Here is a 50,242-nt window from a genome sequence, read left to right on the forward strand (position 1 = left end):
CGCTGCGGCGGGGGCCTACCGCGGCGGCTGCGGCTACGACACCTACGGCAACTGGGTTTGCCCGAACCGGCATTATCCATATTGAGTGGCGCGACGGCGTTGACCCTTTGGCCGCGGTGCTGAGCGCCGGTTCACTGGCATATTGCTTGACTCAACGCCGACGGCCATCGCAACCATAACCGCGGTCGCTATAGCCAAGGAACCGTCGCCCAATTCTACTTTGCCGCTGACATCAGCTTTGTCTGTCAGTCTAGTCAATGTTGCCGCGATCAGTTGTTCTTATCACCTTGAATTTTGGAGAAGAGACTATGTCTACAGCGTTCCAACGGGTTGGAGCAGCCATCATGTTGGGCTCAAGCGTTCCTTCGGCGGCCGAAGCGCCGGCGATTGAACTTACAGGCGCATGGGCGACGCATGCGGATCTATGCAGCCAAGTGTTCACAAAGCGGGATAATAGGGTAGTGTATGCCGAGTTTTCCGAGCTTTTCGGTTCGGGTTTCATCATCGAGGGTGACCGGATCAGAGGAAGAACTGGCACCTGTTCCATCAAGTCCAGGAAGCAGCAGGGTAACGGCCTCGAGCTCTCCGCAGCTTGCGCGTCGAGCATCATGACTCAGGACGTCCGATTCAGCCTGACAATCATCAACGACAACAACGTCTCCCGATCATTTCCTGAGATTGCGGGAATGAGCCTGACCTACACAAGATGCGAGCTTTAAACGAACGCCGGGTGCGCTCCTATTATCTGCGTTATAAGCGCTAGCACGGGGGTCGCGGCTATGGGGTCTATCCGGTTCACCACTGTCGCCGCTGGTGGCCTTCTCAAGAACCTCAGCTGCTCCCGGCGGCGGGACTCTGAAGACAATCCTCGCAATGCCGGAAAGTTGGCCTTTAAGTGGAGAGTATTCAACGCGGGAGATTGCGTTTGGCATCGTTAGTGGCGACAGTTAACAGATCCACCTTATCGTAAGTGACCAAGTCCGCCGGCCGCCCCGCGGGGGTTTGTCGAGCCCTCATTTGCTTCTCCCCTTAGACGTTTACGGGTTACAGCAGCTTGGGCCTCCAGATAGCAGGGGCGATACATCGTTGCGAGTTGCCTACCTCGCAGAAAGATCGTGCGCGGAGACAAGCCACCGCGACTGACGATCCAGCGTCGAACCTGCGATGGATACATTGAAAAAAGATCTTTCGTTGCTTCCGGGTTTGGAATAGCCCGTCCCCGAGACCCGAAATCCCAAGCTCCGTGGAAAGCGAGCTCGGCCTTCGGAGTTACACAGATTTTGTTGTAAGGGATCGTGCCGAGAACAATTGTACAGGCCGAGGCGCAGAGGCCATCGATGATGATCGCTTGTCCGGCGGCCCGCAATTTTTCATATCGATCTACATAGCGACCGATCTGCCCGCCTCGATCATTAGTAATCCGAACCACCGCATGGCTTGCGCCTGCATCCGCAAGCAGGAGCGTTGCCGCGAGCATCGCCGTTGGACGATTCATGCCTCTTCCAAGGAAAGCACGCATCCAGCAGACCGTTATAAGGAACCGCATATGCTCATCCTCCCGGTAGCAACGACTAGACAGCAATCCAATCCAACCGGAGGGATCAGCGATGTCGATTGACGCAGATCAAAAGGTCAGGTGCCTTCGAGGGACACTTTCGCGCTCGTTTTTCAGAACGCTACTTCGGAGGGACCAGCCAAAAAATGCACCCTCGGACTCGCGCGCTTCCCCATACCCGCCAGATGTCGAACCAATCCTTCCAGTAGCGCCTTTGGACGGGCTTGTCGAAATCCCCCGGTTCAATGCGTAGTACGTAGTTGGTCGCCGCCTCGATGCGGACCATTTCCTGACCGGCAGCAAGAGCATTGCGGCCGCTTCACACAGCGGCCTCCCGAACCGCAACGCCGCCCTGCTTGCTGATGCGGGCCTTCATAGTCGGTCGATGTTCCGGAATGGTGTCGCGTCGGCGTCAGGCCAAAATGAGATCCAACGTCCGACATGGGCACAAAGTGTTGGAGATCATCGACGCCGACTTTGAACGAAACAGCCGCAACGGAGCCGACGCCAGGCACAGACAGTTATCAAACGGCAGCAGACTGGATCATAATGAGCCGCTTGCAAGAGCAATCGATGCAATCGTTCGTAGCCTCTCGAAGAGGACCCACCCGCCTCGTCGGCGCCACCAGGCGCAAATAGCTGATCAGGTGCGGCATCCACGCTTTCCGACAGCCTTGTTCAGTTAAGCCAGATATTTGGTTTTGCTGTGCATAGCCGCCAGCATCACCGGCCCGGTTCGGTAGTCCGGATAGGAGCATCCGTTTCTTCATGGAGAACGCGTTCGGCAGCCCCGTCAAGATCGTCGTACTGCCCGGTCTTGAGCGACCACATGAACGCTGCGAGAGCCGTGAGGCCGAGACCTAATGCAATCGGTATCAGATAAAAGTAATCCTTCATTCGGCGGCCTCCAGAATGGCTGCCGCCGAAATGGTGTTCGGGGCAGCACTGGCTGGGCTCCCTTCCACGCCCTTCAAGCGAAGCGCGTTGGCAACCACCAGAATTGATGATCCCGACATCGCGATGGCGGCAATCAGAGGTGTCACCAGACCCATGATTGCGATAGGCACCGCCACGACGTTGTAGGCAACCGCGAGGGCCATGTTTTGCCGAATCAAACGTCTAGCCTCGCGCGCGACGGACACCGCGAGAGGTACTGCGAGCAAGCTTTGTCGCAGGAAGACAAAGTCCGCCGCGCAACGTCCGACGTCCGAAGCGGAGGCTGGGGCCATGGACGTATGGGCAGCGCCGAGCGCTGGCGCGTCGTTAAGTCCGTCTCCGACCATGAGAACCTTATGACCAGCCGCAGAGAGCGACTTGATGCGTGCAACCTTCTCGTTGGGCGTCACCCCGCTGCGATATGGAACGCCAAGCGCGGCGGCAACAAGTCCGACCGGTCCCTTGCGGTCGCCAGAAACGATCTCCACTCGAACGCCACTTTGCTGCAGCTTTGCGACGGTAACAGCCGCGTCCGTCCGCAGTTTGTCTTCAAAGCAGAACCCCGTCATCCACTGGCCATTCTGTGTCAGAGCAACCGACGCAGCTCCGACAATCGATTCCGGACTGGCGAGCGCCCACGACGGTTTCCCCAACCGATAGACTTTCGCGCCTGCTTTCGCCTGCAAGCCGAACCCCGCCTGTTCGGTAATATCGTCGAACACGACTGGCGACGGCGTAAGGCCAGCGGCAGCTTCGACGAGCGCCTGTGAATAGGGGTGCCGGGAATGCAAGGCAAGAGCGGCTGCGAGTTTCAAAGACGCGCTATCAATGTGTTCCGCCGAGACTAGGCGCGGCGCGGCCGACGTCAGCGTTCCCGTCTTGTCAAATATGACCGCGTCAATCTCTGCGAGGCGCTCAATCGAGGAACCGTCCTTGACCATGATGCCATTCTTGAACAGCCGTTGCGCGGCTATCACCTGCACGATCGGCACCGCAAGTCCGAGCGCGCAAGGGCACGTGATGATGAGAACAGCGATGGCGATGGTGATGGCGTTGTGCAGATCGCCGGTTGCGACCATCCAGCCGATGAACGTAAGAAACGCCGCGACGTGCACGACTGGCGCGTAGAGCGCGGCTGCGCGGTCAGCGATACGCCGATAGCCGGATCGACCTTGCTCGGCCGCTTCCATCATCCGGATCATTTCAGCGAGGAACGAACTGCTGGCCTTCGCCGTCGCGACAAGCGTTAGCGGGCCGGTGAGGTTCAGCGTTCCCGCGCGCACGGTCGCTCCCACCGTCGCACGCAGCGGCACGCTCTCACCGGAGACCAGCGAAACGTCGAGCTCGGAATCACCCTTGCTCACGGTCGCATCAACAGGCACCCGTTCACCGGCGCCAAGCGTAATGCTCATGCCGGGCACGATCTCCTCGACAGGAAGATAAACTTGGGTGCCATCCGCCTGCACCACGAAAGCACCTCGTGCCGCGAGCCGGACCAGGCTTCTGACGGCCTGCCGTGCCCGTTCCCGCATCATGTAATCAAGCGTGCGCCCGATCAGCAAAAAGAACAGCAGCGAGATCGCGGCGTCGAAATAGGCGTGCGGACCGTGTTGCACCGTCTCGTAGACGCTCATTCCGAAGGCGAGCAGCACACCTAGCGAGATCGGCACGTCCATGTTGGTCCGTCCGTGCCTGAGGGCTCGCCAACCCGACCGAAAAAATATCCGACCGGAATAAGCCAGCGCAGGCAGCGCAATTATCATGGACAACCAGTGGAAGAGGTCTCGGGTTTCGGCTTCAGCGCCTGACCAGATCGACACCGAAAGTAACATGACATTGCTTGAGGCAAAGCCCGCGACGGCAAGCGCCCGTATCAATTCGGACAGCGCGCCGTCGTCCTTGTCGGACTCAACGTCGAACAGATGAGCCTCGAAGCCCGCCCGCTTCAAAGTCTCGACAAACGGGGGCGGGCCGCCGTTTGATTGCCACCTGACCGTCACGCGTTTGGCCGACAGGTTGGCCCGCGCGCTTTCGACGCCCACAAGCCCGCCGAGCGCCTTCTCGATCGTCCGGACGCATGCGCCACAATGAATCGTCGGCACGGCGAGGTCGGTCTGGCGAATGCCATCAGCGACCACGCGGCTCGCGAGCAGGACCTCTTCGTTGCTTGCGCGCGCAGCTGGCAGCGTCGCCGTCAATCCCGCTCCCGAACCGCAACAACCCATCGGAGAGAACTCCAAATGCCTCGCGCTAGGTCTCAGGTCGCATCGTCCGGTATGCGTGCCAGCTTCCATGTCCCAGCACCGGGAAAATTACGATCATGCCCAGCAGTCCGGTCGCGATGCCGATAACAATCAGCACCAGCATGATTGCCGCCCAGGTCAACATGACCGGCATATTGTGCCAGACCAACGCCATGCTGGTGCCCATGGCGGTCAAAGCGTCCGTGCGCTCCGTTAGCAGCATCGGGATGGAGAAGGCGCTGATGGCAAACGCAAACGCCGCAAACACGCCCCCGACGGCGCTGCCGATCAGCAACAACGCCCAGCCGATCTCCGTCGTGAACAGCATGGGAATGATGCGGTCGGGGCCAGGAAAAGGCCGCAGGCCAAAAAACAGCGCATACAGGATGACAGCGGCGCGCATCCACAACAGCGTCAGCAGAAAGAGCAGCACGCCTGCGAATAGAACCTGGCCGCCAGACTCCGGCCTGACGTAGACCATCTGCCACAGGTTGACCGATCTGCCTTCTGCGATGCGCCGGCTCTTTTCGTACAGTCCGATTCCGATGATTGGACCAACGACCATGAAACCGGCAAACGCCGGGAGCAGGATGTAGTCCCAGCGAAGCGCGAATAGGCCGACGACGGTTACGACGGAGACCAGAAACACGAGAACCCCGTAACTGATGCTGGCTGCCGGATCGATTGTGAAGTCGCGCCAGCCGGCCGAGAGCCAGTCCAAAGCGGCTGCGGGAGCGACGTTTCGCTTCCAGGTCCGCGCGCGTGGCAGAGGTGGAACAACGGCCGGTATCGGCGTCATCATTGGTCTCCCTGCTGTCTCATCGCGGTGTGCACGACGATCGTGCAGCGCTGAACTTTCCATCCTTCGCGGAGCCCTCGCCCTGGCGCACATGCGCGACGCATTCCGGCTGCGACACGATGGCCACATAAACGAGGTGAGAATTGGCGATCAGTAGCAGCAACAGCCCGGCGCCGATCGCGACCCAAAGAACGGCCTTTGTTCGGATCTGCCTCGTTGTTGCTGCGCCAGTCGCACTCATGGCTCGCTCCGGCGAAGGTCGAACAGATAGAGCGCAAGAACTTTGCGGTCGAGCGGAGAGAGCCTTCTGTCCCAACTTGGCATGTGGCCTTGCCGGCCGCGCCACACAGTCTCGTAGATCGACTCGACGTCGCCACCGTAAATCCAGGATCGGTCCGTCAGGTCCGGTCCACCCAGATCAGTTTTGCCCTTGGCGTCGTCGCCATGGCAGGTGACGCAATTAGCGGCGAAAACGGCCTTGCCGGCCTCGATTTTCGCCGCGGACACATCTTTGGCGACAGTTGGGTCGGAAAGGCTGCGCACATAAGTCACGACGTCGTCGATCTCACCCTTCTTGAGTATCTGATCGCGCCCGAATGCCATCATTTGCGAGGTCCGGCTTTGCGGGTGGGCCGAATTGATGCCGACGCGGATCGTTTCGGCGATGCTTTCGGGATCGCCGCCCCAAAGCCATGACGCTGTCGTCAAGTTCGGGAAGCCCTTGCCGCCCTGTGCGTTCGATCCATGACATGGCGCACAGTTGTCACCGAACAGCGTCCGACCGGTTTGCCGAACGTTTTCCATCAAACGGGGGTCGGCCTGGATTTGCTTGAAGCTTTCAGCCTCAATGCGTTTGGACCAGGCGCCGCGTTCAAGCGCGGCCTGCGCCAGGCTTTCACTGACGGTGGTGCGCTGATCGATGCCGAGCAGGCCCTTCGTATAGGTCACCCCGAGCGGCCATGCTGGCATCAGCACCCAGTAAACGACGGAGAACAAGGCCGTTACAATCAGGAAGAAATAGACTGGCCGGGGTACCGGCGAATTCAATTCCTTGATGCCGTTCCATTCGTGACCGGTCGTCATGTAGCCGGTATGGGGATCGCGTTCGCCTACCGCCATGGCTCATCCTTGTGCGGCTTGTCCTCGTGCCCGAGAATCGATTGCGCCGCCTCGTCGAACTGCTTCTTGTTCGACGGCCAGTACGCGTAGGCGAGGATGATGATCGAAAGCCCGATCAGGTAGAACAGACCGAATGACTTCGAGAACCAGACCACAAAATCGTTGTCCATAATCAACCTCCCGCCGCGGCGACCGGCTTGTGCGCAGCGTCAGTCAGCCTGCCGAGAATTTGCAGGTACGCGACCAAGGCATCGAGTTCGGTCAGCACGCCCGGCTTGCCGTCGAAGGCACGCACATTGGTCGCCGCGCCGTAACGCTTGGTAACCCCTTCGGCGTAGGGCGTATCGGGCGTCGCCTGCCCGTAGGCATCGGACCTGGCGTTGGCAATCATGTCGTCGGTATAGGGCACGCCGACCTTGCGAAGCGCAGCCAGATGAACGCCGAGGTCGTCAATGCGCAGTTCAGTGCGACCGAGCCAGGAGTAATGCGGCATGATTGACTCCGGCACGACATCCCGGGGGTTGTTGAGATGCCGCACGTGCCATTCGTCCGAATATTTGTTGCCCATGCGCGCTAGGTCGGGCCCGGTCCGCTTCGATCCCCACAGCATGGGATGATCGTATTTGGATTCAACGGCGAGCGAATAAGGGCCGTAGCGTTCCACTTCGTCGCGCAACGTCCGGATCATCTACGAATGGCAGGCGTAGCAGCCTTCCCGGATGTAGATATTGCGGCCTGCGATCTCGAGCGGCGTGTAAACCCGCATGCCCGGGGCGTCCTCGACGGTCTGATGGATCGTGAACAACGGTATGATCTCGACCGCACCGCCAATGCTGGCAACGCCGATGATGGCGAGCAGAAAGCCGATGGTCTTGCGCTCAAGACGGTAATGCAGGTTGAACATGCCGGGTCACTCCGCCGGTTGAGGCGCGGAAAGGCCTGCGAGCGCGGGAACGGGATGATCGGCAACCCGTTCGTCGGCCGGCTGATCGGCCGTCCGTATCGTCATCCAGATGTTGTAGCATGCGACCAATGCGCCGATCAGGAACAGCAGGCCGCCGATAGCGCGCGCGACATAATAGGGATGCATCGCAACCAGGCTGTCGACAAAGGAATAAGCAAGCGTTCCGCTTTCATTGTAGGTCCGCCACATCAGCCCCTGGATGATGCCAGAATTCCACATCGCGAAAACGTAGACCACCGTTCCGGCAAGTGAGAGCCAGAAGTGCACTTCCACCAACCTGCCCGAATACATCCGCTCGCGCTTCCAAAGCCACGGCACCGATGCATAGATCGCGCCGAATGTAATCATTGCGACCCAGCCGAGCGCGCCAACGTGCACGTGGCCGACGGTCCAGTCGGTATAGTGCGACAGCGAGTTGACGGAACGAATGGCCATGAATGAGCCTTCGAACGTGACCAGGCCGTAAAACGCGGCCGCGGCCATCATGAAGCGCAGGGTCGCGTCGTCGCGCACCTTGTGCCAGGCACCATTCAGCGTCAGCAGCGCGTTGCCGGCCGATGCCCATGAAGGAACCAGCAGCATGACCGAAAACGTCATGCCGAGCGTCTGGACCCAATGCGGAAGCGCGGTGTAGTGCAGGTGATGCGAACCTGCCCACATGTACATGAAAGTGATGCCCCAGAAGCTGATGATCGACAGCCGATAGGAGAAAATCGGGCGGCCGGCACGCACCGGAAGGTAGTAGTACATCATGCCGAGGAAGCCGGCGGTCAGGAAGAACGCGACCGCGTTATGCCCGTACCACCACTGCGTCATCGCATCCTGGACACCGGAAAATGCCGAATAGCTCTTGGCCTGACCGATTGAAACCGGGACGGCGAGGTTGTTGACGATGTGGAGAATCGCCACGACCAGGATGAAGGCCATGTAGTACCAATTCGACACATAGATATGCGGCTCCTTCCGGCGAGCCAGTGTGCGCAGATAGATGATGAAATAGGTCACCCACACAATTACCAGCCAGATATCGGCATACCATTCCGGCTCGGCATACTCCTTCGACTGCGTGACGCCCATCAGGTAGCCGGTTGCCGCGATGACGCAGAACAGGTTGTAGCCAAGCAGAACGAACCACGGGCTCAACTGGTCCGGCAGGCGCGCACGCGAGGTTCGTTGCAGCACATAGAAGGACGTAGCGATCAACGCATTGCCGCCGAAGCCGAAGATCACGCCGGAGGTATGCACCGGACGGAGGCGGCCGAAGCTCGACCAGGCGGCGTCGAATGTCAGGTTCGGATTAACAAGCTGCCATGCAATCCAGTCACCGACAAAAAGGCCCGCGACGACCCACACCATCGCGAGGACTATCCCCATTCGGCTGGGATCGTCGAAATAGCGGTCGAGCCGGCTGTCGTCGGGCTCGGGTGCGTAGTAGCTGGAAATGACACCGAACGTGCCGGCGATGCCGGCGAGCAACACGATGGCGCCATGAACGCCTAGCGGGTCGCCGCCCCCGGCAACCGCCATCGCGAGTCCACACAAGGAAATCGCGAGTAGAATGATCAGCGCAAGCTGTCGTTCGTTTCTTGTGAGCTGGGCGACCATCCTGGAGCTCCAAACGAAAGGGGATGCCAGCAGTCTTCTTCAAAACCCCGAAGTGCCGCTTGACAGCCATTTCACAACTGTCAATTATCCCAACGCTACAATACAATCCAAAGGCAACATCCGGACGCGTCAGCGCATTCACACATGCGCTTTGGCGATGTCACCAGCAGGTCACCTCTGCCGCTTCCGCTCTTGATCTAAATCAAGTGTCAACGCACTTCGCTGCGGCGCACTCAGCACAGCGACGCCTCGACAAGCGACAGGCAATACCGGTCACTTCGGGCCGACGCTGAACGACGCCGAAATACTTATTCTTGTCTGAGTGACCATTGAGCCACAGATAGCCGCACCGATCGATCAGAGCGAATAGTCCGATCGCCCGAAATCTCTCAGGGCCGCTGGGGATCGGCGCGGAGCACTGTCTCAATTGTCGTTGTTCGATCAAGTCTGCCAACTTTGGATTCGACGCCGTCGGCTCGCAACAATTCGCGCACGGCCCCATGGGCCCCGATGATACGCAGGCCGATTTTGTGCCCGACAAGTTCACCATGGAGCCTGTGCAACATCTGTGCTCCCGCGAGGTCCATGTATGGCGAGGCGGAAAGATCACAGACAATCAGACGGAGCGCGTGCAGGTCGGCTTGCCAGAGACGGGTCAAGACCGTTTCCATAACTGCGTCGGCGTTGACGTAGATCAGCGAAGCTTCGGGACGAAAAACGATCACGCCGGGCAGCGGCTCATTCTCGGGGTGACGCGCCAGGTCGGAAAAGTTGTTGGTACCGGGAATACGGCCGAGAAAGGCGACGTGCGGACGCGACACCCGGGCGAGCAGCAATAGTATTGAAGCTAGTGCAGCAAGCAGGATGCCCTGGAGTATCCCAAGGAGCAGGACGGCTCCGAGCGCGATCGCCGCTGCGTAGAAGTCTAGCCGGCTCAAACGCCACATGCGGAGCAGTGCCGGGAAGTCCAGCAAGCCATACACCGCGGTCAACACCACGGCCGCCAGCACCGCCTTTGGAAGATTTTCCAACAAGCCAGTCAGAAAGAGCAGGCAAAGCGCTAGGGCGATCGAGGCAAAGACCAGCGCCAGCGGTGTGCGCGCACCCGCCTTATCGTTCACCGCCGACTGCGAAAGCCCGCCGGCCACGGGATAGCCATGCCCCATTGCGGCTGCGAGATTGGCTGCGCCGAGGCCGAGAAGCTCTTGCCTTGGATCGAGGGCGTAGCCGTGCTTCGCGGCGAAGGTGCGAGCAGCCGAAACGCTTTCGATGTAGGCCAGCAACAGGCAACCAGCGGCCAACGGAACAATTCCCTCGACATCGCGCAACCTCAAAGCTGGACCGCCCAGGGTCGGCAGACCGGCCGGGACTTCTCCCGTCGTCGGCACCCCGAGCGCGGGAAGTCCGAGTATCGTGGCAGCCACAATCGCCAGCGCGACGACCCCGAGCGCGACGGGCTTTCCCGGCGCCAAGCGCTCGCCGAGCACAATTAGTCCGACCGCTATAATACCAACCAAGAGAACAATGTATTGCACTTGGCCGATCTGCGCCGAGAATGCCCATGCCCTGTCAAAAAAGTTATGCCCCCCACCTGCAACGCCGAACAGACTTGGCAACTGGGTCATCGCGATGGTTAGGCCCGCGCCAGCCTTGAAGCCTACAAGGACACTGTCGCTGATCAACTTCACCAGCGTGCTCAACCGAAACAGCCAGGCGATCACGCAAAGGGCCGCGACCGTGAAGCCTGCGAGGCTGGCAATCTGGAAGTAGCGCTGCGCGTCGCCATCAGCCATTGCCCCCACCGTCCCGGCAATCATGAGTGAAATGGCGGAAGTCGGTCCGATCGCAAGCTGGCGCGAAGATCCGAGCAAGGCGTATCCCAGACCACCAAGCATATAACCGTAGACGCCAACCTGCGGGGGTAGACCCGCGAGTCCCGCGTAGGCCAGCGACACCGGAATTCCGTAGGCGGCCAGAGTTACTCCAGCGACGATGTCGCTGAGTAGCCAGGATGGCTGGTATTCAGCCAACCAACGGGACGGCGGGAATCGCCAAAGCCAAATTCCCGCTTTCGGACGTCTTGGCAGACCCATCATGCGGCACCCGGCCATGCGCTGGCTTACTGAAGCGAAATTCTGATGCCACTCCGATTAGCTGCAAATTCCAGGCCCGCCGTGAGCCCCTGCAGCGAGATCGTCACGCCCTTTGCATTCGTCATGTGAACCCCGCCGACGCCACCGACCAATGCGCCGCTGCCGCCCACGGCGTCATAGGTACCGGCAAAATCCTTCACTTCGCGTAGCCCGGAAACGTGCCCCGTGAGTCGCATCGCTGAGGCGCCGGCCGTAATGCCCAGACTTAAGCCCGAAACCCGGAAAGGATAGTCGCGACCACGGTATGTCAAAACTCCGCGTCCTCTACCCGCACCGACGATCAGGCCCGCCTTCGCGAACGCGACGCTAACTTGACCCATCGCTTGGGCTTGCGATGGTGTGGGCAATCCAGCGATCAACAGGACCAGCATCGCAAGCCCCGCTGCACATTTACCCATCGCACTCGCGCTCCCGAATTCGTCAGCGATCCGGTACGTCGACCTTTTTCCAGGTCTGGTCGGGATCGAACCACATCATGCGGCTGACAAGCCTCATTGTGTAGTCACCCAAATCTTTCTGGTAGACAGTGCCTGAATGATTCACGAGGAAGGTCATCACGCCTGAATTGCCGTACTCCGCAGGATAGGCGAGAAGCGCATATCCCCCGATCATCTTGCCCTTGACGACGTACTTCAGCGTGCCGCCGGGGGCATTCGGCCCTTGCTGCGTCAGGATCCGATAATAGTAGCCGTGATACGGCGTGCGCCCTTCCCCGGCCTTGTATCCTTCGGCCGAGGCCTGTGCGACGAATTCGCCTAGCGGACTTGCATCGCCATCAGATGCGGGCCAGTAAAGACCGTCTTTCTTGCCGGACGAGCTGACGATGCGCTGCGCATAAACGCCGGGACCGACCCCGGTGCGATCCTTTTCCGCATACTCGTTCTGCGCATCGACATAAGCGAGGCAGGTCTGAATCGCGTCCAGTTCGTTGCGTCCAATACGCCGGTACAGGATTTCAAGCCTGCCAGCAGCCGTATCGAATTTCCACCCGGCCTTCTGGCGGGTAAGCGGAATCGGGAACGGGAAGTCATCGGCTCCGATGACCAGAGAAGCCTTTTCGCCTTCGATGATCACATTGTGCTTGGCGTCGTAAGCCCCTACGAACCGTTCCCGCGCTTCGCGATCCGCCACTTCATCTCCGGAGAACATGATGTCCTCCGCATCCCGGCCGAGCACCTTGCGGATATCTCTCGTGGCTCCCGATTTGACGGCAGTGGCAAGGGCTGTCGCACCATCCTCCGGTGTCTTGAAGACTTGCTGAGCATTGGCGAACGACATCGCGAGCAGCAGAATGACGGCTGCCGTGACAACGGCGGCGTGCGTCCGACAGCCTAGTGTCAACCGAAGCCTGGTCATTGTTACATCCTCGCGCGTATGGGGATCTGCGCGCCGGCTGCGAACCAATCCTTGTAGGTGAGGAACTTGATTCCGAGCCTGTCGTAGTGAACCTGGAGATAACCGTCGTCGCCGCGCGTCACCGCGCCAGGCATGACCGCTTGCACTTCCTGCGCCATGACCCCGACATAGGCCTTTTCGTTGCCGAGATAGCTGAAGCGGTAATAGCCGAGGCCGTTGTCCAGATGCCCGAGCAGCACGACGTCGTGTTTCAGCGCGATATCGGAGCGCCGGCCGCCACCGCCGCCGCGACCTCCACCGCCGCCAAACCCTCCGCCGCCGCGTCCGCCGCCGGCAAACGCTGCACCGCCGCCTCCACCGCGGAAGCCGCCGCCAGCCATGCTTGCGCGTGACACACCGGCGCTGGCAAAACTTGCCTGGCCGCGGGCAGAATGAGCATTGGCTGCCCTGCCCGACGACACGTTCCTGATCGCCGTATCGCGCCCGGCCTTGTTGCCCGCGCCGGTAGCGCGGCTGCGGTCGGCTGTCTTGGCGCGATCACCTCCCTTGGCGCCATCACCTGCCTTAGCCCGATCACCTGCTTTGGCGCGATCACCGGCCTTCGCGGTCGCCTCCTTTGGCACGATCACTGGCTGCGCGGTCACCAGCCCCCGACCGATCGGCGCCTGCGCGATCGCCGGCACGATCACCCGCGCCTGCGCGGTCCTTTCCAGTGTCGAGCACCTTCTGGCCGTCGCGGCCGCGAAAATCCATCCGGTCCGCGGCGCCGGTCCGCAGGTTGTTGTTGCCGAATTTCTGCTGAACGCCGGCATTGCTATATCGGACGCCCTGACGGTGCGCCGGATTGTGCTGCCAGTTATTTCCGATGTTGGTCGCCCTGTTGTAGTGATTGACGTAGAGGTTGCGGTTACCCCAGTTGAAGCCGCCGCCCCAGTAATTGCCCCAGCGTCCGATCGCCCAGCCGGCACCAAACGCCAGCCCTGCGGCAATCACGCCGGCGCCGATATAGGATGGATAGCCGAAATAATACGGCGGATATTCCGCATAGGGCCAGTCACCATACACCGTCGCGGGATCGTAGTAGGGAACGTAGACCGTATCGGCTTGGGCTTGCTCGATGACGATCACCTCCTTGTTCTCCTGCTGCTGAACGCTGACCTTCTGCTGCTTGTTGGTGACGAGCTTGTTGCGAGCGTGCGCCTTTGCGCGCAGCCGCTGGACCGCGTCCATCACGTCGGGCTGCTGCGCCAACACGGCATCGCCGAGATTCTTGGTCCAGTCGATCTTGTCGCTCATCATCGCGAGAACATCGGGCGTGCCGGCTAGCGCCTTGACGCTGTCGTCCCATACCTGCTTGTCGACCGCCGTCTTGAGCGCATCGCCTTTCAGGTTCTTGTTGGCTTTCACCCAGCGGTCGGCCTGCACGGCCTCCAGGGGATAAGTCGAAGCCGCCAGCACATTGGCGAGCAACTCATCGGGGTAAAGCGCGACCGGCGCGACCAGCGCATCGAGCTGCTCGGGTTTCAGCAAGGTCTGCTCAGGCTGCGGCGATTTGATATCGGTTGCCTGCGCCGCCGCCATGCCCGGAATAGCGATCATGATCGCTAATGCCAGCAGAATTTTCCCGCAACGCAACATGGTCTTGTCTCCATTGCCGATCGGGACAAGCCAACGACCGAAACGGCACCGCACCTTTGATCAGTATCAAAGCTCTGGGTTCGACGCGAACGGCATGGGTCGATTGGGGACGGCTGCGCTTGATTAAGCCATCGCCTTGCCGCCGGACCGCGCGGCCAGCAGCGTCCGGCGATCATGAACGAGGCTCTGAAGGCGGTGCGCAGCCACGTTTAGGGTGGTGACATCAAGCGCGTTTTCGTCCCCGGCCGCTGCCTTCACGCGTTGCATCTGGAGGACCTTGTCGATCTCACGCTCGATCTCAGACAGCTCCGACTCGCCATCCGCCGTTCTTATGCGGCGACCGAGGGCATAGAGTGAATCCAGCGCTTGTTCGCTCTTTCGGGGTTCGCCTTCGCGAAGAAACTTCCACGCCGCCGCACCCACCGAGACCAGTGCGCCGAATATCATCGGGGCCAGAAAGATGGCGTTTCCCCATTGATCCAGAAAGCTCTCCTGTGTGCCGTTGTAGAAGGCGGCAGCACCGGGATGGACCGGAAGATACGCATCCGATTCGGTGCTCGGCGCGGTGATCTGCGCCAGCATCGGCAGTTCGCCGAGCAGGTCCCTGCGCGCCTTCATCAACGCCTCGGCCAACGCGCCGGCCTGATCATTGTCGAGCTGCTTGCCGGCTACCACGTAGAACGAAACCCTGAGCGTGGTCAGATCGTCGCTAGGAACTGGCGGCGAACCCCGCAGCGTTCCTTTCGGAACATCGAAGCTTTCGTAAGCGCGGTGTTTCTCCGCAATGGCACCGGCCGCATCGATAGGGATAAGGACCGGCGCCGTCTTGGGGTTCTGCAGAAAGAAGCCACGCAGCAGTGCCAGGTATTTCTCAGCTAGCGGAACGACGATCAGGAGTGCGCGCACCTCTTTGGCTTCGAGCGCGCGCCGCGTCTCCGCCGGCGCGAGGTTGCGGAATGACACATTGGCGCGGCCAAGGTTGTACTCCTCCGTGAGGGCGCTGACGATCTTCCGGTTCATCTCGCCGCCGACCACGCCGACGGTGACGCGCTTCAAGCCGGCGATGTCTGTTATCGAGGATCCCGGGGGTACAACGAGCAATACGACGGCGCGTGCAAGGACAATAATGGCCTGCGCCTGCGACAGGTCGCCAACATCGCCGCGCACGACGGCAAGATCGGCCTTGTTCGACGAAAACATGTCGGCCGCCTCCAGCGCGCTCGTCGTTTCCAACAATTTGAGACGCACCGGCGCATTCGCGGCAGTGAGCCGGCTCGCCAGAGCCGACATCAATTTCGTGGCCTCCCCGTCGAGCGATCCGACGGCGACGGTCAGCGTCGTCGGATGAATATACCAGCGGTAAGCGAACAGAGACGCCCCCGTCACCAGAACGAAAACGCCTGCGACAAGGACCATCCGAAGCCACGACGGCATTCTGACCGATTCCATATGGCCTCACTGTTCGCAGCATCTGTCAGTGGCCGCTCAGCACCAGAGTCTTGATCGGCAGCAGCAGAGCCTGGATCCGCAGCAACATGGCGTGAACAAGCCCGACGGCATCGATCGCATGCAATCCGAAGCTCTTCGCCGTGCTGAGCTTGCCGGAAGAAATCAGCTCGTGATTGCTGGTGTAGGCGTTGACGATGCAGCTGCTTCCCGCCGTCACGCCCTCGAGTCCACCCTTGTAGAGCGGCTCCAGAAACACGAGGATCGTCCCCGGCCTTAGGACATTCTGCGCTTCGATGAGTTGCTCTCCGCCGCGAAACTGACCTGCCGCGATATAGTCCTGAACGCCAGTGACGACCATCGGGATGACGGTCCATGGCTTGGAGATGCACGCCGCCTCGGCCACCATGCCGACCCTCATGACCTGGGCTTCGATCTGCCCGAAGCCGGCCTGCAGCGATCGTTGCCCTGCTCCTTCCGGAATCAGGATTCCAGCGGGCCGCATCAGCGGATTGACGACGTCTCCGACGCGAAGGAAGAACTGCTCCACACGCCCTGCCACGCCGGCCCGGATGAACGTCTTGTCATAATCGACCTGCGCCTGCGCCAGCGCGGCCTCCGCACTCGCCTTCTCGGCAGGCAGAACGGTCGAGACGCGCAATTCTGCGGATTGTTTTGAAGCGCTGGCGGCATCGAGCGATCCCTGGCGTCCGTCGACCATGACCTGCAGCTTTTCGATGTCGCGCTGCGGCACGATCCCCGGGTTGCGCCGTTGCAGCTCGCTCTTCACCTGCAACTCATCCTGAGCCTGCTGAACGGAACTCTTCGCCTCCTGGATCTGGGCTTCTGTTTTCAGCACTTCCACTTGTGCTGCAACCAGCGCCGCGTCGACTTCGGCGATCTTCCGCCGGGCGGTCTCCAGCGCCGCCTCCTGCTTGGAGCTATCCAGCCTGAAGATGACGGCGTCTTTGGCGACGGGGGCGCTGTGTTCGAAACGGACCTCAGCGACACGCCCCGATGTTTCGGGGACGATCGGCACCGTCCTGAAGAACAAAGTCGCGGTGTTGCTCGACGGGTGGAAGTAGAAGATCAGTGTGATGAGCGATATCGTGAGCATCAGGCAGGCGACGATGCCCCACCTCAGTTCGAACCAGACCGAAAAGAACGTAATCTCCTTGCCGAGACGCTTGCCTTGCACGAAGCGACGGTACAGGTAGTCCGGCAGTATCGTGAGCATGGAGCAGAGCATCAGCTCAAGCATGGCGGTGCACCTCCTTCTTCGGCGCGCGCGGTTTCGGCTCTTCGGTCACCGCGAGGGTTGGCGCGTGGCCGGCCTCACCAGACTCCTCAGCGACAACGTCGCTTGACGGACCACCGGCGATTTTCTCAACCGAACCTGCGATGCTTCGCAGTGGCGTGCCGAAGTCCGGAAGGTCGATCAGTGCAAGCAACAGAGCTGCGATCCAGAACAGGTGCACATGCGTGAAGAGCGCCAGGAGCCCAAGGACCGCAACAATCTCGAACTGCAGCTTCTGCGATTTGTGAGCCATCCGTTCGGGCAGCGAGTGCAGTTTCAGATAGAAGTTGCCAACCGACAGCACGGCGACAATCAGGAAGACACCCATCACGACCATCCAAACGTCCGTGTCGCTGGGCGCCGTGATGAAACCGGGCAAGTGGTGCGGAGCTAGTGGATGAAGCTGATCGCTCAAATTTCCCTCCACTTCTTAAGCCACGATGGGTCCCAGAACCCGGCGCCCCTCTTAAGTCCCACCAATACTGGGCGGCAACCGCGCCCGACCTTTGATATGAATCAACCCGCCGGGGCTCCGCCTGCTCCTCAAAGGCCAACGATCAGATCGGACAACGGTGATAACTGATCGCCATATCTTCGATGCCCGGAAACATCCGCGAAATTTTGTTCGGCTCGAGCATCTTGAGGCTGAACTGAACGTTGGAAAGCATGATGTCGGTCGCACAGCCTGCGATGATGTTTACGGTGTCGCCATCCTCTTTCCTGGCCTTGATCTTGCATCGGGCAAATTTGCCCCTGAGACGATCGGCTTCAACGATGAACCCGCCGCCGTGCTGATCTGACAGTGCGGTGAACTCAATCTGCTTCGCGCGCCCCTTCCTGACGAACACGTTACGGCATTCGTCCGCGCTGGTTGCCCACGCCCCGGAGAGATCAACGGCACCTGCCTGCCTCGGACCATGCAGACCCGTAACCATTGCAGCGGCGACTGCGAACTGAAGTAACCGGTTCATGCCATCCCCCTCAGCTCAGCCGGGCGCTGCCGCAAATTGAAATCGCGCGGCGTCGCAGACGCTTGATTTGGATCAAAGGAACGCTCTCGCCACAGACGTTAGCTATCGGCTCAGGCGCGACGGTCATAGAGGAGGATCAGCCATGCCCGAAAAAATCGACGACCTGCTGCCGACGGCAAAAGATATCCAGAAGCAAGCCGCTCTCCTGGAGGCCGAAAAGGCCGAACAATATGCCCGCCGGGCGGCCGCGGCCGAATCTGAAAAGCGCAAGCTGATCGAAAAACTGAGCAAGCCGTCGGGCCTGACCGAAGACGAAAAGGTCAAGCTTGCCTCGACCGTTATCCAGCGTGCGGTGCGAAATGGGCTGACCGAAGTTCAGGTCTATCGGTTCCCCAACACGCTGTGCACCGACAACGGCCGCGCCATCAATCAGCAGGAGAAGGGCTGGGAAAAGACACTTACCGGAATAGCGCAGGAAATCTTTCAGCTCTGGTCCGACTACCTGAAGCCGCGTGGCTATCGGATCCGATATCAAATCATCGATTTTCCGGGAGGCGTTCCGGGTGACATCAGCATTGTGATCGCTTGGGGTGAGTGATTGCCTTTCTGTTGCGCGAAACGAGTCATGCTATGTCTAAAGACAAGGCAGTTTCGTCGAAATTGAAGCGGAAGGATTACGAGAAGGAGCTGCGGAAGCTTCAGGTCCAGTTATGCCATTTGCAGGAATGGGTGAAGGAAAAGAAACTCAGGGTCATCATCCTGTTCGAAGGCAGGGATGCCGCCGGCAAGGGCGGCACGATCAAGGCGATCACCGAGAAAGTCAGCCCGCGCGTGTTCCGCGTCGTCGCACTCCCCGCGCCTTCGGACCGCGAGAAGTCGCAGATGTTCATGCAGCGCTACATGCAGCATTTTCCTGCCGGCGGCGAAATCGTCATCTTCGATCGCAGCTGGTACAACCGCGCCGGCGTAGAATATGTCATGGGCTTCTGCACGGAAGACGAACACGACCGCTTCCTGTCTCTCTGCCCTCAAATCGAGCAATATGTGGTGGACGGCGGCATCATCCTGATCAAGATCTGGCTTGAGGTGGGAATGGATGAGCAAGAGCGACGCTTCCGGGCCAGACTCGATGATCCGCTCCGGCAATGGAAATTGAGCCCGATGGATATCGAATCTTATCGCCAATGGTATGCATATTCGCGCGCACGCGACTTGATGCTCAAGGAGACGAACTCGAAACATGCGCCATGGCTGATCATTCGCTCCGATGACAAACGGCGCGCGCGGCTGAACTGCATCGCGCATCTGTTAACGGCCATTCCATACAAACGAGTGAACCGCGACAAGATCAGGCTGCCGAAGCGTTCCGACAAAGGCCGCTATAACGATCAGCAGAGCTTGGGCGACATGAAACTCGTCAAACTCGTCGCCGAGCAATACTAGGCGAGCAATACCAGGATCGAGTTCCAGCGCAATCGTCGAACGCATCACACCGGGCCGCGGCTGGGGAGCGTTCGACGCGCGCCCCGACGGCGCAATCATTTCATGGCGACGGTGACCCCGCCCATGGCGGCCGACAATTCCACGCCAACCTTTGGACCGCTGAGCTGCAGGATGACGCCCTTGGCATTCCGCAACTGCACGCTGCCAGCCCCCGCCGCTAGCGCGCCACCGGCGCCGACCACGGCGTATGTCCCGGCAATGTCACCGGGACTCCTCAGGTTCAATGCCCTGCCCACCAGCTTGGTGGTCGATGCGCCAACGGTGAAGCCGAGGCTGGCCCCTGAAACTGTGAACGGATAGTTTTTGCCTCGGAAGGTCAGCACACCCTCACCACCTCCGACGCCCACGATAAACCCACCTTTGGTGAACACAACGCTCACCCGCCCTACTTCCGCCAGCGCCGATGTCGCAACGGCCGCAGAAGTCAGTAATCCAAACAGGGCTACCACAACTGATCGTCTGCGATGCAACATCATCATTATTCACTCCCGGAGGGGTTGAGCCCGGGCCCACTGTGGCCCGGAGCTGACATTGCCGGCTGGCTAGTGCTCCTGACGGTCCTCGGCTTCGTCATCGTAAGATGCGCCTATGCCAGATGGGGCCGCTACCGGCCTACTCCGTTGATCCAGATCAATGTCGCCAGCTTCCGTCAGGAAAGGCTTTCGCTATCTGACGATCACCGCCAGCGTCGGCACAACCAGGATGCACGGCATGCTTCGATATCTGCTGCGCGTTCTTGTCGTGTACACAGTGGCTATCCTGTTACCAGCTGTAGCTGTCTTCGCTGATGATCGGCCCGCAGATCAGACCATCCAGGAGGAAGTGTGGGCGATCCCGGTCACGCTGCCTACGATCGCGTATGTGGTCCGGCCCGTTGGGAAGGGTCCGTTCCCGCTCGTGGTCATGAACCACGGTGTTTCGATGAACCAACGAGAGCGCGGCTTCTTTCCGCTCGTTGAGTTCAGAGACGCGGCGATGTGGTTCGCCCGGCGGGGCTACATGGTCGTTGCACCCACCGGCTCCGGATATGGCGCAGCCGCACTCGATAGCCCGGAACGCGGCTTGTACTCCCTGTTCTTTTCAAAAGTCGGCAGTTGCGACAATCCGAACTTCCGCGATGCCGGGCGCGCGGTGGCCCTGATCGACAAATGGATCATCGAGTACATGACGGATCAGAAGCTGATCGTGCCGGACAATGTTATTGTCGTCGGCCAATCGGCGGGCGGCTGGGCCGCCATCGCGCTGTCGAGCGAGAACCTTCCAGCGGTGCGCGCAATCGTTGCATTCGCCGCAGGCCGCGGCGGGCGCGTCGGCGGCAAGCCCAACAACAATTGCGCGCCTGATAAATTGGTCGCGGCAACCGGGGAATTCGGACGTACCGCTCGCACTCCCATGCTGTGGATCTATATCGAGAACGATACGTTCTTCGGCCCGGAATTATCCAGGCGAATGCACGAGGCCTACACCGGGGCGGGTGGAAACGCCGAATATCACCTGCTCTCTCCGTTCGGCAATGAGGGACATTTTCTGGTCAGTTCGCCCGACAGCCTCCCGATGTGGGCGCCGTTGGTCGGAGCGTTCCTGGACAAGCGCAGATGAGATTGACGCCGGCAGAACAACGGGGGCAAGCAATGACAAGGAAGCGGTCCCCCCAATGCTACGGACAATCCAGCCTGGCGACAGCACTGTCGGTTCTGACGCTGTTGGATTTCGGTACTGGCATTGCATCCGCACAACAGGCGACGAAGCCGGACGGCAACCCAGCGAGCGAGAAGCAGGCCGGCCAGGAGTTCGCTTTGCGGGGCCAGCGTGCGGCGCGCGACATCAAGTATTCGGATTGGCGGAAGTTCTGCTTCAAGACTCCCGGGACGAACATAGTGTGCCGAACATCGATCAGCGGTACATTTGAGACTGGCCAGTCCGCGGTTCGCATCGACTTGATCGAACGCGAGGGCGACAAGACGGCACGGCTGCAAATGTTCCTTCCCGTCGGGCTCTACCTGCAGGCTGGGGTAAAGATCACGATCGACCAGGGAACTGCCTACCGGTTTCCGTATGTCTGGTGCCTCACCAACACCTGCATCGCCGCCGATCTGGCCGATCCCAAATTGATCAAGGAGATGGAGACAGGCCAGAAGCTTCAGCTCGAGGTCGTGGATTCCAGCGTCTTGACGGTGAGTACGGCACTGCCGGTCAACCAGTTCGCTGCGGTTCGGCAGGGAACTCCGACGCAAACGTTCGAGCAAAATATCGATGAATGATGCGTAGGGTTTACGACCGCAAACAACCTACGCTGCCCTGGCCGCTACCTTATCGATCGGCTCGATCAGCGACTTCGCCCGGAATGGCTTTGTAAGATAAGCAATGCAGCCGGATTCGATAGCGGCCATACGGACGGCGGGACAATCATTGGCGGTGATGTAAATAACTGGCAGAGAAATGCCTGCCGCCCTGAGACGATGCCGCAGGGCGATTCCAGATTCGTTATTCAGATCGATGTCGAGAACCACACAACACGCCGACTCGAAATCGCCGTGGTTCTGGAACTCCTCGGCAGACGAAAACACAATGCTGTCGTAACCGTGTTCGCGTAGCAGCCGCTTTAACCCCTTGAGTGTTCCAAGGTCATCATCGACCACAAAGACGACGTTCCGATTTCCCAAAACCGCTATCCTTGGTCTGTTGTCCACCGCGCCCTGAACGTCTTTCCAAGAGACGATCTGAAACCCATCAGCCTCCGCCGAAGCTGATCAGGTCGTGGGTCGTTCGACTCACCACGCTATTCTGGTAAGTCCTGAATCCCGCATTTTCTATTGTCCCATGGGACAATGCGAACGCAAAATCCTGTTGATGAACCCTCAATTCGTCTGTCCGGTACCCGACGGTGAGCTCAAAATTCCGGCCCGCTCTGCAAGGGAGACCAGTTCGGCGAGGGACTGTACCTGTAGCTTCTCCATCACCCGGTGGCGATGGGCCTTGATCGTACGCTCGGTCGCGCCCAACGCGTTGGCCACTTGCTTGTTGGTCTTCCCGCGAATCACGAGTTCGAAGACCTCGCGCTCGCGCGGCGTCAACTTCGCAATAAGAGCGCGCACGATCTCAAGCTGATTTCTCTGGCCACGCATCAACTGATGATGAGCCAGGGCGCGTTCAACTGCAGCAAGAAGCTCTTCCGACGATACCGGCTTGGTAAGAACATCTTCGGCGCCTGCCTTGATTGCCCGAACCGTGGTCTGGACATCCGCATAGCCGGTAAGAAACACGATCGGCAAGATCGAGCCGATTTCGCTCAAACGCCCCTGCAGTTCCGGGCCGCTCAATCCCGGTATTCGCACGTCAAGCAGAATGCAGCCCAATTCGTTTTCGCTCGGCAAGCAATCGAGCAAATGCTGGGCTGATGGATACGTCGCGACCACGTAACCGGCCTTCTTCAAACGACGTTCGATGGCTGTCCGGAAGGATGCATCGTCGTCCACAATATGAATAACCCCTGCCAAGTGATCCCCCTACGACAAAGTTAGCGGCAAAGACAGACGAAATACTGCGCCACCTTCGCTTTGATTTTCCGCCCAGATGCGCCCCTTGTGCGCCTGTACGATGGTGCGCGAGATCGATAGGCCAATTCCCATTCCTTGCTTTTTGGTGGAGAAGAAAGGATCAAAGACTTCATTCAATTTGTCGGCCGGAATCCCCGGACCGGAATCCAAGATAGAAACTACTGCGGACGACCCACCATTCACTTCGGTCCGTCCAATTACGGCTCGCCCGTTCGGCATAGCGGCCATTGCATCCATGCTGTTTACGATCAGGTTCATGATAACCTGCTGAAGCTGAATCTGATCACCCTTCACCTGGAGCGGTTTCCCCGAGGGCTCGAAGTATAGTGCAATGTTTCGCGCCGACGCCTGAACCGACAAAAATTCGAATACCTTGCGCACGGTATCGTTGAGGTCGATGACCTTGTCCTCAAACGGCACCCTTCTCAGCAGGCTGCGCATGCGATGGATGACCTCGCTGGCGCGAATATCATCTCGCCTGATGTCGGCAAGAATTTCCTTGACCTCGCTCAAGTTTGGCGACGGAGAGTTCAGTATCAGTTCTGCCGTCTCGGTATTGGTCAGAATTGCACCGAGCGGTTGATTAAGCTCGTGCGCGATCGTAGACGACAGTTCCCCGGCTGTCGCCTGACGGTGCGCATGGGCCAGCTCGGTAAGGCGATTCCGCGATTCGCGCTCGGCATTGGCTCGTCTGTGCCGCTCGTGCAGCAGAATCGAAATCAACCCGGCCTGTATCAACAGCACGGCGGCTACGGAGAAGGTCTGCCAACGGTACTTCTCCCACAGACCGGGTTCGCGAAAACGAATTTCACTTCCGGGAGGCAGGTCCGCCTCGCGAACACCCCACCGCTGCATCTGCAACCAATTGAAGATCGGCTTCACGGCATCGCCTACCGCCGGAGCAATGTTCGACGGCAACTCGCCGTCCAAAATGCGCAGCGCGAGCCGGGCCGCCTCCTCACCTATTCGGACTGGAACGAGCAGGAATCCTCCTGCGCCGCCCGGCGCAAGAAACGTCTCCGCCGCAACCACGATCGGCCGATTCGCTTTCTCAGCGACGAGCCCGACTGCGGTCGCCGGTGGGTAGTAGGTGCCCTTGCCGTCAGAAAACATGGCCGAATAGATAATCGCGCTCCGATCGGGCAACTCAGCAACACGCCTCCGTACCTCCGCCATGGTCTGCCCGACAAGGTCGATCACCTTCAGACCGCGGGTGGCAACGGGAATTTCCTCCTTCCAGTTTCTGTAGATGGTCAGGCTATCCCAGGCGTCGCCGACGAACACAACTGTTTCGAGATCCGGTACCAGCGCATGCGCCGCCTTGATGGAGTCCGCGAGTGGCAATTTGACAACTTTGCCGGTCACGCCATCCGGCAGTTGCATTCGTACAAGATCGATCTCATCTATCATTGCGAAGACGACGGGGACTTCTGGCCACAAATCAGAACGCCAATGCAGTACCAGATCAAGCGTCGCAGCCCCCACGGCCACTACGACATCGATTTGAGCATTCTGATATTTCTCCTTCAGATATCGGTGCAGGAGAGCCTCGTAGTTTTTCCCTCGGAAGCGGCTTAGATCGAGGTTCTCGGCGTAAAGTGTTAGATGCGACCGATCGTCGGCACTGAGCACCGAACGCAAGCCTGAGAACACCAGGTAGTAGAATGGTCCGCGCAGATCGGATTGATTAAGTACTAGTATCGACCGCGAACGGGCTTCCTGAGCCGCGACCTGCAACGGCGCGACCACTAGAGCTACGCTAATCAACAACGCACTGATCCGCACAATCATCGCATCAGAACCGAAGTTAGGCTCGATGAAGCTCATCCCACATCTTCGCCGAAACGAAAAATAAAAAACCCGAGATCGTCGCCTGGGCGTCGGCAACATCTCCGAAAAATTTCTTGGTGACCTATCAGGCTCCTGTCCTTCCGGACATTGTCCCAGAGGACAATGGCCCTCGATACAATAGCCCACGCTAGGGGTCTCGTTTAACACAATCCCAGGGAGCCGGCAGCCATGCATTTTTAAGGCCCTTGGCAAGGCGGGCCCCAAGGATGCAGACAAATTGTCTCAAACAGGGGGAGACTATGTTTGTCAACGTCAACGCCCATCCCGGCAGCCAGCCGAAGGCTCTAGGACAACTCGGTGAGTTATCGCGAGCACGCGTAATCCTCAGCGAATTCAAGTACAACAAGGGCACCGAGATATTCGGAGAGGCGGAAGCCGCCGACTACATCTACCAGGTCATCGACGGTGCGGTTCGCACCCATAAGCTTCTCTCCGACGGCCGCCGCCAGATCGGCGCCTTCCACTTGGCCGGCGACATTTTTGGCCTGGAGAACGGAACGGCCCACCGTTTTACCGCGGAAGCGATTGTCGATACGACAGTACGGCTGATGAAACGGTGCAGCCTGGAGCATGTCGCGGAAACCGACGCGCTGGTGGCGCTCGATCTTTTGAATATGACGACGAGCAACCTCCGGCATGCCGAGGACCATATGTTGCTCCTGGGGCGCAAGACGTCCCTTGAGCGCGTCGCCGCATTCCTGCTCGAGATGGACCGCCGCCTGACGGCCGCCGGCGTGATGGCCCTTCCGATGTCTCGCCGCGATATCGCGGACTATCTCGGCCTTACGCTCGAAACGGTATCCCGGGCGCTGTCACACCTTCACGGCATGGGCATCCTTGGCTTCCTCGGCCAGACGCAGCGGCAAATCGTGCTGCTGGACCGCGTGCGATTGGCGGAGCTGGACCTTTAGCTCGGAGCTGGATCGCTGCTTCACTTCCGGGAAGCCTGCCGAACCATGCGCCAAAATATCCGGCGAGCCAGCGATTCAAGATTCATCCAATGCCAATGCCCGGCACCGTGGTTAGCCGGCAATCTGGCATGGCTGCTGCCATAGTCCTGAGATCGGCAGGAGCAATCCGGCCTTCTCGCCCCAAGGCACCAGATACGGGTGACCGATCTCGACCATGCCCCCCGGTTTGGGATGCGGTCGTAGAGCCTGGAGCTCACCGAGCCCCCCGAAATCGCGACATCGTTTGACGCGAGATTTCCCGGAACGAAGAGAGATACCGCAGCCGTCGCCATGACCGCGCGTGCTGGCGCAGGGTTGTTTTTCGCTGCCGCGGAAGATCGAACTCGAAAGCGGCTGCATGATGCAGGCGCAAATCCTCTTCCTGAAGAGCAGAGCGCACCGGCGCGGCTGTCGAAAGCCGCCACGCGGAGGTCCGCAGACTGTGGGACTAGATGCTCGCCGGCATTGACTTGGATCACAGCCAAGCCCGATGGGCGGCGATCCCGAGGACCAAGCGGAGACCTTGATACAGATCAAAGCCTCATCTTAGGCGCGCTTCAGCTTCAATAGTGAGCATCCCAGCAATTATCGGAGCTCCTATGAAAGCCGTCTCCGTGGAAGAAGCGGTCGCCAGGATCCCCAACGGCGCAACCGTGATGGTCGGTGGGTTCATGGGGGTGGGAACGCCCGAGCGTTTGCTAGACGAACTGGTCAGGCAAAGGAAGTCCGAGCTCTCCATCATCAGCAATGACGCCGCGGTCCCCGGCAAAGGCGTCGGGAAACTGTTCGACGCGGCGCTGGTCTCGACGCTTACTACGAGCCACATCGGACTCAATCCGAACGTACAAAAACAGATGATGGCCAACCAAGTCGCCGTCAACCTGGTGCCGCAGGGCACGTTCGTCGAACGTATCCGCGCCGGCGGCTGCGGCTTGGGAGGCGTCCTGACGCCGACAGGCGTCGGGACCATCGTTGAAGAAGGCAAGCGCCGGATCGACATCGATGGCAAGAACTTCCTGCTTGAAACGGCGCTTCGCTCGGACTTCGCGCTGATCCATGCATTCCTGGCGGACTACCTCGGCAACCTCGCTTACGCCCTGACCGCGCGCAACTTCAATCCGGTCATGGCGATGGCGGCCGACACCGTCATCGTCACCGCGGAGCACATTGTCCCCGTTGGCGTCATTGCGCCCGATCATGTCATAACGCCCGCACCGCTCGTCGACTACCTCATCGCCAACGGGTGACCCATGGATGCTCAATCGATCATCGCGCGACGGGTGGCACGCGAACTTCGCGCAGGTAACCTCGTCAATCTCGGCATCGGAATTCCGACGCTGGTCGCCAACTTCGTTCCGCCCGACCTCAAGGTGTTTTTTCAGTCGGAGAACGGATTGATCGGCACGGGACCAATTCCCGAACAGGGGATGGCCCATCCCCTGCTCACCGATGCCGGCGGACGGCCGATCAGCGCTCTGCCCGGCGCATGCGTCTTCGACAGCGCGATGTCGTTCGGATTGATCCGCGGTGGTCACGTGGACATAACGGTCCTCGGTGGTCTTCAGGTCGACGCCGAAGGGTACCTCGCGAACTGGATGATCCCCGGCAAGATGGTGCCGGGGATGGGTGGCGCGATGGACCTGGTGAGCGGAGCAAAGCGCGTCATCGTCGCCATGCAGCACGCCGCCAAAGGAAAATCTAAAATTGTCCAGAAATGCGTGCTGCCGCTGACCTCTTGCCGGCCAGTCGATCTCGTCGTCACCGACATGGCCGTGATCAACTTCACCGGCGGAAGGATAACGCTTCAGGAGATCGCGCCGGGTGTCACTATCGGCGAGGTCATGGCCGTAACGGAAGCGGATTTGTTTATTCCAGCCAACGTTCCGGAAATGAAGATCTGATCCGGAAAAACGCAGCCAGAGGACCTGACATGCGCATCTTCAGCGACTTCAGCGAGTTCAAGGCGGCGGTCGGCTCCGAGGTCGGCGCCAGCGAATGGATTGAAGTAACCCAGGAACGCATCAACCTATTTGCGCAGGCGACCTGCGACGATCAATGGATCCATGTCGACCAGGAGCGGGCCAAAAAGGAGATGCCGGGCGGCAGGACCATCGCTCACGGGCTCCTGTCGCTCAGCCTGGCGCCGATGTTCATTCGTTCCGTGATGGGCATCAAAGGGCTGCGCAACACATTGAATTACGGCGCGGACCGGATCCGCTACCTCTCCCCCGTCCCGGCCGGCTCTCGGATCAGGGGCCGTACCAGCATCGCGGAAGTGGAGGATGTCCCGCCCGATGGCTTGAGGGTCAACTATCACATGGTGATCGAAATCAAAGGCGGCCAGCGTCCAGCGTGCGTCGCCGAACTGATCGCATTGCACTACCGCTGATCGTGTTGCTGACGCCCCTGGCAGATCCATCGGAAGCATCGGATGAAGAAGCAGGCCTGGTATGTGACCTTCGAGATCCCATGGAAAGGCACAGCGGTCCGAAGCCGGCGCTCTCGGTCGACCCAAACGTTCGAAACCGAAATGGAAGCCAAGAATTTTGCACGCGCCCGATTCGACGAAGGATTGGTCGTGACCGCCGGAACAATCATTCCGCATTTGCCGAGACGCGCAATTGCATCGGGAAGCATTCTGTCTTGGCTTGAAGAAGGACAGGAACAAGCCAGCGGGGATCCGGCGGATGACCCTGACGAACCATCCGGGAGGATCAAATAGAGCTACCAGTGCGCAAACTCTCGCCACCTCAGCTCCCGCCATATGCACGATAATCAACAAAGCAAAGATGAGCCGCGTCGAAATAGAAGCAGCGCTTGCAAGCCAGCTCACCAATTGCGCTTGAGTGTTGCCATTTTGGCACGGGGTCTTACGCCTAAAGTACGTAGGATTCACGTTGCAAGTTGGAATCAATGCAACGCAACACCGTTGGTGGGGACAGCATTTTAAGCCGACGGAAATGGAGAGGAACAGATGAAGAGTTTTTTGCCGGCTACCGTTGGTCTAGTATTGATCGGCATCGCCGCCCCCGCATCCGCCGCAGATATGGCAGTCAAGGCACCGCCACCTGCCCCGCTTCCGGTGATCTACAACTGGAGCGGCTTCTACATCGGCGGCAATGGCGGTTGGGGCCAGAGCAGCAATTGTTGGGATTTCGTTGACCCGGTGTTCGGCACCTTCGCTGAGGGCTGCCGCGAGCGGTCCGGAGGCCTCGTCGGCGGCCAGATCGGGTATCGCTGGCAAGCCAATCAGTGGGTGTTTGGCCTGGAAGCCCAGGGCGATTGGGCGGATCTCAGCCACACGCGCGAAAGCCTGCTCTTTCCTGGGCTCTCCACTCGCATCAAAACCGATGGCATCGGCCTCTTTACCGGCCAGATCGGCTACGCCTGGAATCAAGCGCTGCTGTACGTAAAGGGCGGCGCGGCGGTAACAAGCAACCGCTTTAGCGTCCTCGATACCCTTACCGGCATTGAACTGGCCTCAGCTAGCAACACCCGTTGGGGCGGCGTTGTGGGTGTCGGATTTGAGTATGGCTTTACACCGAACTGGTCGGTGGGCGTTGAATACGACCACCTGTTCATGGGCGATACCAACAATACGTTCATTGTCGCACCTGTATTCAACAACCGGGTCAGCCAGGACGTGGATATGGTCACCTTGCGCATCAACTACCGCTTCGGCGGTTTCGGGGCGCCCGTCGCGGCCCGCTACTGATCAAGCGCGTATCTCCAGCGAGCAAAGCCTTAGCCCCGGCACACTGCCGGGGCTTTTTTGTTAAGTGCGAATGTTGGGTGCTACGGCTGCTAGGCGAGAATCATAAAGGGTCGTCAGCGGCGCTTGACCTAGATCAACGCGCGGAGGCGCATCAACGAGCGTCGTAGCCAGGATGACCCATGCGCCGTCGGGTCATCGGCAGGTCGTTGCTCCGGTGAGGAGGATATTGTGCCCCACGTTCTAATCATAGTTAGCTGGCTTGGCGTTGCAAACGGCGCCGTGGTTTCGACCCAGGAATTTACCAGCGCAGAGCGGTGCGACGCGGCCCGGCAGGCACTGATTGAGTACGCCAAGGCCCGGAGTTCTGACGAGACGCTTAGGTCGCTCTGCGTACAAAAGTGAAGGCGCCCGGTTGCCGCGGTACAATCGGCTGATGGCTCAGTGATCTTGACCGACGGCTATGACCTACAACACACTTTGATCAGTGCTGCTTACCAATTGATCTGCATCACCGGATTTGGATCGTCATGGGATTGGTTGACGGCATGACTCCCAAATGGGAGTGTTCGCCGGAGGACATCATCATGCCGATGTGTCAATCGCCCCGGATCTCTGATCCTCTGATTCATGCAGGCAGGCCTCCCGCCAACGACAATCACCTGCCCGCAAGACTAGGCATCAGGTCTTCGCGCAAGACAAACAGCACCGTCAAGGCCCGCTGGCAGGCAATTCTCATCCTCTGCGTCGCCACACTGCTGATACTTTGAACGATTGATTTGCCTTGCGTCCGCACGTCGAGCATTTGGCCCGAAACTGACGAAATTACAGACGAGGCTATCTGATTTTCGTCACTGTTTGCTATGCGGCTGCTTGGCCAAAACGCGCAGTCAGTTGAGGCTTGATACAACGCCGAGCAGTCTGGATTTCTGCCTCAGTCGCGCCCTTACTACGAGCCCACGCCTCCGCAGCAGGCACGCTGTATTTCGCGACATAATACCTGATGAGCGCGCAGGACGAGCGACGGATCGGCTCATCTGCTTGACGAGCAGCTGCAGTGGGTATCGAGATCGTAGTGCCTCTATTCATGAAACGGTGCGAAAGACCGTGATCTCGTGGCAGCTCTATCGATCCCATTGTTCCGCACACGAATACGCCGGCGGCCAAAAGCGCGTTCTTAGTTCCGGTTTGCTTCATAGCGACCTCCATGGCTTAGTTAACCATGCCACCAAGCCCTCCTGCCGTTGATCCAGATCAATAGACGCAAATCACATGGCTCGGCGAACCGCTCCAGAGCCTGAAACGATATCCGACCAAAAACAGAACCAAAGCTTGTAACTCCGGCCACGGCGTGGTCAGCCTCTGTAGCTATGCTTACTGGCCCGGATCTCTCATCTCGAGAGTAACAAGCCTTGCCAACAGTGTTGCCGGATAAAGTTGACCAATGACGCTTTCGATGTTGCATAGACTACGCGCCAACGGATGTACTGGAATGATGTCGCCGTAACCTGTCGAGGTCAGTGTAACAAAGCTCATATAGAAGAGCGCGCTCGCGAGTGATTGATCGTCGTCAAATGTTATTCCCTTGATCGCCCCTGGATCCGCCAGGCCGACGAAAGCAAAGAGTGTTGCAAAGGCTACTGCGATCAACAGGTACAGAAGGATCGCTCCGATAATCCTGTGATATGTTACACGGCCTCCCCTGAATACGGCCTGAGTGACCACGATCCCTAGAGTGCAGGCGATGATCAACCATGCGCCAGCCAGTATGTGAAGGTGAAAGGGAACGGGGTAATAGAGCCGCAGGAAAAATACGGCGATATTAGCGACAAGCGCAACCGACATCAGAACGAGCGCAGTGGGACTGTTGGAAATGATCACCATGCTTCCGATGATCGCGACTAACAGACCGATAGCAAATAGATGAAAGGCGGTAATACCAACTGCCTGCAGTGGCGCGACGACGAATATCAACAGTATTAGCACTCCGGTCAGCACGTCAGCAGCCAGTCCCTCCGTTCGTCGCGCAATTGGCGCAAGTCGCCGACAGCATCCAGACTCATCGTTCGCTGCCCCATTGCGCGGCTCCGATCTAGCCAGTGCCCATTTGCGCATACAATTCCAGTTCGCCTTATTGATCCAAATCAAAGAGCGAAAGCAGCCGTTGCTCCACCGAGATGACGGGCATACCATACGCGTGAATTCTCCGTGGGGCCTGTGATGCGTGTGATCGTTTGGGCCATCTTGACAATTGTGCTGTCTTCCACGTCCTCAACAGCGCAACCGGTTTTTTTGGCGGGGCGCTACGTGCTGCCAATCACCCAACACGATTTATACATATCCGCTGCAGGCCCCCTTGGAACCACCATTACCGTCAATTTTCGGTTCAAGCCGATCGAAAGCTGTACCGATACGCTGGACAGTGTCCTGGAGTACCAGTTGCCACCAGGTCACAACGAAAACCCAATCGACGAGATAAAGGCGACTTGCAACAAAGCCATTCAGTGCAGCGGAATCGAATTCAGGTGCGTTGGCGCCAAGCGGCCATACCCTATGTCATTCCAACACGTGCCGTTGCGAGAGATCAAGGCGAGTGGCGCGTCGTTTTCCGGAACGTATCGGTACGTTTCATCCTCGATTGCGCGCCCCCGTGCGGCGCTACTAAGGCGCGCTTCAGTGGGGAATTTTGAAGAATCCGCGAACAAGAAGATCAAGACAGTGCGCTTTCGGATCGAAAAGTAACTTGGTTTTCGTGTAATCGCTCACGACGGGCAAAATGCTCGGCGTTCCGCCACAAGGGAACGGTCGCCACCGCGTAGTCCCCGCTTCGAGTCATCTGCGGACATTCCAAAGTCCGTTTTCAAATCCGTCGGCCTACACCCGACTGAGGACGGTCGGTAGTGAACCGACACCGTAGTTTATGGCGCGCCCACCACCCTGCGTCTTGAACCTTCGTAGGATCGGCGCAGCAGCGCGAAGAGGCTGCCGCCCGTTGCGGCGCCCAGAAGGTAAGTAACAGCTACCAACACCGCGAGCGGTACGCGAGCATCGAAGCCGACAACAGACATTGTGACGATCTCGAAATTCTGCAGCGCGAAGATGATCGTCGCTGCGGCGAACAGAATAATGACGCCAGGTGGATCCATCGCATGAGCACCTCCTCATTCGAGAAACCAAATCTGGATCACGCCACGAGCCCACGACACGATTGCGGCTGCCGTCACCAGATGGTGTTGCCAAACCAACCAAACTGCGGCTGCCGCCAGACGAGAACCGAACGCGACGTCACGTGCCGCTTCACGCTTTTGCGTTGTCGCTGCGGCTTCAGCTCTCGCCTGCCTGGGTCGGATGGTTGCACCCGCTTCGCATCGGATGGCGGCATCAAAGCGAATGCTTCGCGTTCCCTCTCTTTTCCGGAGACGTCGGCAACCTTCGCAGGACTAGCGAAGGGGTCTTCCACGATCTCTGTCGGCGCGAGAGCGATCGCCGGAACGTTGGTATCGAAAACGATACGCTCCGGCCATTTCCGATCGGAATGAATGCGGATAACGGGTGAATTAACGTGCGATCTCTCCATCACCGGCAGTCCGGTCAGGCATGCATCCAGAATGAACACCAGAGTGAGCAGTACTCCACCGACATAAAGGAAATATCGCGCCAGCGGCATACGCTGTACTCCCGCGCCTCGGGTGAACGATCCGATGCTTCGTCTTGAGGTACACACACAAATCAAGTCTGGAATTAGCCGCGAGTCCTTGAGACGGACGGCGACTTACTCGGCAGTCCAGCCGCCGTCGATCGTATAGTTCGCGCCGGTGATCTGCGCCGCGTGGTCGCTGCACAGAAACAACGCCATCGCCGCCACCTGACCCGAGGTTACAAACTCTTTGGTCGGCTGCGCCTCTAGCAGCACATCCTTGATGACCTGTTCCTTGGTCAGGTTGCGCGCCTTCATAGTCTCCGGAATCTGGCGCTCGACCAGTGGCGTCCAGACATACCCGGGGCTGATGCAGTTGCAGGTGATCTTGTGCGTCGCGAGCTCCAACGCCACGGTCTTTGTGAGGCCGGCGATACCGTGCTTGGCCGAGACATACGCCGACTTGAATGGCGAGGCCACCAAAGAATGTGCGGAAGCTGTGTTGATGATGCGTCCCCAACCCCGCTTCTTCATGGCTGGAACGGCAGCGCGGATGCTGTAAAACGCGGATGACAGGTTGATCGCAATGATCGCCTCCCATTTCTCCGGCGGAAATTCCTCAATCGTAGAGACGAACTGGATGCCGGCATTGTTGACAAGGATATCAACCGAGCCGAAGGCCTTATGGCCGAGCACGACCATCTCAGCGATTTCGGCGGGCTTGCTCATGTCGGCAGGCGAATACGCCGCCTTGACCTTGAAATCGGTCTCGATGCCCAAGCGCTCCTTTTCGATATCGGCAGGCGCGCCAAATCCGTTGATGACAACATTGGCGCCTGCGCTCGCGAACGCACGAGCAATTGCGAGCCCGATGCCGCTGGTCGATCCAGTCACGATCGCGGATTTGCCTGTCAACGCATCCATTTCGCTTGCTCCTGTTTGCGGGCCAGGGATTTGGTCAAACGGATGCAGCGGCATTCTCAGAAGTGCCGATGCCCGAACTTATCGTTCGTTCGTGAATCGCACGACGACGTTCAACAAACATCAAGGACCACAGTCGAGGTGGCGAATACGCCTTGCAAGTCGTGGTAGAGCCGTGAACATAGTTGGCCTCCAGCCCGCTTAGCGTTGATCTCGGGCAGGATCCTGTCTCGGCACGATGTCCTCTTCGCCACAATGTCGAGCAATCCCCGACGTTGGAAGGGTTGCTGCTGCCGCGAAGGCCCCATCAACGCCGGCCGACGCGATCCACCGGCCCGCCACGGTTCGTCGGCGTTCCAGGCCGTACCGCCTCTCGCGCCGCAGCTCGAGCAACCGGGCGCGGGCGCAGCACCACGCCTGGTCTTACAATGCAGCCTGCCGGATAGTCGACATACTGACAGTAGACAACGGCGCTGGCGGGCTCTGTCGTTGCGGTCATGAAGCCGGCAATCAGCAAGGCTGATAATGTGATCGAGAGTTTCATATTGTTCTCCGTCAATCAGGGATTCCAGATGATCCTGGAACAGGCGGCATCTTCGATGCAGTCCTCTCAAGGCCAATCCAGAGTACCGCTGGAAGACTGACCGCCGCCCCCTCTGCCGGCTTGATACAGATCAAGGGCGCGAGCGCCGTGCGAAAATGTTACTTGGGCCATCCCCGCTTCTCGTGAGCTCTCTCTTCGCCGTCGGCCAGCAATGTCGTGCGCAACACCTCGAAGATCACCGCCGTCGACCAGCCGAACAACAGGACGCCGTTCATCGCGGTCATCGGCCCAAGCAGGGACCAACGCTTGACCGGCGTCACGTCGCCGTAGCCGAGCGTCGTGTAGTTTACAAAGGCGAAGTACACGAGATCTGTGCCTTCCGGCGCGACGTCGACTGCGGCATACGTCAATGACCAGACCAGCACCTCGGCAAGGTGGGCAATCATCAGAACGGTCACGGCTGCAATCATGATCGCGATCAATCGAAACGTCTGATAGGCCGTCGCCAACTCATCGGCGAAGCGCGCCGCCCTTATGACAGCCACCATCACCAGGGCATGGATCGCGATGTTGCAACCGCTTGCGGCCGCGCCAACGAAAAACTGACGCAACATCAACATGCCTCCGGAGATGGACCGCGCTGCCGCGACCGGCAATCACGACGCCCGGATATGATTGCGCCATGACTCTACGTCTCAATCGATGATGTGATATCCGCCGTCGATATACATGACGCCGCCCGTAATCAGCTTCGCGCCGTCGAGCGCCAGGAACGCCGTTGCCGCACCGACGTCGTCAATGCTCACGAGACTCCGTGTAGGCGCGGTGGTTTGTGCCTTATCCATCAATTCGTCGAATTCGGGAATTCCTGAAGCTGCACGCGTCGCCAGCGGCCCTGGTGAAATCGCGTGCACGCGGATGCCCTTGGGGCCGAGCTCGGCCGCGATATAGCGGACGGCGGCTTCGAGACCTGCCTTCGCAACGCCCATGACATTATAGTTCTTCACCACCATCTGGCTGCCGTAATAGGTCATGGTGAACAGCGTGCCGCCGTTTTTCATCAGCGGCTCCGCCAGATGCGCCATCCGCATGAATGACCAGCAGGAAACGTCCATCGTCTTGAGGAAGCCGTCGCGCTCGACATCGACCACGCGCCCATGCAGCGCTTCCTTCGGAGAGAAGGCAATCGAGTGCAGCAGAAAATCGAGCTGCCCCCACTCCTTCCCGATCCGTTCGAACACCTGTTCGGTCTGTCCTTCGGTATTCACATCGAGCGGCATGAAGATCGAGGCCTCGAGCTCCTTCGCTAGCGGCTCGACGTGCTTCTTTGCCCGTTCGTTCAGATAGGTGACCGCGAGCTCCGCGCCCAGGGCCCGAAACGCCTTGGCGCATCCCCATGCGATCGACTGATCGTTGGCGATACCGACGATCAGTCCCTTCCGTCCCTTCAGCGCAACCTTGGTCTCTGGAAATGCGGGAATTGTCATGACGCTCTCTCGCGTTTCAGACTGGCGGGTGAGTGCCGATTCCACAGCAGCGACAATGTGTGCTGTGCAATCATGAGTTCTTCATCGGTCGGCACGATGTAGACCGGAATTTGGCTGTCCCCGCGAGATATCCGAAGGCTGTGGCGGGCGTTCTCGACCGGATCGAGAGACACCCCGAGCCATTTGAGCCGCTCCGCAATTCGTGCCCGAATGCCGACGGAATTTTCTCCGATCCCTGCGGTGAATACCAAACCATCGAGACCTTGCAGGGCCGCAGCCAGCATTCCGGCCTGCAGTGCAACCCTGTAGACGAAATAATCGACGGCAAACGCCGCATGGGGATCGCTGCTGTTCTGGAGCTCGCGCATGTCGTTGCTGACGCCGGAAAGCCCCTTCAGCCCGCAATCGCGGTAGAGGAAGTCCTGCACCTCGGCGGTCGACATGCCCTTTGCCGTCATCAGGTACAGAATGACGCCGGGATCGATTTGGCCGGTGCGCGTTCCCATCGGAAGTCCATCGAGGGCGGTGAAGCCCATTGTGCTCTCCACGCTCCGTCCGCCGTGGATGGCACACATGGAGGCGCCGCTTCCGAGGTGCGCCACGATCACCCGGGCCCTGCCGATTTCGGGCGCAACATCCGGCAATGCCTTTGCGATGTATTCATAGGAAAGACCATGAAATCCGTAACGGCGGACCCCCTCCTCGTGCAGCCGGCGGGGTATCGCGTAGTGGTCCGCGACCTCGTCGTGGTCGCGGTGAAAGGCCGTATCGAAACAGGCGACCTGGGGCAGAGCAGGAAATTTGGCAAGCAGGGTTCGGATCGGCGCCAGATTGTGGGGCTGATGCAACGGCGCAAGTGCTGTCAACCGCTCAAGGCGCGCGATCACGCCATGGTCGATCAGCACAGGGCGATCGTAGTCGGGACCGCCATGGACGACGCGATGGCCCACCGCGAGCGGGCGCAATTGATGTTCGTCCCGCAGCCAGGTGCTTGCGAGCATCAAGGCTGTCGGAACGTCCGGTACAGCCTCGATCGGATAGCATCGATCCGCCAACGCTTCGCCCGCCGCGCCGGTTGCGCGCAGCCGTGGACGGCTGCCGATCCCGTCCATTTGCCCCTTGATCTGCCGGCGCAGCCTGCCGTTGTCATCCACGGCGAACACCTGGAACTTGACGCTTGAGGAACCGCCATTGACGACAAGGATGGTATCCATGGCCGTCACGCTGCGGCTGTCTGGGCACGGCGGCGTCGCCCGTCGGCATAGAGCGTCGCAACGGCGCAGGAAGCCATTCGAGACCTCGGGGAATCCGCCCGCGACGTCAACACAATCGGAACACGGGCGCCCAGCACGATGCCGGCACCGTCCGCCTTGGCGAAGTAAGCCAGGTTCTTGGCCAGCATGTTGCCTGCCTCAAGGTCCGGCACCACAAGGATCTGGGCCCGTCCCGCCACTTCCGACTTGATGCCCTTGATCCGTGCCGCTTCCCGGTCGATCGCATTGTCGAAGGCAAGCGGCCCATCGAGCAGCCCGCCCGTGATCTGCCCGCGGTCCGCCATCTTGCAAAGCGCGGCAGCCTCGATGGTGGACGGAATCTTCGATGTGACGGTTTCGACCGCCGACAGGATGGCGACCCGGGGAGACGTGCCAAAACCTGCCTGCGTGTACAGATCGATCGCGTTCTGCACGATATCGCGCTTGCCATCGAGATCCGGAAAGATGTTGATCGCGGCATCGGTGACGAAGATGGTTTCGCTGTAGGCCGGAACATCCATCACGAAGACGTGGCTGATTCGCCGTTCCGTACGCAGTCCACCTGCCTTTGCGGTCACGCTTCGCATGATTTCGTCGGTGTGCAGGCTGCCTTTCATCAGCATCTCGCCCTTGGCCGCGTGAATCAACTCGACGGCCTTTGCCGCAGCAGCCTCGCTGTGAGGCGCATCGACCAGGTCAAATGCGCTGATGTCGATACCGTACTTGAACGCGACCGCCCTGATCTTCGCCGATGGTCCGACAAGTACGGGCTTGATGATGCCCGCCTCGGCGGCATCGGTTGCGCCACGCAACGAGCTTTCGTCGCATGGATGCACAACGATGGTTGTCGCCGGCGGGATCGCTTTGGCCGCTGCAATGAGACGATCGTATTTCGCGCCGGGTCTGGCTTCGCCTGCTTCGATGGATGCAATGCCCATATCCAACTCTCCGATCTAATCGCCACCACTTAGGACGCCTTGGCCCGCGATTTTCCGGCGAGACCGAACAATTCGGTCACGCGATCGAGCCGCTTCGCTGCCTCGCCGGATATTTCCGCACTCGCGGACAGCACGCTGCGGATTGCCTCCAGGCCGGCACGCCGCTCGCCTTCGTCAGGCGGAAGTAATTTGGGTATGGCGGCAAGGCTTGCCGCTGGCTCGAGCAGCAATATGAAGAATTGCTCGCGCACGATCTTCTTGAACTGCTCAAGCGTCAGACGCGAGCCTGCATCGTTGGCGCGAGCCCGCCGCAATGCCTCCAAGCTCCGCTCGTCGACCATCCCCCGCGAACTTCCGACATAGAGCAGGCCGCGAATGACGCCTTCCCTGAGACCGCCGCTGCCGACCTGCGATCTGAGTTCGGCGATGCGCGCCTCCAGACGTTCGCGATGTTCCGACGACATCTGCGGCTTTGGCGAAACGTCGGCATCCGGCGTGATGCCGACGGCGGCCTGCACCACCGGCGATCCATAGATGCCGAGAAAGAGCGCTTCACTCAGCGCTTCCTGCGTGTCGCGCCATTTGTCGAGCACATCGACGATGTTCTTCGAGACCGCCTCCTGAAACTTGACAAACGGATTATCCTCTGCCGCCGGCTTACGCTGCTCGCGAATGTTGTCAGCAGCTCTCGCGACGCCCTTCATGACGACATTATCGCCTCCAAAGGCCTCGTAAGAGACGCGTAAAGGATGCCACTGGCGCATCAACTCCGCCATTTGGGGAGTAACTGCCGCACGGACCCACGGCTGCACGAACTTCCGGTAATTCGAGAGATTGATTTCGGACACACGTGCGGCTGTCGCAAACCGGCGTTCATCTTCGGCCGTGTTGCCGCCCATGGCCCTGATATCGTCCAGCGTGCGCCGTTCACACCGCATGATCCACTTTCCACCGGCAAGCTCCGCATTGGCCGTGTCGGCGGATTTGGCTTCGAACGTTGCCTCGTACAGTCCGGGCGGCAGCACATCGATCAGGTCGATGTTGCTCGAGAACTCGCTGTGCTCCTTCTTGGCGACGCCTCCAGAGACAAAGATTCCGAGGTGCCCGACGGTCTCGTGAACGGTGTAGACGATAGTCTGTCCGTAAGCCCTAATATCATCGACATCGCTGTAGAGATCGAGAATCCAGTCGAGCGCCTGCTGCGGCGGCGTGATGTTGTCGCCCTTTGAACAGAACACGACGATGGGAGATGATATTTTTCTGAGATCGACAGTCTGGCCGTCCGATGTCTTGATACGCCCGGCGGCCAGGTTGTTGCCGACGAACAGCTCGTCGACGATGAACTGGATCTCCTCGGCATTCAGATTGACATGACCGCCCCACCAGCGCTCGAACTCGAGATAGCGATCCGCCTCGCTGTCGACCTTCGAATAGACGTTGTACTGCTTGGTCCAGAGCGTGTTTGAGGGATTCATGTTCTCAAAATTCTGGACCAGCCACGCCCCGTCGAACTTGCCGCCGCCAAGGTCGCTGGTGAGCGCGGTCAGCCAGCTTCCGCCCAATAGCCCGCCCGAGTAGCGCATCGGATTCTTGCCGCGGACGCCGGCCCAGTAGGACAACGGCGCGCCGGCGATGATCAGCGGACCGAACAGTTCCGGCCTCAGCGAGGCCAGGATCATGACCGCCCAGCCGGCCTGGCAATTGCCGATCACGCACGGCTTGCCGTCGGCTTCCGGATGCAGGGCGATAACCTTCTCGATAAAGACAGCCTCGGCTCTTGCGATGTCCTCGATGGTCTGACCCGGCATCGGTTCGGGCAGGAAGCCGATGAAGTAGCAGGGATGGCCGGCTTTCATTGCCACGCCGATCTCGCTGTCGGCCTTGAAGCCGCCGATTCCCGGCCCGTGACCCGCACGAGGATCGACCACGACAAAGGGGCGGCGCTTGGTATCAATCACTACCCCGCGCGGCGGAGCCACGCTCACGAGGCCGTAGTTGACCGGCCGCGGAAGCTTTCGGCCATCGACAATCAATTCGACTTGGTAGTTGAGGACATGAGGCGCCGTTTCAGCCATGTGCTCGCGGTATTGCAATCCGCGCTCGCGCATGACGTCGAAGAACAGGACGCTGCGTTGCCCGGTATCGACCAGATATTCGAGGCCGGATGCAAAGAGTCCTGGAAGCGTCTCGCCCGAGAAGGCCAGCTTGTCGATAGACATGCTCAAATCTCTCATTGCTTGCAGCCCACGCATCAGGATTGCGCGCGGGTGGTAGGGACCATTGACATAGGTCAAGGGGAAGGAATCTCGTTTGAAGCGCGCGGCCACATCAAGATGCGCCTAGATGCTGGGCATCGCGGCGATTTTTTCGGCGCTTTGTTCGTTACCGGTAACGGCAGCATCGACCCGCTCCTCGCGGATCCAAGCCATCATCAGTTCCCAGGTCACCGCCAGGATGATGGGCCCGACAAACAGCCCCAGAATGCCATGCGCCAGCATCCCGCCCAGGACACCGATGAAGATGACAAGCATCGGCGTATTCAGCCCGCGTCCCATCAATATCGGTTTGAGGATATTGTCGGCCAGCCCCACGACCAGGAGGTAGATCGTCAGCGGAAGGGCCAAACCAAAGTCCTTGGTAGCCCAGATCCATATGATGACGGGAACAAGGACGATTGCCGACCCGATCTGCAGGATCGCGAGAATCAGCACCAGGAAAGCCAGCACACCCGCATGAGGCACGCCTGCAAGCTTCAGTCCGATACCGGCCAGCAGTGATTGCAGGACGGCTACGCCGATAACTCCCTGCGCTATCGTGCGTATCGTCAAGCCGGCGAGCGCGACGAAATCCTGGCTTCGCTGTGTAACCAGGCGCGCTTGAATCCTCTTTACTGCCGCCACGAGGCCCGGACCGTAATGGAACAGGAAGCCCGACAACACCACCGACGCGACGAACTTGAGCGTCCCCAGGCCCGCACTGCCGGCAAAGGCAAGCACCGGACCAGCCAATGGCTTGAGGTGCGGAGCGATCTCCTTGAGCGCGACCCTCAGATTTGTCGAAGCATGATCCCAGAGTTCGTAAAACGGGGTGCCGACAACCGGCCACGCCTTGACGCCTTCGGGAGGCGCCGGAACGACCAGGGCGCCCGCGCCAAGCTGCCGAGCAAAGTCCTGCAAGCCGTCGACCACCCCATATCCAAGCCATGTCACCGGTCCAATAACGATCGCAAGGTTGATGACCGTGATGATCGCGGCCGCCAGCTTCGGCCGATCGCCGAGATGCACCGATAGCCAGTTGTACGGCGGGTACAGGGCCACAGTCAGAACCATGCTCCAGACGAGAATGGGAATGAATGGGCGGACAAGGATGAATGACCAGTAAACCAGGAAGGCCAGCGCACCCAGGCGGACCGCCAGCAGAATGATCTCTCCTCCGGATGTCGTCTGCCGAACTACCCTCTGGGCCATCGCTTTCGCCCTCGTGGACGCGCGCAACGATCCGACCGCGGACCGGATGCATCCCGATAGAACATCACCTGCCTCAGGAGCCTATCGGCGCTCGCCGAAGCTCGCGCTTGATCCAGATCAAGCAGCAGCGCCCAAAGGTCGCTCTGGCTGGCCAAGTGCACTGTCGGAGCCGGGGAGCTTCTGTCATGCCTGAAGCCGCCGAATATTCGGTGCGCGAGCATCTTCGCGACGACCGTCCAATCACTATCCGTGCGCTCCGTCCCGATGACCGGGCCGAGATGCTGACAGCGATCGGGCGGACCAGCACGCAATCGCTGCAGCGGCGCTTCTTCGTGCCAAAGAAGGGCTTCTCCGAGCAGGAAATGGCCTTCTTCCTCAACATCGACTTTGAATCCCACGTCGCCATCGTCGCGGAAATCTCCGAAGATGGACGCCCGGTCATCGCCGGTGGCGGACGCTATATCGTGGTCCAGCCAGGCCAGGCGGAGGTCGCTTTCGTCGTGGTGGACGCCTATCAGGGCCAGGGTATCGGAACGATCCTGATGCGGCATCTCGCGGTCCTGGCACGCAGCGCCGGCCTCAAGGAATTGGTCGCGGAAGTGTTACCCGAGAACACCGCCATGCTGAACCTGTTCAAAAAGTTCGGCTTCCAGACCCACTCGAAAGGATCGCCTCAGGTGGTGCACCTGATGCTGCAGCTGCCTTGAACACCGAGGATCCTGGCCGAACTCGCTCGGCGCTACCGCAGCCCCAGCAGCGAGCGGCGATAGCCGTTGCTACGGGCTTCCTCCCGGCACACAAAACTTCCAGTAAGGCCGCTTCCATACCGTCGTTGCCGCTTCGAGTAATAGATTCCCTTGCCGAGATCGAGCCAAACGACCACGTCGGCAGGGCAATGTCGTTGCGCCTGCGATTCATAACGGAACGGCGTCAGCGGATTCGCAAAGGCGCCGCCGGCACCATAGGTAATGATCGAAGCCGCGATCACGCCCGCCATCCACAGCCGGAAACTTCGCATCGACAAACTGCCCGCCCTTGACCGACGAAATGATCGCAGCAGTTCAATCGAAAGACAACCCCGGCTGTCCGCTGCACAGGCGAAGGGATGGAAGAGCGTCAGAGGACGTCCCGCGCCGCTTGATTGCCACGACAAAGACCGCGCGCGGCTTCGCGGATTAATCAGGCGACGTCCCGCCCAAATACCCGAGATTTGCCCGCGCGCGGCGTTACAATTCAGCGACAGACATAGGACCCGTTTACCAGAACGCGGACACAGGCGGTGCCTGCAGCGGCTGCACCTACGGCCGCTCCGCCGACCACCGCGCGCCGCGTCGTTCGTCGTGCAACGCCTGCAACGCTCATTGGGGTCGCCGGCCGTCCTACCCTCGCCTCCGCGCTCTCAATCGACAGCGAAAGACCATTGCCGGGTGACCACGTTACTGATCCGAGCGTTCCGAAACCGATAACCGCGGCAGCCAGGAACGCTCGCTTGATGCTGATTTTCTTCATACCGATCTCCTCTGCTGAGGGGACCACCGCAACGCCATCCGTATTTCGCGGGCTTGATCTAGGTCAATAAGCTCCGCTGTCCTAATGCCGCGATCACAGCTAGCTATGTGGTGACTTCGGGATCAGGTCTTTCCTAACCGAGTCCTCAATGCGATCGACGCGATGGCAACGACCGTACAATCAGTATCCGGACTTCGTACGTCGGGTAGCGTTCGATGCAGCCGGGTGCGGGGATATAGCGCACTGGCGTGCAATATCCGCCGGGAACGTTTAAGACCTTTGACCGTGCGATTCCAACTACGCCCGAATTAAGAAAGCTCGAGCCGACTTCTCCCGCAAACTCGCCGTAATGCCGGAGATTATTTTTTCTTCGGTGCGGCGGCGCCTTATCTCTTTGGACAGCCGGGACCAGCTCTCCGCCTCGGCTATCCAAAAGATTCGGTTTTCCGGTTCACGCTTGGCGAGCTGTCTGCACAGCGTAGCGCGCAAGTCAAACTCCAACCGATCAGTCATTGGCGCCCCCTGCCTGAGGGAGAAACTTTTGTCACGTGTTTACGACAAACGCCCTGCCCGCAGTATTGTCCCAATGGCCATTGTCCTCCCGGGCAATGGACGCTGATGGGACGGCACACCCGAAGTGATCGCCGTTTCAATCCCTTTGATCTGAGTCAAGACCAGGTGCCCGAAACGCAACGACATGCATCGCTACCGTGATCCATGCAACGGAGTAGATCATGAAACAGAGTACGAAAAATATTGCTCTCGCAACTTCTGCATTTGCGTTCGCGGCGTTGTTTTCGTTTGGCTGGTCTGAGAAGAGCGGCCTCTCGCTATCGATCGAGAATGCTGAAGCACGGGTCGGTCGACCGCTTACCCCCGTAAGCGTTGCCGGCGTCGCGCGCCGGCAGAACAGGCGCGCTGCAATCGGCACTGCGGCGGCCGTCGGCACCGCTGCAGCGGTCGGTGCCGGTGCCGGATACTACGCGGGCAGTCCTTACTACAGCGATACGGTTCGGGGTGCCCGCGCGGCCTATACCGGCGGCTACGCCGCTACCGGCCCGATAGCCACACGACCTCACTACGCAGTGACTGCCTACTACGCGGGTGGGCCCTGGTACGGCTATAGCGGGTGGGACGACTATGCAACCCGCAACGCGATCAGGTGCAAGCCCGGTACCATGGTCAAGCTTGAGGACGACCTGATGCACGTCTGCCAATGAGCTTCTGAGATCCAACCGGGGCGGCTCGGGCCGCCTCGGAACGTTCCTTGAACATCTAAGGGAGAACGACTATGCTCAGATTGATAGCTGTGGCTGGCTTCGTCTTGTTGCTTGCAACATCGGCACAAGGCATGACACCGGCGCCGCCTCCTCAGGTAGAAGACGTGGTGACGCAAATCGCCGTCGGCTGCGGGCCAGGCAGGACACGGGTCAATGGCGTATGCGTGGCACGGACTACCGTCCGTCAGACTCGCCGAGCCATCCGCAGGTGTGTGCGATGGCAGGCTGGCGTCTGCGCCTCGTACGAGTGAACCTCCTGGAGCGAAGGCGAGTATGCGGCGTAGCGTCGGCGAAATCAGCCTGCCTACCAACTAGGCTTCAGGCACACCAACATGCGTGATCGTGATCGATGCATGTTTGCTTTCGCCTTGTGTCCGGGGTGGCAACAGGTAAAGCGTCATCGCAAAGATCAGGTACACCATCAGCACGAGCACACCGACAAACCAGGCCGAGCGGCCGCTGTTGGTCACCAGCGATGCGGTCATTGTCGCGATAAGCATCATGACCACCGCGCCAGGCCAGAATTGCAGGCTCATCGGCTGCGGCCCGATGACGTAGCTCAGCAGCACCAATACCGGTGCCACGAAAAGCGCGATCTGGGATGCACTCCCCAGCGCGATGCCTACGCTCAGATCTAGCCGGTTCTTGCGTGCGCCGGAAAAAGCCGAGGCCATTTCCGCAGCGCCGCCCACCAGCGCAACGACGATAAAGCCGACAAAGGCCGGCGTCATTCCAAACGTCAGCGCGGCGTGCTGCACCGACTCGACGAAAATCTCGCTCACCAGCGCGACCAGTACGGTGACGCCGGCCAACGTGGTCAGGGCCAACCCCATTGGCCAAGGCGTCTCGGCAGACTCGGCGTGGCCAGCCCCGCCAAACAATTCGTGATGGGTCCTCAGCGAGAACAGCAGGCCCAGACCATAGGCCACGATGAGCAACACGGACAGGCCGATGCTCAACTTCTCGGTAAACTCCGATCCGGCCGCTGAATCTGCTTCGGAGACTGCTGAGGGAATCAGGATCCCGATCGTCGCCAGGAAAAGCAGGCTTGCCTGCAGCCGTGCGCTGCCCCTGTCGTATTCCTGCACATGGTGCCTTAGCCCGCCGAGCAGAAATGACATGCCAAGCATGAACAACGTGTTGGTCACGATCGCCCCGGCGATCGATGCCTTCACAAGCGTATATTGCCCGGCGTGCAGCGCGGTTAACGCGATGACGAGCTCTGTCAGGTTTCCGAGCGTCGCATTGAGCAGGCCTCCAACGGTGTCGCCCGTCTTGGCCGCCACAGATTCCGTGGCGTGGCTTAGCAGCCCGGCGAGCGGCACGATTGCCAGGACCGACAGTACGAAAAGCAGCGTGTGCGCGTCCGGCTTGATGTTTTGCGCGATGAACAGCACCGGCACGAACGCCAGCAGCCACAGCAGAGGATTGTGCCGGATTTCCTTCAGCAATGGATTCATGAGCACCTTCCGACGCGACAAATGCGCTGCCCACATAAGTGCTTGCCGTCACAAAGCCGGGTACGCGCATCGCTCGGGGCTGCCGGTCGGTTCAAAGCGGAGTCAAACCGAAGCTCCGGCAGCCGTCATGCAGTCGTCAACGTGTCGAGCGCGCGGCCCATCAAGTGCCCGAGACCGGCAGGCATCGGGCCCTTACCGCCAAGCGCACCCGAATTCGCGCGCTCAATACGGATACTGACGCGGGCAGACCCAGGCGCCGTATTCGTTCTGGTAACAGCCGCTATTGTATCCGCCATAATAGCCGTAGGCTCCTGCTGCCACGGCGCCGGCCGCCGCACCGTACGCGGCTCCGCGATAGACGCCTCTGCGAACCGCCGTGCGCGCTATCGGACGACCGGGTATCGGACGATATCCATAGCCCCGTCCGGCAACCCCATATCCCCGGCCGGCAACGCCGACACGACCAGCATGAACCGCGCCGCCACGGAAATGAGCGGCGCCGCCGTGAAAGCCTCCACCCCGATAGCCGCCGCCACCTCGACGCGCGAACGCGTCATCCGGGATGAGGCTGGCGCCGACTAGAACGACTGCTGCGAGAGCAGCGAGAGCATAACGAAACATGGCTGTTCCTCCTGTTGGTGGGGTGTCGCGCATTTGAGCTCCAAAGATGCCCGCAGCCCGTTGTAATCAGCACCCGACGACAGCCTTCAACGCTCATTGGATCGGGGCTTGACCTAGATCAATGGTCGAGTCCCCGCGCTTTCGCGCGCTAGTTTTTTGGCGTATCCGAAAACGCGCTTTCGATGACGTCGCCGATCGGCTGCCAAGTGCGACCATCAAACTGTATCAACCGCATTTGCTTGATCGGCTGGAAACTCTCCGGATCGGTGTGATCTCGATCCCGGGCAGCAGAATAGAGGTCTTGACACGCCGATGTGCTCGTTCGTCACGCCAAGTGGTTTCTTAAGGCACAGCCGCTAAATGCATGCAGGGTATCGTTCGCCTGCTTTAAGGTTGTGAAGGCCTGGCGCCGGTCCGTGGCTTCGGCGGTCCTTGCTACCTCTTGACCATTCACTTTCAACTACCCTTCGCCCCATGGAGCGACATTGATTTCAAACCTGTCCTTTCCGAGGGCTGTAAAAAATTGCCGAACGGTGTCCCCCTTGCCCACGGGCATTTCCTTTTCGGCTCCCAGTCGGTGCTCCGCAGCGACATAGTCATCATCCTTGGTTCCCGTGTTTGTCGAACTCTTGTGCCGACCTACTTCCCGCCGAGGCGCTCCTTGCCGAAGGCCGCGCGGTAGATCGCCCAGTAGACGATGCCGACCATGCCGGCGCCGCCCACGATGTTGCCGATCGTGACCGGAACGAGGTTATGGAGAATTCCAGCAACCGTGATCGCCGAGCCGTCGAACCCCTCTGGAGCATGCCCCGTCTGGATCAGCAGCCATGCCAGCGGTAGAAAGTACATGTTGGCGACGCAGTGCTCGAAGCCGGCCGCGATGAAGGCCGAGACGGGCAGCACCACCGCGACGATCTTGTCGGTCACCGTTCTTCCCCCATAGGCGAGCCAGACGGCCGCGCATACCAGTACGTTGCAGAGGATGCCCTTGACGAACAGCGTCATCACATCGGGCCGGATCTTTCCAGCGGCCGTATTTAGCACCGACAGTCCAACGCGCCCATCGTTCATGTCGAGGTGATGGGACAGGAAGACCAAGACGACGAGGCCGAGCGCGCCGGCGAGGTTGCCCAAATAGACCACGGTCCAGTTGCGCAGCATCGTCGCGGTGGAGACCCTTCCGCTCGCCCAAGCCATCACGATCAGGTTGTTGCCGGTGAACAGTTCGGCGCCGCCGACCAGGACGAGCACCAGTCCGAGCGTAAACGCCAGCCCGCCGAGCACGCGCGTCGCGGCGAAGCCGAGCCCGGGATCGGAGGCGACGATGGTGTAATAGAGCGCGCCGAAGCCGACGCCGCCGCCGGCAACGACCGCCAGCATCAGGGAGGCCGCAACCGGCAGATCCGCCTTCTTGACGCCTACCTTCTCGACGGCCTCCTTGATCTCCGCCGGGCTGTAGGCCTGCAGATTGAAGATTGGGGGCTGCGGCGCGGGGGCTCGGTCCGACATGTCGCCCCTGCCCCCTATTGCGCGCCGCCGACCGCCAGCAGGCCGACGATCTGCACGGCGATCACCTTTACGAGCGTCATCGACGGGAAGATCATGGCGTAGCCGATGTCTGGACGCTCGGTCGGCGCCATCTTGGTCGAATAAACCAGGATGGCTGGATTTCCTGTCGCGCCGGAGGCGACGCCGACGAGATCGTCGTACGGAATCTTCATCACAAAGTGCCCGACCAGCAGGACGATGGCGACGGTCGTCAGCAGCACCGCGACCCCGATGAACAGCATAGTGAATCCCGATTCGGCGACGGTGCGGACGAAAGGCTGCCCGGCGTTGACACCGACAGTGGCAAGGAACATCGCCAGGCCGAAGTTCCTCAGCACGATGTTCGCCGGCAGCGGCATGGTCCAGAGCATCGGGCCGGTTCGGCGCAGTCTGCCGAGGATGAGAGCCACGATCAGCGGTCCGCCGCCAATGCCGAGCGTGACGACGCCGACGCCCGGGATTGGAATGGGAATAAGCCCCAGTAGGACACCCAGCACCATGCCGATCCCGAGCGAGACGTAGCTGAATTCGGCGGCCGCCTTCACGGTGTCGCCGAAGTGGCGCCGGATCTCTTCCTTCCGCTCCGGCGGAGTCAGCACGCCGACGCGGTCTCCGAACTCCAGCATCAGGTCCGGCGCCGGCACCAGGTCCGCGTCGTAGCGGCGAACGTGTAATAGGTGCGTCGGATATCCCGCCGGCATAGGTAGGCCCGACAACGGCACGCCGACCATGGCGGCGCGGCCTACGAAGACTCGGATGTAGTCCAGGTCGGCCCGGTCGCTGGCGAGACGGCCCGGCTCTAGCCGGCCAAGCTGGGCAGCGACATTGGCGATGTCGCTTTCGCGCTCGGCGGTGACCATGACCGCATCGCCCGTGGCAAGCACGACGTCGGGAGACGGCACGAAGTTGCGACCGCCATGGCGCATCATGGTCACCTGCACGCCGGCGAGCGGGCCAGCCATCAAGTCGCCAAGCTTTCGGCCGGCGACGCTATCGCCGATCGCGATCTCGCCCATGTGGAACCGCTGCGCCTTTGCCGGGAATTTCGGACGCACCCCGCGAGTCATGAAGTAGATGCACAGGATCGGCCCGATGACGCCGAACGGATAAGCGATCGAATAGCCAATCGACGGATCCTTGTTCTTCATCACGTCGAGCGCTGCTTGCAGGGAGGCGGTGCTGGTCATCGACCCCGCATAGAGGCCGAGGGTGTGGCCGATCTTGATTCCGAAGACGTGCCCCAGACCGAGCGCGACCAGCAGGCCCGCGAGGCAGGCGACGAGCGCGAGCAGGTTGTATTTCTGGCCCGCTCCCACCATGCCCTCGAAGAACTGCCGGCCATAAAGGATGCCGATACCGTAGAGGAACATGATCAGGCCTGTTAGGCCGATCGGCCCGATGATCTGGGCCTTCGGGGCGAAGGCGCCGATCGCAAGGCCGACGAACAGGACGGCGCCGACCCCGAGCGAGAACCCCGCGACACTGATCTGACCCACCAGATAGCCAACTCCGATCGCCAGAAACGCCGTCAGGATCGGCTGGCTTCCGAGGATGTCGCGTGCAAGATCCAACATGTCCGCTCCGGGGTCGGCCGGCTCCCTGATTGTCAACGCACGTGGCAACCCGCGTCACGGAACTGTCCGATCACACGATTCACCAGGTCCTTGCTTGCCGGCTTCATGTCGGCGAGCTTGTATTCAAGGCCCATGGCCTCCCACTTGAACGCCCCCATCTGGTGGAACGGCTGGACCTCGACCCACTCGACGTTCTTCATAGGCGCGACAAAGCGCGCGATTCCATCGACATTGGCGGGGTCGTCGGTTTCACCAGGAACGAGAGTGAACCGGACCCAGACCGGCTTGGACACGGAAGCCAGCCGTTCGGCAAAGCGAAGCGTGGGCGCGAGATCGCGCCCAGTCACC

The 50,242-nt window shown here is 60.0% G+C and carries 52 protein-coding genes and 2 pseudogenes; 14 read left to right on the forward strand and 40 right to left on the reverse strand.

From position 1 onward, the window contains the following. Positions 1 to 308: 308 nt before the first annotated feature. Entirely contained in the window at positions 309 to 719 is a 411-nt protein-coding gene (locus CP49_RS40540; protein WP_057855731.1) for a hypothetical protein, read from the forward strand. Between the two features lie 242 nt (positions 720 to 961). On the opposite strand, the gene CP49_RS48450 is transcribed toward CP49_RS40540, so the two are convergent. From CP49_RS48450 to CP49_RS40620, 18 genes and pseudogenes are all read right to left on the reverse strand, one after another. Beyond that, positions 962 to 1,495, reverse strand: coding sequence for a hypothetical protein (locus CP49_RS48450; RefSeq protein ID WP_082646495.1), 534 nt, complete (start codon positions 1,493 to 1,495; stop codon positions 962 to 964). A gap of 302 nt (positions 1,496 to 1,797) precedes the next feature. Further along, complete coding sequence (locus tag CP49_RS49570) at positions 1,798 to 2,070, reverse strand: transposase (protein ID WP_197423369.1); 273 nt, start codon at positions 2,068 to 2,070, stop codon at positions 1,798 to 1,800. Between the two features lie 208 nt (positions 2,071 to 2,278). After that, positions 2,279 to 2,452 carry a cbb3-type cytochrome oxidase assembly protein CcoS gene (ccoS, locus tag CP49_RS42075; protein WP_063791848.1) on the reverse strand — a complete coding sequence of 58 codons (174 nt, stop codon included), beginning with the start codon at positions 2,450 to 2,452 and terminating at the stop codon, positions 2,279 to 2,281. Further along, a complete protein-coding gene (locus CP49_RS40550) occupies positions 2,449 to 4,716 on the reverse strand; it encodes a heavy metal translocating P-type ATPase (RefSeq protein WP_057855680.1) in 2,268 nt (755 codons plus the stop codon). Before CP49_RS40550 ends, ccoS begins: the two co-directional genes overlap by 4 nt. Before the next feature lie 25 nt (positions 4,717 to 4,741). Further along, positions 4,742 to 5,533 (reverse strand): DUF2189 domain-containing protein, encoded by a 792-nt coding sequence (locus CP49_RS40555; protein WP_057855732.1) that lies wholly within the window; start codon positions 5,531 to 5,533, stop codon positions 4,742 to 4,744. Between the two features lie 19 nt (positions 5,534 to 5,552). Further along, positions 5,553 to 5,774, reverse strand: coding sequence for a hypothetical protein (locus CP49_RS40560; protein WP_057855681.1), 222 nt, complete (start codon positions 5,772 to 5,774; stop codon positions 5,553 to 5,555). Then, entirely contained in the window at positions 5,771 to 6,652 is an 882-nt protein-coding gene (gene ccoP / locus CP49_RS40565; protein ID WP_057855682.1) for a cytochrome-c oxidase, cbb3-type subunit III, read from the reverse strand. Before ccoP ends, CP49_RS40560 begins: the two co-directional genes overlap by 4 nt. Then, positions 6,643 to 6,822 carry a cbb3-type cytochrome oxidase subunit 3 gene (locus tag CP49_RS40570; protein ID WP_057855683.1) on the reverse strand — a complete coding sequence of 60 codons (180 nt, stop codon included), beginning with the start codon at positions 6,820 to 6,822 and terminating at the stop codon, positions 6,643 to 6,645. Before CP49_RS40570 ends, ccoP begins: the two co-directional genes overlap by 10 nt. A 2-nt stretch (positions 6,823 to 6,824) precedes the next feature. After that, positions 6,825 to 7,556 (reverse strand): annotated as a pseudogene (gene ccoO, locus CP49_RS40575) (cytochrome-c oxidase, cbb3-type subunit II). 6 nt (positions 7,557 to 7,562) lie between these two features. Then, complete coding sequence (ccoN, locus tag CP49_RS40580) at positions 7,563 to 9,221, reverse strand: cytochrome-c oxidase, cbb3-type subunit I (protein ID WP_057855684.1); 1,659 nt, start codon at positions 9,219 to 9,221, stop codon at positions 7,563 to 7,565. Between the two features lie 389 nt (positions 9,222 to 9,610). Further along, positions 9,611 to 11,314, reverse strand: coding sequence for a SulP family inorganic anion transporter (locus CP49_RS40585; RefSeq protein ID WP_057855733.1), 1,704 nt, complete (start codon positions 11,312 to 11,314; stop codon positions 9,611 to 9,613). Positions 11,315 to 11,340: 26 nt separating this feature from the next. Continuing rightward, positions 11,341 to 11,745: a lipid-binding SYLF domain-containing protein gene (locus CP49_RS40590; RefSeq protein ID WP_245311108.1), complete on the reverse strand. Its 405-nt coding sequence runs from the start codon at positions 11,743 to 11,745 to the stop codon at positions 11,341 to 11,343. A 49-nt stretch (positions 11,746 to 11,794) separates the two neighbouring features. Next, positions 11,795 to 12,652 (reverse strand): DUF2950 domain-containing protein, encoded by an 858-nt coding sequence (locus CP49_RS40595; RefSeq protein WP_245311109.1) that lies wholly within the window; start codon positions 12,650 to 12,652, stop codon positions 11,795 to 11,797. An 80-nt stretch (positions 12,653 to 12,732) separates the two neighbouring features. Next, positions 12,733 to 14,368 (reverse strand): annotated as a pseudogene (locus tag CP49_RS40600) (DUF3300 domain-containing protein). A 123-nt stretch (positions 14,369 to 14,491) separates the two neighbouring features. Then, positions 14,492 to 15,802, reverse strand: coding sequence for a TAXI family TRAP transporter solute-binding subunit (locus CP49_RS40605; protein ID WP_245311110.1), 1,311 nt, complete (start codon positions 15,800 to 15,802; stop codon positions 14,492 to 14,494). Positions 15,803 to 15,842: 40 nt separating this feature from the next. Then, entirely contained in the window at positions 15,843 to 17,075 is a 1,233-nt protein-coding gene (locus CP49_RS40610) for an HlyD family secretion protein (protein WP_057855688.1), read from the reverse strand. After that, on the reverse strand, positions 17,068 to 17,526 hold the full coding sequence (locus tag CP49_RS40615; RefSeq protein ID WP_057855689.1) for a hypothetical protein: 459 nt from the start codon (positions 17,524 to 17,526) through the stop codon (positions 17,068 to 17,070). The genes CP49_RS40610 and CP49_RS40615 overlap by 8 nt, the downstream gene beginning before the upstream one ends. Before the next feature lie 142 nt (positions 17,527 to 17,668). After that, complete coding sequence (locus CP49_RS40620; RefSeq protein WP_245311111.1) at positions 17,669 to 18,082, reverse strand: hypothetical protein; 414 nt, start codon at positions 18,080 to 18,082, stop codon at positions 17,669 to 17,671. A gap of 142 nt (positions 18,083 to 18,224) precedes the next feature. Here CP49_RS40620 and CP49_RS40625 point away from each other — a divergent pair, with 142 nt between their 5' ends. Both CP49_RS40625 and ppk2 read left to right on the forward strand, forming a co-directional pair. Then, positions 18,225 to 18,680 carry a hypothetical protein gene (locus tag CP49_RS40625; RefSeq protein WP_057855690.1) on the forward strand — a complete coding sequence of 152 codons (456 nt, stop codon included), beginning with the start codon at positions 18,225 to 18,227 and terminating at the stop codon, positions 18,678 to 18,680. A 32-nt stretch (positions 18,681 to 18,712) separates the two neighbouring features. Continuing rightward, positions 18,713 to 19,525: a polyphosphate kinase 2 gene (gene ppk2 / locus CP49_RS40630; protein ID WP_057855735.1), complete on the forward strand. Its 813-nt coding sequence runs from the start codon at positions 18,713 to 18,715 to the stop codon at positions 19,523 to 19,525. A gap of 95 nt (positions 19,526 to 19,620) precedes the next feature. Here the strand turns inward: ppk2 and CP49_RS40635 are convergent, their stop codons facing one another. After that, positions 19,621 to 20,061 (reverse strand): hypothetical protein, encoded by a 441-nt coding sequence (locus CP49_RS40635; RefSeq protein WP_057855736.1) that lies wholly within the window; start codon positions 20,059 to 20,061, stop codon positions 19,621 to 19,623. A gap of 235 nt (positions 20,062 to 20,296) precedes the next feature. Between CP49_RS40635 and CP49_RS40640 the strand changes: the two genes are divergently transcribed. Beyond that, on the forward strand, positions 20,297 to 21,184 hold the full coding sequence (locus CP49_RS40640) for an alpha/beta hydrolase family protein (RefSeq protein WP_057855737.1): 888 nt from the start codon (positions 20,297 to 20,299) through the stop codon (positions 21,182 to 21,184). A gap of 32 nt (positions 21,185 to 21,216) precedes the next feature. After that, the gene (locus CP49_RS40645) at positions 21,217 to 21,846 is read left to right on the forward strand and encodes an invasion associated locus B family protein (RefSeq protein ID WP_057855691.1); all 630 of its coding nucleotides are present in this window, start codon (positions 21,217 to 21,219) and stop codon (positions 21,844 to 21,846) included. Positions 21,847 to 21,873: 27 nt separating this feature from the next. Here CP49_RS40645 and CP49_RS40650 read toward each other — a convergent pair whose 3' ends face one another. From CP49_RS40650 to CP49_RS40660, 3 genes are all read right to left on the reverse strand, one after another. Beyond that, positions 21,874 to 22,248 carry a response regulator transcription factor gene (locus tag CP49_RS40650; RefSeq protein ID WP_057855692.1) on the reverse strand — a complete coding sequence of 125 codons (375 nt, stop codon included), beginning with the start codon at positions 22,246 to 22,248 and terminating at the stop codon, positions 21,874 to 21,876. Between the two features lie 195 nt (positions 22,249 to 22,443). Further along, positions 22,444 to 23,082, reverse strand: coding sequence for a response regulator transcription factor (locus tag CP49_RS40655; RefSeq protein WP_057855693.1), 639 nt, complete (start codon positions 23,080 to 23,082; stop codon positions 22,444 to 22,446). A 9-nt stretch (positions 23,083 to 23,091) separates the two neighbouring features. Beyond that, entirely contained in the window at positions 23,092 to 24,969 is a 1,878-nt protein-coding gene (locus tag CP49_RS40660) for a sensor histidine kinase (protein ID WP_245311113.1), read from the reverse strand. Positions 24,970 to 25,232: 263 nt separating this feature from the next. Here CP49_RS40660 and CP49_RS40665 point away from each other — a divergent pair, with 263 nt between their 5' ends. From CP49_RS40665 to CP49_RS40690, 6 genes are all read left to right on the forward strand, one after another. After that, a complete protein-coding gene (locus CP49_RS40665) occupies positions 25,233 to 25,904 on the forward strand; it encodes a helix-turn-helix domain-containing protein (protein WP_057855694.1) in 672 nt (223 codons plus the stop codon). Between the two features lie 638 nt (positions 25,905 to 26,542). After that, complete coding sequence (locus CP49_RS40670; protein WP_057855695.1) at positions 26,543 to 27,190, forward strand: CoA transferase subunit A; 648 nt, start codon at positions 26,543 to 26,545, stop codon at positions 27,188 to 27,190. 3 nt (positions 27,191 to 27,193) lie between these two features. Then, on the forward strand, positions 27,194 to 27,844 hold the full coding sequence (locus CP49_RS40675; RefSeq protein ID WP_057855696.1) for a 3-oxoacid CoA-transferase subunit B: 651 nt from the start codon (positions 27,194 to 27,196) through the stop codon (positions 27,842 to 27,844). 29 nt (positions 27,845 to 27,873) lie between these two features. After that, on the forward strand, positions 27,874 to 28,332 hold the full coding sequence (locus CP49_RS40680) for a MaoC family dehydratase (protein WP_057855697.1): 459 nt from the start codon (positions 27,874 to 27,876) through the stop codon (positions 28,330 to 28,332). 42 nt (positions 28,333 to 28,374) lie between these two features. Further along, complete coding sequence (locus tag CP49_RS40685) at positions 28,375 to 28,665, forward strand: hypothetical protein (protein ID WP_057855698.1); 291 nt, start codon at positions 28,375 to 28,377, stop codon at positions 28,663 to 28,665. A gap of 252 nt (positions 28,666 to 28,917) precedes the next feature. Further along, positions 28,918 to 29,658 (forward strand): outer membrane protein, encoded by a 741-nt coding sequence (locus tag CP49_RS40690; protein ID WP_057855699.1) that lies wholly within the window; start codon positions 28,918 to 28,920, stop codon positions 29,656 to 29,658. Positions 29,659 to 31,029: 1,371 nt separating this feature from the next. On the opposite strand, the gene CP49_RS40695 is transcribed toward CP49_RS40690, so the two are convergent. Next, on the reverse strand, positions 31,030 to 31,629 hold the full coding sequence (locus tag CP49_RS40695) for an ion channel (protein ID WP_245311114.1): 600 nt from the start codon (positions 31,627 to 31,629) through the stop codon (positions 31,030 to 31,032). 246 nt (positions 31,630 to 31,875) lie between these two features. Here CP49_RS40695 and CP49_RS40700 point away from each other — a divergent pair, with 246 nt between their 5' ends. Next, positions 31,876 to 32,397, forward strand: a complete 522-nt coding sequence (locus CP49_RS40700) for a hypothetical protein (protein ID WP_057855700.1) — start codon at positions 31,876 to 31,878, stop codon at positions 32,395 to 32,397. A 176-nt stretch (positions 32,398 to 32,573) separates the two neighbouring features. On the opposite strand, the gene CP49_RS40705 is transcribed toward CP49_RS40700, so the two are convergent. From CP49_RS40705 to CP49_RS40745, 10 genes are all read right to left on the reverse strand, one after another. Further along, on the reverse strand, positions 32,574 to 32,801 hold the full coding sequence (locus CP49_RS40705; RefSeq protein ID WP_057855701.1) for a LapA family protein: 228 nt from the start codon (positions 32,799 to 32,801) through the stop codon (positions 32,574 to 32,576). Between the two features lie 74 nt (positions 32,802 to 32,875). Continuing rightward, positions 32,876 to 33,322, reverse strand: a complete 447-nt coding sequence (locus CP49_RS40710; RefSeq protein ID WP_057855702.1) for a hypothetical protein — start codon at positions 33,320 to 33,322, stop codon at positions 32,876 to 32,878. 105 nt (positions 33,323 to 33,427) lie between these two features. Beyond that, on the reverse strand, positions 33,428 to 34,216 hold the full coding sequence (locus CP49_RS40715; RefSeq protein ID WP_057855703.1) for a 3-hydroxybutyrate dehydrogenase: 789 nt from the start codon (positions 34,214 to 34,216) through the stop codon (positions 33,428 to 33,430). Positions 34,217 to 34,520: 304 nt separating this feature from the next. Continuing rightward, on the reverse strand, positions 34,521 to 34,757 hold the full coding sequence (locus tag CP49_RS44090; RefSeq protein WP_082646486.1) for a hypothetical protein: 237 nt from the start codon (positions 34,755 to 34,757) through the stop codon (positions 34,521 to 34,523). A 158-nt stretch (positions 34,758 to 34,915) separates the two neighbouring features. Beyond that, the gene (locus CP49_RS40720) at positions 34,916 to 35,371 is read right to left on the reverse strand and encodes a potassium channel family protein (RefSeq protein ID WP_057855739.1); all 456 of its coding nucleotides are present in this window, start codon (positions 35,369 to 35,371) and stop codon (positions 34,916 to 34,918) included. Between the two features lie 81 nt (positions 35,372 to 35,452). Then, positions 35,453 to 36,244, reverse strand: a complete 792-nt coding sequence (gene fabI / locus CP49_RS40725) for an enoyl-ACP reductase FabI (RefSeq protein WP_057855704.1) — start codon at positions 36,242 to 36,244, stop codon at positions 35,453 to 35,455. Next, complete coding sequence (locus tag CP49_RS40730) at positions 36,241 to 37,458, reverse strand: acetate/propionate family kinase (RefSeq protein WP_057855705.1); 1,218 nt, start codon at positions 37,456 to 37,458, stop codon at positions 36,241 to 36,243. The genes fabI and CP49_RS40730 overlap by 4 nt, the downstream gene beginning before the upstream one ends. Positions 37,459 to 37,463: 5 nt before the next feature. Beyond that, positions 37,464 to 38,435: a phosphate acetyltransferase gene (locus tag CP49_RS40735; RefSeq protein ID WP_057855706.1), complete on the reverse strand. Its 972-nt coding sequence runs from the start codon at positions 38,433 to 38,435 to the stop codon at positions 37,464 to 37,466. A 29-nt stretch (positions 38,436 to 38,464) separates the two neighbouring features. Continuing rightward, complete coding sequence (locus CP49_RS40740) at positions 38,465 to 40,654, reverse strand: DUF3141 domain-containing protein (protein ID WP_057855707.1); 2,190 nt, start codon at positions 40,652 to 40,654, stop codon at positions 38,465 to 38,467. Between the two features lie 120 nt (positions 40,655 to 40,774). Next, the gene (locus tag CP49_RS40745) at positions 40,775 to 41,929 is read right to left on the reverse strand and encodes an AI-2E family transporter (protein WP_338060463.1); all 1,155 of its coding nucleotides are present in this window, start codon (positions 41,927 to 41,929) and stop codon (positions 40,775 to 40,777) included. Between the two features lie 158 nt (positions 41,930 to 42,087). Between CP49_RS40745 and CP49_RS40750 the strand changes: the two genes are divergently transcribed. Continuing rightward, a complete protein-coding gene (locus CP49_RS40750) occupies positions 42,088 to 42,609 on the forward strand; it encodes a GNAT family N-acetyltransferase (protein WP_057855709.1) in 522 nt (173 codons plus the stop codon). A 32-nt stretch (positions 42,610 to 42,641) separates the two neighbouring features. Here CP49_RS40750 and CP49_RS40755 read toward each other — a convergent pair whose 3' ends face one another. Beyond that, positions 42,642 to 42,920: a hypothetical protein gene (locus CP49_RS40755; RefSeq protein ID WP_156438923.1), complete on the reverse strand. Its 279-nt coding sequence runs from the start codon at positions 42,918 to 42,920 to the stop codon at positions 42,642 to 42,644. 215 nt (positions 42,921 to 43,135) lie between these two features. Next, entirely contained in the window at positions 43,136 to 43,411 is a 276-nt protein-coding gene (locus tag CP49_RS49575) for a hypothetical protein (protein WP_082646487.1), read from the reverse strand. Positions 43,412 to 44,145: 734 nt separating this feature from the next. Here CP49_RS49575 and CP49_RS48465 point away from each other — a divergent pair. Next, positions 44,146 to 44,631 (forward strand): hypothetical protein, encoded by a 486-nt coding sequence (locus tag CP49_RS48465; protein ID WP_063791849.1) that lies wholly within the window; start codon positions 44,146 to 44,148, stop codon positions 44,629 to 44,631. Positions 44,632 to 45,002: 371 nt separating this feature from the next. Here CP49_RS48465 and cax read toward each other — a convergent pair whose 3' ends face one another. The 5 genes from cax to CP49_RS48470 form a co-directional block, all read right to left on the reverse strand. Continuing rightward, a complete protein-coding gene (cax, locus tag CP49_RS40770) occupies positions 45,003 to 46,151 on the reverse strand; it encodes a calcium/proton exchanger (RefSeq protein WP_057855741.1) in 1,149 nt (382 codons plus the stop codon). 222 nt (positions 46,152 to 46,373) lie between these two features. Further along, positions 46,374 to 46,772 (reverse strand): hypothetical protein, encoded by a 399-nt coding sequence (locus CP49_RS44105; RefSeq protein ID WP_082646489.1) that lies wholly within the window; start codon positions 46,770 to 46,772, stop codon positions 46,374 to 46,376. 639 nt (positions 46,773 to 47,411) lie between these two features. Further along, entirely contained in the window at positions 47,412 to 48,281 is an 870-nt protein-coding gene (locus CP49_RS40775) for a formate/nitrite transporter family protein (protein WP_057855711.1), read from the reverse strand. Positions 48,282 to 48,295: 14 nt separating this feature from the next. After that, the gene (locus CP49_RS40780) at positions 48,296 to 49,894 is read right to left on the reverse strand and encodes an aspartate:alanine exchanger family transporter (RefSeq protein ID WP_057855712.1); all 1,599 of its coding nucleotides are present in this window, start codon (positions 49,892 to 49,894) and stop codon (positions 48,296 to 48,298) included. Positions 49,895 to 49,926: 32 nt separating this feature from the next. After that, positions 49,927 to 50,242, reverse strand: a 316-nt coding sequence (locus tag CP49_RS48470; RefSeq protein ID WP_476695639.1) for a pyruvate formate-lyase-activating protein, incomplete at its 5' end; no start/stop codon positions are given.

The organism is Bradyrhizobium valentinum, from assembly GCF_001440405.1.
Lineage (GTDB): Bacteria > Pseudomonadota > Alphaproteobacteria > Rhizobiales > Xanthobacteraceae > Bradyrhizobium > Bradyrhizobium valentinum.

Excerpts from the sequence above, each read along its gene's own strand:
- CP49_RS40540 (WP_057855731.1), top strand. The coding sequence starts at position 309 with ATGTCTACAGCGTTCCAACGGGTTGGAGCAGCCATCATGTTGGGCTCA.
- CP49_RS40670 (WP_057855695.1), top strand. The coding sequence starts at position 26,543 with ATGAAAGCCGTCTCCGTGGAAGAAGCGGTCGCCAGGATCCCCAACGGC.
- CP49_RS40625 (WP_057855690.1), top strand. The coding sequence starts at position 18,225 with ATGCCCGAAAAAATCGACGACCTGCTGCCGACGGCAAAAGATATCCAG.
- cax (WP_057855741.1), bottom strand. The coding sequence starts at position 46,151 with ATGAATCCATTGCTGAAGGAAATCCGGCACAATCCTCTGCTGTGGCTG.
- CP49_RS40690 (WP_057855699.1), top strand. The coding sequence starts at position 28,918 with ATGAAGAGTTTTTTGCCGGCTACCGTTGGTCTAGTATTGATCGGCATC.
- fabI (WP_057855704.1), bottom strand. The coding sequence starts at position 36,244 with ATGACAATTCCCGCATTTCCAGAGACCAAGGTTGCGCTGAAGGGACGG.
- CP49_RS40780 (WP_057855712.1), bottom strand. The coding sequence starts at position 49,894 with ATGTTGGATCTTGCACGCGACATCCTCGGAAGCCAGCCGATCCTGACG.
- CP49_RS49575 (WP_082646487.1), bottom strand. The coding sequence starts at position 43,411 with ATGAAGAAAATCAGCATCAAGCGAGCGTTCCTGGCTGCCGCGGTTATC.
- CP49_RS40550 (WP_057855680.1), bottom strand. The coding sequence starts at position 4,716 with ATGGGTTGTTGCGGTTCGGGAGCGGGATTGACGGCGACGCTGCCAGCT.
- CP49_RS40685 (WP_057855698.1), top strand. The coding sequence starts at position 28,375 with ATGAAGAAGCAGGCCTGGTATGTGACCTTCGAGATCCCATGGAAAGGC.
- CP49_RS40675 (WP_057855696.1), top strand. The coding sequence starts at position 27,194 with ATGGATGCTCAATCGATCATCGCGCGACGGGTGGCACGCGAACTTCGC.
- CP49_RS40555 (WP_057855732.1), bottom strand. The coding sequence starts at position 5,533 with ATGACGCCGATACCGGCCGTTGTTCCACCTCTGCCACGCGCGCGGACC.
- CP49_RS44105 (WP_082646489.1), bottom strand. The coding sequence starts at position 46,772 with ATGTTTCGTTATGCTCTCGCTGCTCTCGCAGCAGTCGTTCTAGTCGGC.
- CP49_RS40735 (WP_057855706.1), bottom strand. The coding sequence starts at position 38,435 with ATGGGCATTGCATCCATCGAAGCAGGCGAAGCCAGACCCGGCGCGAAA.
- CP49_RS40570 (WP_057855683.1), bottom strand. The coding sequence starts at position 6,822 with ATGGACAACGATTTTGTGGTCTGGTTCTCGAAGTCATTCGGTCTGTTC.
- CP49_RS40610 (WP_057855688.1), bottom strand. The coding sequence starts at position 17,075 with ATGCTTGAGCTGATGCTCTGCTCCATGCTCACGATACTGCCGGACTAC.
- CP49_RS40750 (WP_057855709.1), top strand. The coding sequence starts at position 42,088 with ATGCCTGAAGCCGCCGAATATTCGGTGCGCGAGCATCTTCGCGACGAC.
- CP49_RS40585 (WP_057855733.1), bottom strand. The coding sequence starts at position 11,314 with ATGGGTCTGCCAAGACGTCCGAAAGCGGGAATTTGGCTTTGGCGATTC.
- ccoP (WP_057855682.1), bottom strand. The coding sequence starts at position 6,652 with ATGGCGGTAGGCGAACGCGATCCCCATACCGGCTACATGACGACCGGT.
- CP49_RS40595 (WP_245311109.1), bottom strand. The coding sequence starts at position 12,652 with ATGTCGTTCGCCAATGCTCAGCAAGTCTTCAAGACACCGGAGGATGGT.
- ppk2 (WP_057855735.1), top strand. The coding sequence starts at position 18,713 with ATGTCTAAAGACAAGGCAGTTTCGTCGAAATTGAAGCGGAAGGATTAC.
- CP49_RS40635 (WP_057855736.1), bottom strand. The coding sequence starts at position 20,061 with ATGATGTTGCATCGCAGACGATCAGTTGTGGTAGCCCTGTTTGGATTA.
- CP49_RS48465 (WP_063791849.1), top strand. The coding sequence starts at position 44,146 with ATGAAACAGAGTACGAAAAATATTGCTCTCGCAACTTCTGCATTTGCG.
- CP49_RS40705 (WP_057855701.1), bottom strand. The coding sequence starts at position 32,801 with ATGGATCCACCTGGCGTCATTATTCTGTTCGCCGCAGCGACGATCATC.
- CP49_RS40755 (WP_156438923.1), bottom strand. The coding sequence starts at position 42,920 with ATGCGAAGTTTCCGGCTGTGGATGGCGGGCGTGATCGCGGCTTCGATC.
- CP49_RS40730 (WP_057855705.1), bottom strand. The coding sequence starts at position 37,458 with ATGGATACCATCCTTGTCGTCAATGGCGGTTCCTCAAGCGTCAAGTTC.
- CP49_RS40700 (WP_057855700.1), top strand. The coding sequence starts at position 31,876 with ATGCGTGTGATCGTTTGGGCCATCTTGACAATTGTGCTGTCTTCCACG.
- CP49_RS40775 (WP_057855711.1), bottom strand. The coding sequence starts at position 48,281 with ATGTCGGACCGAGCCCCCGCGCCGCAGCCCCCAATCTTCAATCTGCAG.
- CP49_RS48450 (WP_082646495.1), bottom strand. The coding sequence starts at position 1,495 with ATGAATCGTCCAACGGCGATGCTCGCGGCAACGCTCCTGCTTGCGGAT.
- ccoS (WP_063791848.1), bottom strand. The coding sequence starts at position 2,452 with ATGAAGGATTACTTTTATCTGATACCGATTGCATTAGGTCTCGGCCTC.
- CP49_RS40620 (WP_245311111.1), bottom strand. The coding sequence starts at position 18,082 with ATGAACCGGTTACTTCAGTTCGCAGTCGCCGCTGCAATGGTTACGGGT.
- CP49_RS40660 (WP_245311113.1), bottom strand. The coding sequence starts at position 24,969 with ATGAGCTTCATCGAGCCTAACTTCGGTTCTGATGCGATGATTGTGCGG.
- ccoN (WP_057855684.1), bottom strand. The coding sequence starts at position 9,221 with ATGGTCGCCCAGCTCACAAGAAACGAACGACAGCTTGCGCTGATCATT.
- CP49_RS40640 (WP_057855737.1), top strand. The coding sequence starts at position 20,297 with ATGCTTCGATATCTGCTGCGCGTTCTTGTCGTGTACACAGTGGCTATC.
- CP49_RS40560 (WP_057855681.1), bottom strand. The coding sequence starts at position 5,774 with ATGAGTGCGACTGGCGCAGCAACAACGAGGCAGATCCGAACAAAGGCC.
- CP49_RS40715 (WP_057855703.1), bottom strand. The coding sequence starts at position 34,216 with ATGGATGCGTTGACAGGCAAATCCGCGATCGTGACTGGATCGACCAGC.
- CP49_RS44090 (WP_082646486.1), bottom strand. The coding sequence starts at position 34,757 with ATGAAACTCTCGATCACATTATCAGCCTTGCTGATTGCCGGCTTCATG.
- CP49_RS40710 (WP_057855702.1), bottom strand. The coding sequence starts at position 33,322 with ATGCCGCTGGCGCGATATTTCCTTTATGTCGGTGGAGTACTGCTCACT.
- CP49_RS40740 (WP_057855707.1), bottom strand. The coding sequence starts at position 40,654 with ATGTCTATCGACAAGCTGGCCTTCTCGGGCGAGACGCTTCCAGGACTC.
- CP49_RS40645 (WP_057855691.1), top strand. The coding sequence starts at position 21,217 with ATGACAAGGAAGCGGTCCCCCCAATGCTACGGACAATCCAGCCTGGCG.
- CP49_RS40720 (WP_057855739.1), bottom strand. The coding sequence starts at position 35,371 with ATGTTGCGTCAGTTTTTCGTTGGCGCGGCCGCAAGCGGTTGCAACATC.
- CP49_RS40605 (WP_245311110.1), bottom strand. The coding sequence starts at position 15,802 with ATGCCGTCGTGGCTTCGGATGGTCCTTGTCGCAGGCGTTTTCGTTCTG.
- CP49_RS40665 (WP_057855694.1), top strand. The coding sequence starts at position 25,233 with ATGTTTGTCAACGTCAACGCCCATCCCGGCAGCCAGCCGAAGGCTCTA.
- CP49_RS40590 (WP_245311108.1), bottom strand. The coding sequence starts at position 11,745 with ATGCTGGTCCTGTTGATCGCTGGATTGCCCACACCATCGCAAGCCCAA.
- CP49_RS40680 (WP_057855697.1), top strand. The coding sequence starts at position 27,874 with ATGCGCATCTTCAGCGACTTCAGCGAGTTCAAGGCGGCGGTCGGCTCC.